The organism is Aquamicrobium sp. YD-1-mutant5 (genome assembly GCF_059509755.1).
The window spans coordinates 113,600-168,327 of record NZ_JCAKKP010000006.1; the positions used below are offsets into that span (position 1 = coordinate 113,600).

Genomic DNA, 54,728 nt, shown 5'->3' on the forward strand with positions numbered 1-54,728 from the left:
ACGAGCGCCTCGCCATTGGCCAGACTGCCGTTGACCTGACCAAATGGTATCTCGTGCTTTGCCTGACCGTCATGGCGATGATCACCATCGCCATGGTTCACGCCGAAGTTCCGAAGGCCGGCAGAAACGCGCTGGCGATCTTCAGCGTCGTGGTCTGCGTGTGCCTCTGGATATTGGCCATGCACACCAACCCCTACAAAGGCATGCCGGTCACGCTGTTCGCAAGCACATCGTCCCGCTGACCAAAGGCAGGCTTCGGATCAGGCGTCCGGCACCCAGGCAAGCGGCACATGTCCCGGATCCTGCTCGACCCGCCGCAGCCACGCCGACACCTGCGGATAGTCGTTCAGGGTAAAGCCGCCCTCGTCCGCCGTGTGGGTGTAGGCATAGAGCGCAATGTCCGCCACGCTCAGCGCAGTGCCTGCAAAGAAATCATGTCCTGTGAGATGCGCCTCCATGACACTGAGCGCCTTGTTGCCGCGCTCCAGCGTCAGCGCCAGACGTTCCGGCGTGGCAGCTGCCGCACGCTCGGGATAGGTCAGCAACGCCCTGCGAACAGCGATATAGGGTTCGTGGCTGTACTGCTCAAAGAACAGCCATTGATAGGCCAGCGCCCGTTCATAGCTGTCATGGGGAAGAAAGCGCGTGCCCTCGGCGAGATGCAGCAGCATGGCATTCGATTCGGCAAGCAGCCGGCCGTCTTCCAGCAAAAGCACCGGAACCATGGCATTCGGATTGCGTGTCAGGAATTCGGGCGTACGAGTGGACCCGTCGCGGGAACTCACTTCGACATGGGTGAAGGGCCGGCCCAGCTTCGCCAGCAGCAGACGCGGCTTGTAGCAGTTGCCGCTGTCGGTCATTCCGTAAAGCACAGTCATCGAAAAATCTCCGTGGCCCCGCATATTGCGCAGCCACGTCACCGCTTCCAATGAGTTAATTTTCTGGGAAGATCAAAAAGCCTGCTCGGACGCTTCGCGGGCCGACGGCAGGAAATGCTGGATTGCCAGCGGCCCGTCATCGAAGAATGCCCCGGCCGAAAGTGGTCTGGCCAGCAACGAACCTTGCAGGAGATCGCAACCAGCTTCCAGAGCAACCTCTAATTGCCGGGGCGTGGCAATGCCCTCGACGAGCACCCTTACCCCGCTGTCCTGCACCACGGAAACGAGCCGGCCGAACAAGCGGCCGGCAGCGGGATAGGAACACAGGAGCGCGAAGAGAGCGCCATCGACACGCACCAGATCCGGACGGATCAGATTCAGCAAGCGCTCCGTGTCGTTGCCGGTTCCAAAACTGGCAAGCGCCACGCCAAGCCCGCCTGCCCGCATTTCCTGCACCAGAACGTCAAGCGTCTCGCTGTCGTCGCTGCACGACACCACGACCTCGCACATCAGCCGGGCGGGATGCAGCCCGAGTTCATCCAGCCTTCCCGCCATCTGGCGCAGCTCTGCCACCATGCGGCCGTCAAGGTCGTTTGCGGCAAAGTCGAAGTTGAAGAACAGCTTCACTCCTTCAACGCCCACATGCCGGTAGTTGCGCAGATGCAGCATCCGGCACAAGGCATCCACATACAGCCTTTCGCAAGGGGCGACCGTATCGAGGAACTCAGCTGCGGAAACGGCACAGCCTCGCCGATGCGCTTCAACGGCGGCCTCGACCGCCACCATGCGCAACAACCTGCCGCGCGGTTCGAAAATGGGCTGGTAGGTGCTGCGCAGACGAAAGTCCTCATGGATTGCATATTCGAGGCCGATTTCGTCTGCGAATATGGCATCGGCAACCTGCTTCCGCCGCCTGGCCCTGGATGTCATTTCACCACCCGCCGTCCAAAGGCCCTGGGAGAATGGGCGGGCCTTGAGCCTGCCGGTTTTTCCGGCGAGCCCTGTTCAGATGCAGGAGCTGGCGCCATACCCATGGTCTTCAATTCCGGGCAGGCTATCTGCGGGCGCGCCAGCACAAAGCCCTGCACCATCGAAGCACGGGATTTCTCGGCCAGATCGATCTGCCAGTCCTCCTCCATCCCCTCGAAAACGGTTCTTATTCCCTGATCCTCGAAGGATTTGACCATGTTAGAAAGCAGGACGAAGCCTGCATCGGTTTCCATCAGCCGGTTGATCCACACCGCATCGAACTTGACGATATCGGGCATCAGTTCCCTGATGCGCTTTATGTCGGACTCATCGGCACCATAGTCATCCACCGCGATACGGAAGCCGTTGGCACGCAAGCCCGACACGAAGCTGTGAAAGGCCTGCTGCGATCCGGTGGGATTTTCCGTGACTTCGCAAACCACGCGTGCAGGTTCGATACCGACGCTGTTCAGAACCAGCCTTATGTCGCGCAGCGTACCGTCGCCTATGTCCTGTGCGGTAAATACCGACGGATCGATATTGATGAAAAGCGTGGCATCGTCGGGCAGACATTTTGCTGCATTGAGAAAGTGCAGCGTCCGGGTCAATCCTTCCACCTGCAATCTGTCTTCGGCATTGCAGGTCGCGAAGAAGGCGGATGGGGTTTCCGGCTCGCCGTCCCGGAACGGCCTGATGAGAGCCTCGAAAGCCTCGATGCGCAACTTCCCCTGGTGGAATCCGAAGATGGGCTGGAACGCGCTTCTGAGCGTGAACATACCCCACTGTCCGACAGCGGTTCCGTTTTCCTCGCGCTCTATGTGGTCCAGCCCGGTTCTGCGCCCCACTTTTGCAGTCTTCCGCTCACTTTTTCGGCATTCCATCAGATTGTCAGCAAACGCTTAAGAGCCACTTAATCACCCTTTGGCCGTTCCGGCGAAACACACCGCCCATCAACTCGGCAAACGAAGGATACTTGCGCTGAGTAACGCAATGCGACATTAGAGACGTGCAGAAATTTCCCCGTTCAAGCCATATATCGGAGACGTTCCAATGGCCTTTCTTGCCGACGCCCTTTCCCGCGTGAAGCCTTCCGCGACCATCGCGGTAACGCAGAAAGCGCGCGAGCTGAAAAACGCGGGCCGGGATGTGATCGGACTGGGCGCCGGCGAGCCGGATTTCGACACGCCCGACAACATCAAGAATGCCGCGATCGAGGCCATTCGCCGTGGTGAGACCAAGTACCCGCCGGTATCCGGCATCGCGCCGCTGCGCGAAGCCATCGCCGCCAAGTTCCGGCGCGAGAATAATCTCGATTACAAGCCTGAGCAGACCATCGTCGGCACGGGCGGAAAGCAGATCCTGTTCAACGCCTTCATGGCGACGCTGAACCCCGGCGACGAAGTCATCATCCCCCGCCCCTACTGGGTCAGCTATCCGGAGATGGTCGCGCTGTGCGGCGGTACGCCCGCTTTCGCAGAAACCTCGATCGACAACGGTTTCAAGCTGACCGCCGAGGCACTTGAGAAGGCGATTACGCCCAGGACCAAATGGCTGGTGATGAACTCGCCGTCCAACCCCTCGGGCGCCGCCTACACGGAAGCCGAGCTCAGGTCGCTGGCAGACGTTCTCCTGAAGCATCCGCAGGTATGGATGCTGACCGATGACATGTATGAGCACCTGACCTACGGCGACTTCGTGTTCAAAACCATCGCCGAGGTGGAGCCCAACCTGTACGAGCGCACGCTGACCATGAATGGCGTGTCCAAGGCCTACGCCATGACCGGCTGGCGCATCGGCTATGCCGCTGGCCCGCTGCAGCTTATCAAGGCCATGGACATGATCCAGGGTCAGCAGACCTCAGGTGCCTGCACCATCGCTCAATGGGCGTCGGTCGAGGCGCTGAACGGGCCGCAGGACTTCATTGGCAGGAATAAGGCGATCTTCCAGGCTCGTCGCGACCTCGTTGTCTCGATGCTCAATCAGGCACGCGGCATTTCCTGCCCTTCGCCGGAAGGCGCGTTCTACGTCTATCCCTCCTGTGCCGACCTGATCGGCAGGAAGACGAAAGACGGAAAGGTGATCGAGAACGACGAAATTTTCGCTTCCGAGTTGCTGGAAGCGGAAGGCGTGGCAGTTGTGTTTGGCACGGCCTTCGGCCTTGGACCGAATTTCCGCATCTCCTACGCCACGTCGGACACGCTTCTTGAAGAAGCCTGCACACGCATTCAGCGCTTCACGGCAAGCCTGAGCTGACCATCGCAAGCGATTCAGAAGACTCAAGAAAAGCCCGGCTTCAGGCCGGGCTTTTCTTTTGCAGTTCCATGACGCTGTCTCATGCCCCCTTGCCCCATCCGCCAAGCCATGTGACCATGCCCTTACGGAAGGCAGCTCTCCACGATAGACGTCGATAGTGCCTCCGCGCGACGGTCTTCAGGCCGGCCGCCGCTCCCGTCAAAAATGCCTGAGCGGAGGTCAGCCATGGATAATCGCGCCGGAGGAAGACGCACGGGACCGAAGTGCATCGCCATCGTCGGTCCCTTTTCAAGCGGCAAGTCGACGCTTCTCGAAGCCATTCTTGCCCGCACGGGCGCAATTGCCCGCCAAAATCCAATCGCCTCAGGAAACAGGGTTTCCGACCACTCCCCCGAAGCTCGTGAACACGCGATGAGCGTGGAAGCGACCTTCGCAACAGTCGAATTCATGGGAGATACCTTCACCTTCGTCGATTGCCCCGGTTCGATCGAATTCGCCTTCGAGGCCGAGCCCATTCTGGCTGCCTGTGATCTGGCAGTGGTAGTTGCCGAGCCTGACGAAAAGAAAATCCCGGCCCTGCAGCTCATCATGCGCAGGCTGGATGAACTCGGCATACCCCGCATCCTGTTCCTCAACAAAGTGGACAAAGCCGCAGCCGGAGTGCGCGAAGCACTCAAAACCCTGCAGCCGGCAAGTTCAGTGCCCTTGCTTCTGCGCCAGATCCCGTTGCGCAAGGATGGGGTCGTCATCGGCTCGATCGATCTGGCGCTGGAGCGCGCTTACATCTACCGTGAATACGCGGCGAGCGAAGTTGCCGATATTCCCGGCGACGATAAAGCACGCGAGATCGAGGCGCGCTTCTCCATGCTGGAAACGCTGGCCGATCATGACGACGCCCTTATGGAGCAGTTGCTGGAAGAGATCGAGCCGCCTCGCGATGCCGTATTCGACGATCTTGTCGCCGATTTGCGCGAAGGGCGGGTGACGCCCGTGCTCATCGGCACCGCAGAAAAGGGCAACGGGGTTCTGCGGTTGCTGAAGGCAATCCGCCACGATGCGCCTGGCATCGAGACAACGCGACGCCGGTTGGGCGTGGCAGATGACGAAAGCGCCACGCTCGTGCAGGTCATGAAAACGATCCATACACCGCACGGCGGAAAGCTTTCCGTCTCGCGAATACTGGCAGGTCAGGTGTCGGACGGCGTCGAGCTTTTTCTACCGAATGGCGAAGCTGCCAAAGTGTCCGGCCTCTACCGGATGTTTGGAAAGGACCAGACGAAAATCGCAGATGCTGCAACCGGCGATACTGTTGCGCTTGGCAAGCTCGAGGGCGTCCGCACCGGGGCGACCCTCACTTCCGCAAAGGGCGGACGGGAATCCCTGATCGAACTGGTTCCGCCAAAACCGGTTTACGCCTTCGCGTTGCGGCCAAAAGAACGCAAGGATGATGTGAAACTGTCCGCAGCCGTGCAGCGGCTGGCAGAAGAGGACCCCTCCCTCAGCCTCGCTCACAATCAGGATTCCGCAGAAACGGTGCTTTCAGGTCACGGCGAGATGCATCTTCGTGTGGTGCGCGAGCGCCTCGAAGGTCGCAACCAGATTGCCGTCGAAGGCCACGCTCCGGCAGTTCCTTATCGGGAGACCATCCGCAAGGGAACGCAACAGCGCGGTCGTCACAAGAAGCAATCAGGTGGCCATGGGCAATTCGGGGATGTCGTCATCGAAATCAGACCGCTCCCGCGTGGAAGCGGCTTCGAATTCACCGACACCATCAGCGGCGGCGTGGTTCCGAAACAATATATTCCCTCCGTGGAGACCGGCGTTCGCGACTATCTGAAATGCGGCACGCTCGGCTTTCCGGTTGTCGACATAGCGGTCAACCTCAGCGACGGCTCGTATCATACCGTCGATTCTTCCGACATGGCATTCCAGGTGGCGGCACGCCTGGCCATGAAGGAGGGAATGGCTGCATGCTCCCCCGTTCTGCTGGAGCCGATCATGGAGGTGGAAATCTTTACACCATCCGAGGCAACTGCACGCATCATCGCCATCATTCCCCAGCGGCGGGGCCAGATCCTGGGTTACGACGCCCGCAGCGGATGGCCGGGATGGGATGTGGTGAGAGCAACCATGCCGCAAGCCGAAATGGGAGATCTCATCATCGAGTTGCGATCGGCAACTTCCGGCGTCGGCAACTATGTTGCGAGTTTCAGCCACATGGCGGAGCTGACAGGTCGCCTGGCAGATGTGGTCATGAACGCAGCCGGCAAGGCGGCATAACAGGCTGAAATAAGCCATGCTTAAACAAACGGCGACAGGGAGAGCCTGTCGCCGTTTGTTGCGGACCGTCTCCGGGGGAGGAAACGGCAGGTCCGCCGCAGGGAGGGTGCCGGCATCTGCCAGCAAGAATAAGACGGACGCGGCCGTCGCCTGAGACCCGGCTTTCCGGAAGATGCCCCCATCCCCTGAAAGCCGGCCGCGCCCTCAGGATATGACTACAGAAGTTCCGCCGGTCCCGTCACGTTACAGGGGTTACATGACCGTTACGCGCCACCAGAACCTGCGTGACGCGCTTCAATGCCTGCGAAAAAGCATCAGCTGACCATCTCCCTGAGGAGCAACATGCCGGGAAAGCAGAGCAAAATGTACAGACAAAGGACGGCAACAACGTACTCATGCGAACATAAGCAGAAGCGCGATCAGGTTGGCTAAAACAAAAAAGCCGGATCATAAGATCCGGCTGAGTTTGTTGGAAGTGCCTATAAGGCTAAACCTCCAGAGGGGAACACTCGTGAGCGCTAATGGGAGGAGAACGCACTCAGGAGATGGCTTATATATGAGCCACGACTGCACAATGAACAAGCAACTATTTTGCAACGCACACATGCAAAAACACGCGACCTGTGGTCCAATGCCCGCAGCAATGCAATAAGACCAAGACAGCGGCAGCTATGAGCATCTGCCTGCCCGCTTCGCAAGCAGGTGTGCCCCAAAAGCGGGGGAGCTTCCGGATCCCGATACGCTTTCAAAGAGGGCATTGCTGTTTATGCAGGCAGAACCCGAAGACAGGCTTGCTGACAGCAACCGCCAGACGCGCCGTGTTGGGGTGGAACAATCAGCTGGACTTCAGAAATCAATCAATAAGACCAGTTACGGGCCTTTGAGAACATGAAGTCACGAAACGCCTTGAGCTTAGCCTGGTTCTTCATCGCTTCGGGATACACGAAGAATGTATCGAAGGATGGGCCCTCAAGCTCTTCGAGGATGGAAACGAGCCCTGAATCCTTGCCGGACATGTAATCCGGCAGCATGGCGATACCGACCCCTCGCTTCACGGCCTTGCGGATCGACATCAGATCATTGATCTGAAGAACACTTGGTCGTTTCTCACCATCGGGCCGCCCGACGGTCTCAAGAGTGTTCAGCCCTGCCAGATAACTCGGCACCGGTTCTCCGAATGTGATGATCCGATGGCGGTCGAGGTCGGCAGCGGATTTCGGCACACCATGGCGGTCGAGATATTCCTGAGATGCAAAGACGTGCAGGTGCACGGTGAACAGGCGCCGCTGAATGAGGTCCGGCTGTTGAGGCTGCCGAAGGCGCACTGCGCAATCGGCCTGTCGCATGGTCAGGTCGAGCTCCTCATTAGTGAAGACGAGCTGCAGGTTGATTTCCGGATAAAGCTCCAGAAATTCTTTGGTCCGGTCGGTAAGCCAGCCGGTACCCAGACCAACGGTTGTCGTCACCCGCAGAACACCGGTCGGGTGGTCTTTTGTTTCAAGCAGACGCGAGCGGATGGATTCCAGCTTCATCAGCACGTCATGCGCCGTGCGGAACAGCATCTCACCCTGCTCGGTCAGCACAAGCCCGCGCGCATGGCGATGAAACAACGGCACGCCGACATCATGCTCCAGCGCACTCACCTGCCGCGAGATGGCGGATTGCGACAAATGCAATGTCTCGGCGGCATGGGTGAACGACCCTGCCTGCGCGGCTGCATGAAATACCCTGAGCTTGTCCCAATCCAACGCCATGATTCCCCTCGTGTATGTCGGCGTCTGAAGGAAGAGTTGGGATTTTTTACGGCTATTCCGCCGCGTCCCTGTGCGCTTCGATGCCTGCCAGATACTTTTCCGCTTCCAGCGCAGCCATGCAGCCCATTCCGGCCGCCGTTACGGCCTGACGGTAGATGTCGTCGGTGACATCACCGGCAGCAAACACACCTGGAATGTTGGTACGGGTCGAATCCGGCTCTGTCCACAAATAGCCGTTTGGCTTCTGCTTCAGCTTGCCGGCGAACAGTTCTACGGCCGGCGCGTGGCCTATGGCCACAAACACGCCATCGACAGGCAACCGGCTTTCTTCGCCAGTCACGACATTGCGCAGCTTCAGTCCATCCACGGAAGGTGGAAGTGGCGCCTGCCCGGGACGACCCGTGATCTCGTCAACAACCGTATCCCAGATCACCTTGATGTTGTCCTTGGCAAGAAGCCGCTCGCGCAGAATGCGTTCGGCGCGGAAATCATTGCGGCGATGAATGACGGTGACAGTGCGGGCAAGGTTGGAAAGATAGAGAGCTTCCTCGACGGCCGAATTGCCGCCACCAACGACCGCGACATCCTTGCCACGATAGAAGAACCCGTCACAGGTGGCACATGCGGATACGCCGAAGCCCATGAAGGTCTGCTCGGAAGGGATTCCCAGCCACTTTGCCTGAGCACCCGTCGCAATAACCAGGGCATCGGCCGTATAAACCGTGCCTGAATCACCTTTCGCCACGAAGGGGCGCGCATCGAGATCCACCTCGATGATGATGTCATTGACGATTTCCGCCCCGACATGCTCGGCCTGCTTCAGCATCTGCTCCATCAGCCATGGACCTTGTACCGGCTCGGCAAAACCGGGGTAATTCTCCACCTCCGTCGTAATGGTGAGCTGGCCGCCCTGCTGCAGGCCGGCGACGAGCATGGGTTTCAGCATGGCGCGCGCCGCATAGATGGCAGCCGTATAGCCAGCCGGACCGGAGCCGATGATGAGAACGGGAGCATGCTTGACGGTCATGGCGTTGCCTTGCAGATGATGGACCGCCAAGACGGCCCGACAGATACGCAAATCGAAATATGCCGCAATGTAAGTGCTTGCAGCCAAGCCAGCAAGGCAAACGACAAAGTGTCCCCGGAAAGCTTCGCCAGAAACTGACGGAATTCGCAGGGTAACGACAAACCGCTGGCGCATCATAAAAAGTTGTTTAATTACCAGATGACGATAGATTCTTGCGCAGAGATGATCGCATGACCCTGAAGGCCGACCTCGACGCCATCGACTGGAAAATCCTGCGCGAATTGCAGCAAGATGGTCGCATGACCAATGTCGAACTTTCGCAACGGGTGGGCATTTCCGCCCCTCCCTGTCTCCGCCGTGTAAGACGCCTGGAAGAAAGCGGCATTATTCGCGGCTACCGCGCCCTGCTCGACGCCCCGTCTCTGGGTATGGAGGTGGTAGCTTTCTGCCTCGTGGGCCTGAAGCATCAGGCCGAAACAGAACTCAAGGCTTTTGCCGAGCGCACCCGCAACTGGCCGATCGTGCGCGAGGCGTGGATGGTATCAGGCGAATCCGACTTCCTGCTCCACTGCGTGACCAGCGACATCGGTACTTTCCAGACCTTCGTGATTGAAGATTTAACCTCGTCACCCAACGTGGACACGGTGCGCACGGCACTTACCATCCGCAAAGTGAAAGACGAGGTGCCGGTGAGGATTGGATAAATACCGCAGCCTTTCTATCGAAAAATAACACTAGAAAACTTGAATATCGTGGCTACTCTAAAATAGATGATTTCGCTATCAGATCGCGAAAATTTTTTCGCATTTTCATTGCGATAATCTTGTCCTCAAGCAACCTTTTCTGCTTGGAGAAGCCATAATACCATTTGCGGCCATATCTACTGCGCTTGCCGCCATCCGATGCTGCAATTTGGCTTTCCGCATCGGTAGTAGTTACCGGCGCCGGCCAGAAGGCATATCCATGCCCGGCACGGGTCAGCCAATAGCGAAAGTAATTGTCGACAGGGGCAAAGATTTTGCCGTGGTTTTCGACAAATTGCCTAGCTCCCTCCCGCGACCAAACGATCGAGCAGGCCATCATAGGAAAATAATGAGCAGCTACCAGACTACATCGGTAGCCATCGATGTCATAGTCCGAGATCCGGCTGGTGATTTTGGACTTATTAGCGCCAATATTGAGCAGTAGCCAATTTTTATCTACGCTCTCCAATGTCGCAATTGCTTTTTCAAGAAGCGCAATAGGGTTGCAACGCAACAATATGTCGTCCTCTAAGATCAATCCATACTGGGCATCCGAGTGCAGAAACTGCGCGGCAGCCGCGAGATGGCTACGGTAGCATCCGATTTCCGCACCAACCAAGCTTCGGCCCATATAGCGTTCCGCGCACCCCGCATCATAATCGGCAATGCCGTCAAGATCGAGCTTGCGGCCGTCGAATGCGGGGACACGCTCAAAATCCATGCTGAAGGAAGCAAGCATTCGGCTAACGGTTTCGAGGCGGGCAGTGCCACTGTCCAGATTGATCACATAGGTTTTGATAAACTGCATGATCAGCCTTTTCTCCTACGTTGCAACGGCTCCGTATCGATCCCTATCAGACGAAGTGTGTGCCAGAATCTCCGCTTGAGAGATTCTCGCCATTTATGCAGATTCTGCCACCTGAACAGACGAAGTATGCCGTTGCCTGATGCTGTCTCCCTATAGCCCCACCCACTCCCGTAGTTGGAGCGCTCGTCCCCTGTATGGCGCGCGCCACCGCCGATCAGCCATGCCATGTCGCGATTGCTGGCCTTGTGGTGTCGGCTGATAGATGCCTCGTCTCCAAGCGCCCTGTATCCGCCATTTATCGCCCGGTAGTCGCTGGTCCGATGCAAGCCGGGATTGAACGTGAAAGTGTGCCAAAGAAAATGCAAAGCCGGAAAGGCAAGCTTATAATTTGCCGTGGCGGTTTTTCTTGTCTTCAGGCTACGGACATAGCGAGGCATGTCGGCATCGTCGCGCACCGTCACCATGATCGCCTGCGGCTCCTGTTCGAGTATCTCAACGGCCCGGGCGATAAAACCTCTGCGCGTGAATAGCCAGTCATCTTCCATGTGGAAGATGTAGTCCGATGTGATGTCAGCATAGGCTTTGTCGATTGACGCGATCTGCCCGATATTCCCATCGTTGAAGATGATACGATGAGAAAGCCCAGCCAATAAGGGCTGCACCTCATAGATGCCGCGATCATTCGAATCTTCGATGATTATCAGTTCCTCAAGCGGATAGTCGTTGTGCTCGAGAAAACTCCGAAGCGTCTTTTCAAGAAGATCGAACCGTCGACAGCTGGTAATGACAGCGGTGACGGTCGGACGTATATTGGCTTCTGTGGTCATGGAAGATTCCGCATCAACGAAATGCCGGATATGCCGTTGCTCTCGCAACATATCGCAAAAATTCAGAGGTCACGTATAACGGATCCATAGACGCCACCGAGTGATCCCACTTCCCGTTCTATGCTGAAACGCGATGCAACATGCGCACGGCTTTCGATTGCCGCAGCGTTTCGTCTGACATCGTCGCCCATCCATTGGGCCGCAGCCGCCATCATCGCATCGGTATCGTCGCGGGGTATGAGCGATCCTGTCACGCCATCCTCGATCAGTTCGGAGAATGCGCCAACGTCGGTGGCGACCACCGGCACGCCGCTGGCCATGGCTTCCAGCGGCGTGAGGCCAAAACCTTCCCAGCGCTGCGGAGCGATGAACAGCGACAGAGCGCGATACCAGCGTTCGATGTCCTTGTGCTCCCCCACAAAAAGGATCCGGTCGGAAAGCCCGGCTTTATCCACGCGCGCGTGCAAATGAGCCTCGAAACCCGCATGTTCAGCAGTCGCACGACCGGCGACGATTGCCGACCATTGGGGATACTTCGGCAGCAAACCGATCATGGCATCGACGAAAAGGTCGGTACCTTTCTGATGCCGCACACGGCCAAAGCAACCAGCATAGAGCTGCTTCGGATCCAGACCGAGTCCACTCGTGGCCTCTCTGCGATCCGCGGATGGGTGAAAGCGTTCCGTGTCGATGCCGTGCATGATCACGGTGTTTGGAACTTCCAGATAAGCAGCGGTCTTGCGACTGGTCGCGATCACCGCATCCATGCGGCGGATGAGGAACTTCGTCCAGCGCTTGTGATGGCGCTGTGATGCTGAGGTGAAGACAAGCTTCATCGGCGCCCTAAATATATCTCTCAGCACCACTCCGGCCAGCATTTCCGGATTGCGGCGCGCATGCCACACGCGAACCGGCGCATTCTTCGGTCGGCGCAGAAGCCCCGGCACCTGCCACCATCGCAACCTGGGGAGATGGTCGGGCAAGCCCGGCCCCAGCGTTGCGATACCGATCTCCCGGGCCTGCAATGGCACGAGCTGGATGATTGTGCTCGTAACACCGGAGAGGCGCTGCTTGAAATTGGGCACGACCACATGGATCTGCGCAAGATCGACCAGCGTTTTGCCCATGATCCGGGATTTCCTATCCGGCAGCAGGCTCACGCCCAGCGCAGTTCGACGATCTCATAACCACGCGCGCCACCCGGTGCATTGACCTCGATCGCATCGCCAACCGCCTTGCCGATCAGCGCACGTGCGATCGGAGAAGAAATGGAAATGCGACCCGCCTTCACATCCGCTTCCTGATCGCCGACGATCTGATAAGTCTTTTCTTCCTCGGTGTCCTCGTCCACCAGAACCACGGTAGCTCCGAACTTGATCTTGTCGCCGCTCAGCTTGCTGATATCGATGACTTCGGCACGTGCGATCAGATCCTCGAGCTCGCCGATGCGACCCTCGTTCAGGCTCTGCGCTTCCTTGGCAGAATGATATTCGGCGTTCTCTGAAAGGTCACCATGTGCGCGTGCCTCAGAAATTGCTTCGATGATGCGAGGCCGTTCATCCTGCTGACGCCAACGCAGCTCCTCCTTGAGAGCCTCAAAACCACCGCCTGTCATCGGCACCTTGTTCATAGCTTCACCTTTCCTGCCGTCCGCACTTTTTCCGCGGGTTTTCGACAAAAAGAAAACGGTCCGTCAGGAAACCGACGGAACCGTCAAATTTTGGATTCTCGTCACAATATAGCAAGTGCTGAAGGTTTTTCACGTGCTAAAAATGGAGGGCGTTTTCCCGGCTAATGCTCAGGCTCTAAAAATCAACGCAGCGCCACAGGCAATCAGCGCAAACCCTGCAAGGTGGTTCCATGTCAAAGCCTCCTTCAGATAAACCACGGAGAACACAGCGAATACGCCAAGCGTGATGACTTCCTGAATCGTCTTCAATTCTGCGGTTGAATAAACCTCCGCACCGATCCGGTTGGCCGGCACCGCCAGCCAATATTCGAAGAAAGCAATTCCCCAGCTCACCAGCACAACCGTATAGATTGCTGCACCTTTGAATTTCAGATGTCCGTACCATGCGAAGGTCATGAAGACATTCGAGGCAAGCAGCATCAGGATGGGCAGAACCTTGGGAGACAGGAGCGAAGCCAACGGGATAATCCAATGAAGCAGAAGAGATTGCGCCATTTCAATTGCACTGCTGGCCCTGTCAATCCCACGTGAACTGGCCAAAGCTGAACGTCATGGAAACATGGACGCCAAACCGCACCGCCGTTGAAAGACGCATGAAGCAAGCAGGAAAGAATTTTGATTTTCGCACGGCAAGAAAACCCCGGGGAGCCGTTCGACATCTGGTCGGCCTGCTGCCTTTCTCGAACTGGCGTTCGATGAGGACAGAGTAGTGCTTTCACTGAGAAATACCCTATTGGCACAGGAGCCAGCCATTGCTGTCGTTGAAGCGCTCTTCATCGGCGAGTTAGCGCCGCTGGGTCCCCGGCAGGTGCCGAGCGGCATAGACAAGAAGCCGGTTTGTGGCCAGATCGCCATAACGGCCACCGGGTTGCAGGGCGACAATCAAGGCGACACGCGTCACCATGGCGGCCCGGAAAAGGCGGTCCATCACTATCCCGCCGACCATTATGCGGCCTGGAGCGAGGACGGAATCGTGGCCAACGCTCCCGCGTTCGGCGAGAACATCACGACGCTTGGCCTGTCGGAAGCGAATGTCTGCATAGGAGATGTTTACCGGTTCGGCTCCGCCCTGCTTCAGGTTAGCCAGGGACGCCAGCCTTGCTGGCGGCTGAATGCGCGTTTCGATCGGTCGGACATGGCGCTGAGAGTTCAGAAAAGCGGACGGACGGGATGGTATTATCGCGTTCTTGAGGAAGGTCATGCGGCCGCGGGCGACAGTCTCGTTCTGCTGGAACGGCCACAGCCTTGCTGGTCCCTGGCGCGCATCATCGAACTTCTTTACACGCGGACAATGGATTTCGATTCTCTGCGCGATCTCGCTTCATTGCCGGAACTCGCATCCTCGTGGTGTGAGCTTGCCGAAAGACGAATAGCCAGCCGTAAGGTTGAAGACTGGAATCGCCGACTGCACGACAGCCAGAGTTGACGTAATCCGACCGAAAAGACTCTTCTTTCAATGAAGTACGCACCTTTTCGGAATCTTCGCGCGAATGCACGACGGCGCGGACTGGCCCGCCGAGACAATCGGTTACCGAAGGTGATCATGCCAGCGGCAACTGCCTCCGCACTTTCATCGTTGTCGCTGGATGATCCATATCCGCTTCACCCTGCTTTCCCTGATGACTGCCATATGCCTGATGGCAGCACCTGCTTTTACCAGACAAAAGCCGCCCCAACTTCCCCGAAATGCACCTGTTCCCGAACAGGCGGAACAACAGCAGACACCGCTCCCCCAAAACCGGCCTGATGATGCGCCAGAAGCAATCTCCCCGCCGGACCGCGCACCCACACCCGAGGCAAAGCCTGCACCGCCTGACCAGTCGCAGAAAACGCCTGATGAGAAGCCCTCACTTCCACCAGATCCGCGTTCGGCTGCAACTGCGGCAAAAGAGATGCCCGCGGATGAACTGGCATGCCGGGCAAGGCTTCGCACAATGGGCGTCGTTTTCAGGGAAAAGCCTGCCGAGCGGGATTCGGAAGCTGGCTGTGCTCTGCCCTACCCCATTGTCGTCACCAGACTGGCCACAAACGTGGAACTGTCGCCCGAAGCCGAACTCAATTGCGATCTCGCCGAGACTGTCGCGCGTTTCACCGCCGACATTGTCGAGCCCGCGGCACGCGACATTGCGGGCGCCGATCTTGCAGGCATTAGTCACGCTTCGGCCTATGTCTGCCGCCCGCGCCACAATGGTTCGAAACTGTCCGAGCACGCATTTGGCAATGCGCTCGATATAGCAGCGTTCACCATGAAAGATGGCAGCAGGATCGAAGTCCAGCCTTCGCCCGCCGCAAAACAGCGCCAGTTTCTCGACCATGTCAGAAAGGCCGCCTGCGGACCCTTCAGGACCGTTCTCGGACCCGGCAGCGACCCCGATCATGAAACGCATCTGCATCTCGATCTGGCCCCACGCCGCAACGGTTCCGTTTTTTGTCAGTAAGCCCGCCCCAATGCCGCCACAGGCATGAACGCCGCCGCTGATCTTTCCTTTACCCTTCACAGCTAAGCTTTGCATTCCAAGGGAACAGAGTTTGGTTCGTCATGGCCGGGAAATCCCCCAGCGCAGCACCCGGCGCCCCCTTCTTGCGGCGCCTTGTCCGGCTCTCCACCGGCATCGCCATCTTTGCCGCAATCACCGGCTTGTCAGCCTGCAACACCGGCAGCGTCCTCAATCTTCAGCCTGCCGTAGACGTTGGAACACAGACGTCTGCTGTGCAGGCAGGGGTCGGCATGCAGGCATTGGTACCGTCAAACCCCTATCTGACGGCAGCCTATCCGCGTTTCGACCAGCCTATGCCGCAGACAACCCAGCTTCCGCAGGACGAGGTGGAATGCCGCAAGGAATTGAAACGGCTGCGCGTGGCCTACACCGATCTCGCGCCCATCAATGACGGTGGCCAATGCGGCATTGATCACCCCGTGAAGGTAACGGCAATCGGCGGCGTGGAAATGAAACCAGCCGCGACGCTGACCTGTGCCATGGTCGCAAGCTTCGCCAGCTGGACCCGAAACGAACTGACACCGGCCGCACGCTGGCGCTATCTTTCCGGCGTCAAATCGATACGGCAAGGCTCCAGCTATTCCTGCCGCAAGATACGCGGCGAAGGGGTTCTGTCCGAGCATGGCAAAGGCAACGCGCTGGACGTGATGGCGATCGAGCTGAACAATGGCAAACTCATAGACGTTCGCAAACCAGGCCTGTTCGCGTTCCGCGAGCGCGGCCTGCTCAACACCGTTCGCGCCGACGGTTGTTCGTATTTCACCACGGTTCTTGGTCCCGGCTACAACTACGATCACCGCGACCATTTTCATTTCGACATAAAAAACCGCAGAAACGGCTACCGGGCCTGCAGATAACGCATCGTTGATGCGCATAACAATCAGCGCGGCTGATTTGCTCTCTTTTCCAGAGGGGCTCCGGGGTGCTAATGAGCATTCATGCTATACACTGAAATCGCCATCGTGGTCGTCCTCATCTGCGTGAACGGCCTGCTGGCCATGTCGGAACTTGCGATCGTTTCGTCTCGTCCGGCGCGCCTCAAGACGATGGTCGACCGAAATGTCCGCGGCGCAGCGCGCGCGCTGGAACTGGGCGCCAACCCGGGCAAGTTCCTGTCGACCGTCCAGATCGGCATTACGCTTGTTGGCGTGCTTTCGGGTGCCTTCTCCGGTGCTACCCTGGGCGACCGCCTCTCCAAGCTTCTTGCTGCTTCAGGCATGTCGGCCGGAGTTGCGCAGCCGCTCGGCGTCGGCATCGTGGTAGCGCTCATCACCTATGCCTCGCTCATCATCGGCGAACTCGTGCCGAAGCAGATCGCGCTTCGCGATCCTGAGCGCATCGCTTCGAAGGTCGCCGGGCCGATGTCCGTTCTGGCGACGGTTTGCGCTCCTCTGGTATGGCTGCTGGACCTTTCAGGACGGTCAGTGCTGTGGCTGCTTGGCCAGCGCGGCGAGAGCGAAGAGAAGGTCACCGACGAAGAAATCAAGATGATCGTTGCCGAGGCGGAGCATCAGGGCACCATCGAATCCGACGAGCGGCGCATGATCGCCGGCGTGATGCGGTTGGGTGACCGGGCGGTGCGCGCGGTCATGACCCCACGCACCGATGTCGACTGGCTTAACGTCCAGTCTGACGAGGCCACGATTCGCCGGGTGCTGATGGAAAGCCCGCACTCGCGCCTGCCCGCCGCCGACGGCAATGTCGACGACATGATAGGCGTGGTGCAGACACGCGATATCCTCGCAACTCTGCTCGCCGGCAAACCGCTCGATGCGCGCAAGCATGTGCAGCAGGCGCCAATCGTCCACGATCAGGCCGACGCGCTCGATGTGCTTGCAAAGCTCAAGGAAGCCGACATGCCGATGGCGCTCGTGCATGACGAATACGGCCACTTTGAAGGCGTGGTGACGCCAGCGGATATTCTGGAAGCAATCACCGGCGTCTTCCGCTCCGATCTGGATGAGGACGATTCCGACGAAACCGCGTTCCAGCGTGAGGATGGTTCATGGCTGCTGGCCGGCTACATGCAGGCTGATGAAATGGCTGACATGATCGGTATCGATCTGCCGGAAAATCGCGACTACGAAACCGTTGCCGGATATGTTCTGTCACATATGCATCATCTGCCTGCCACGGGCGAAACGGTCGATGCACAGGGCTGGCGTTTCGAGGTGGTCGATCTGGATGGCCGCCGCATAGACAAGGTTCTGGCTACCAAACTGCCAGCTGCAAGCTGAAAATGAAGAAAAGGGCCCCGGAAACAACCGAGGCCCTCTTTTCCTGCCGGTGCCGTCAGTCTGCCTTGACCTGCGCTTCGGCCACGCGCGCGGCGCGCAACGCCCTGGCCCACCATACCATATCCTCCAGAAGCGCATCCGCGCCTTCCTTCAGATGGGCCAGGTCCGCAATGTCCTGTCCCTGCAGGATTGCGACGAAATCGTTGCGCAGGATATGGACGGCCGCGCGGACGGGAGCCATCTGCATCTCGACTGCGATCTGCCGCAGGTGCTCCACCGCCCTCGCTCCACCCACGCCGCCATAGCCGACGAAACCGGCAGGCTTGCGAAACACCTGTGCCCCGGCATAGTCGAAGGCGTTCTTGAGCACACCAGTCGGCGCATGGTTGTATTCGGCCGCCGTGAAAACATAGCCATCGAACTCTTCCAGCTTTTCCTGCCAGCGGCGGGCATGCTCGTCCTTCGAAGGCGCCCACAGCGGTGACGCATCCTCCGCGAACAATGCCATCGGATAATCCTTGAGGTCGACGATTTCAGCTTCTGCATCGTCCCTCTGATTGATGAGATCGGCGATCCAGCGAGCAGGCTTTTCGGCAAAGCGCTTTTCCCGGATGGAGCCGATGACGACGGCGAGCCTGACTTTGGAAGACGGCATGCATATTCTCCGTTTAGAGTGGTATAAAAAAGAAACCGACACTATTTATGTAACCTTGGAGCATCAGCGCAAGGAGGCACTTTTTTGAAACCAAGGCACGATCACCGCAGTGAGGATTGCCGCGCCATCAGCGCGCTCCTGCAACGTGTCGGCGACAAATGGACGGTGCTGGTCGTGACGACACTCGGCAAAGGGCCGATGCGATTCAGCGAGCTGAGGCGTGCAATTGGCGGCATTTCGCAGAAGATGCTGACGACCACCCTGCGCAGCCTGGAACGCGACGGCTTCGCAACGCGCACAGTTTTTCCCACCATACCGCCGAGGGTGGATTACGAGCTGACGGATCTGGGCCGCGAGCTTCTGGTTCCCGTAACCGCGCTCAGCGAATGGGCCCGCGCCAATACAGAGCGGATCAACAAGGCCCGGGCGCGTTTCGATGCAACCGTGAAATGACGAGTGGAAGCGAAGTTACTCGCCCGGAACACGGGTCGGCTTGCCTTCGTCGTCCAGCGCCACCATGACGAAATCGGCATGCGTGACCATTTCCATGAGCTCGGACAGATAGCGCTGGGCCCAGGCCTCCACTTTCAACGTCATCGAACTGCGGCCGACGCGCTCGATGCGAGTGTAAATGCACAGTGTATCGCCGATCTTGACCGGCTTTGCGAAGGACATTTCCTTCACAGCCGCCGTCACCACGCGGCCACGCGCGCGTTCGGCTGCTCTGATGCCGCAGGCAAGATCCATCTGTGCCATCACCCAGCCGCCGAAGATATCGCCGGCCGCATTGGCATCGGCGGGCATAGCCAATGTGCGCAGCGTGAGCTCCCCCTGCGGCGCGCCGTTCACATATTGCACCATGCCTGACCTCCGGATTTTTCGCTTTCATGGCGTAGCCATCCAATGGCGACACGTCAACAGTCGGAAGAAAACCCTGCGCAAAATCAAGTGATTGCCGTATTTTCCGGAATCGATTTGCCAGAAGAGCGTATCGATGCCTCAGCCTGCGTATCACAAGCTGCTTCACCCGCCGTCACCGGACTACGGCCGTGACGGCAGCAATTCCTTTCCACATTCAACACGCTCATCATGCAGGTAATGAAAAAGCCGGCCCCTGCGGGGACCGGCTGAAACTCGTTGTCTGAACTGGTTTCTTACGAAGCAGATTCGATCGACGTCACCAACCCTGTCGTATCGTCTACGGTCACCACGACATTGACGCCCACCGACAACTGGTCGACCGCGGCTTCCGGTGGCAACTGATAGATCTTGCCGTCATCCAGCGTGATCGATTTGGTTTCCGGGTCGACCGCCTGGATCGTGCCCTGCACGGTTGCCGCATATGCGGTGCTGAGAAGTGCGAGAAGGGCAGCGGCGGTGGCGAGTGTCTTTTTCATGTCGGATACTCCGTTTTTGGCGGTTTTCCTCAGGCAACCCGGCATGCGAACTGCCCTGCGACACCCGGAAGCTATGTGACCCGATCCCGATTTCAAATCACGAAAGATAACTTTTCTAAACATTATCAGCGACTTAATTCTGACACATTGGCACCTTTGCCGGCCATTCAGCATCTTGCCCATCGTCACTCTGTGACAGGTCTTTGCCTTCAAAAGGAATCGGTTGCACTCCACCAGACATAAAGCATGACAGCCACACTGGTGCCCGATTGCAGAGCCCGAGCCGATCACGGCGCGCAGGCAAAAAAATGCCTGCGAACACATTTTGTTTCATTGGTCCAGCCTCTGAACCAGCTTTCCAGCGGGAGGCAAATCTGCCATATCGGCAGTGGCGCTTATCGGAGCCTCCACCTTGTTTTACTGGATCGAAGCCATAGGCGCGTGTGCCGCGCTCATCACGACGCTCGGCTGGGTTCCGCAGGTCGTCAAGCTTGCCCGCGAGCGCAAGGCTGACGATATTTCGCTGGCAGCCACGAGCGCCATAGCTGCAGGTGTCGCCCTTTGGGCCGTCTACGGCGTGCTCATCGGCTCCTGGCCGGTTATTGTCGCCAACATACTCACGCTTCTTTTCGTGGGCGCCATCGTGCTCATGAAATTGCGCTTTGGTTGAAGGCTGCTGACAACCTGCTGTCAGCAGAGCATCCGGGCAGCAGGCCCGGCCGCAGGCTTGTGTTCCGCTGCCCCTTTCCATTTGCGGCGAGTCCACCCATATTCGGCCTATGTCCAAATCCTCCCCGAAACCGGCGCAGCCCCAGCGGCGCAGTCCTCTTACCGACTTTCATGACGCCAGCGAACCGCTGCGCGACGGCGGTTTTGCCGAAGCACCGCAGAGCGAATTTTCGGGAGCACCTCTGTCTGGTTCAATAGCGGATTGGGCGGAGCAGATTTCGCAGGAAGCCGAACAGCAGCGACTATCTGCAACTCAAGGCAAGGGTACCGATAAAGCCTCTGGCAAAACAGCGAAGAAAGTCGCGCCGCGCTCCGCCTCGCCCACGCGCACGGCGCGTGGCACCTCGATGGGCGGAGCAGCTTCCGCCAAGGACCGCGCTGCAGCAGGTCTGAACCCGGTGGCGGGCCTCGACATCTCGCTGGAAGATGCCGCTTCCCTGCCCAAGTCCGCGGTCACCGCAACGGTACAGGCCTTGTCCGACCTGATCGAAAGCGGCAATCCGCTGCACAAGAACGGCAAGATCTGGACCCCGCACCGCCCTGCCCGGCCGGAAAAATCTGAAGGCGGCATTCCGATAAGCATGGAATCCGACTTCCAGCCCGCCGGCGACCAGCCGACGGCTATCAGGGATCTGGTCGAGGGCATTGCCAACGACGACCGCACGCAGGTCCTGCTTGGCGTGACCGGTTCCGGCAAAACCTTCACCATGGCGAAGGTGATCGAGGAGACGCAGCGCCCTGCCCTGATCCTGGCACCCAACAAGACGCTGGCAGCCCAGCTCTATGCGGAGTTCAGGAAATTCTTCCCGAACAATGCGGTGGAGTATTTCGTCTCGTACTACGACTACTACCAGCCCGAGGCCTATGTGCCGCGCACGGACACCTATATCGAGAAGGAATCCTCCATCAACGAGCAGATTGACCGCATGCGCCACTCGGCCACGCGGTCGCTGCTGGAGCGCGACGACGTCATCATCGTCGCTTCGGTTTCGTGCATCTATGGTATCGGCTCGGTCGAAACCTATACGGCCATGACCTTCCAGATGCAGGTTGGCGACCGGCTCGACCAGCGACAGTTGCTGGCTGATCTTGTCGCCCAGCAATACAAGCGGCAGGACGCGAATTTCGTGCGTGGTTCCTTCCGGGTGCGCGGCGACACGATCGAGATTTTTCCTGCCCACCTTGAGGACCGTGCCTGGCGCGTCTCCCTGTTCGGAGACGAGATCGACGCGATCACCGAGTTCGATCCGCTCACCGGCAACAAGACCGGCGACCTGAAGAGCGTGAAAATCTACGCGAATTCGCACTATGTCACGCCGCGCCCGACCTTGAATCAGGCTATCAAGTCCATCAAGGAAGAATTGCAGCAGCGCCTGCAAGAGCTTGAAAAGGCTGGGCGCCTGCTGGAGGCACAAAGGCTGGAGCAGCGCACGCGCTTCGACCTCGAAATGCTGGAAGCCACTGGTTCCTGCGCCGGCATCGAGAACTATTCGCGCTATCTTACCGGCCGCGCGCCGGGCGACCCGCCGCCGACCCTGTTCGAATATGTGCCGGACAATGCGCTGGTCTTCATCGACGAGAGCCATGTCACCATCCCCCAGATCGGCGGCATGTACCGCGGCGACTTCCGCCGCAAGGCAACACTGGCGGAGTATGGCTTCCGTTTGCCGTCCTGCATGGACAACCGGCCCCTGCGCTTCGAGGAATGGGATGCCATGCGCCCGCTCAGCGTGGCGGTGTCGGCAACGCCGGGCGGTTGGGAAATGGAGCAGGCCGGCGGTGTGTTCGCCGAGCAGGTCATTCGCCCCACCGGGCTGATCGACCCGCCCGTCGAGGTTCGTCCGGCGAAATCGCAGGTCGACGACGTTCTCGGAGAAATCCGCGAGACGACGAAAAAAGGCTATCGCACGCTGGTGACGGTGCTCACCAAGCGCATGGCTGAGGACCTCACGGAATATCTGCATGAGCAGGGCACTCGCGTGCGTTACATGCATTCCGACATCGATACGCTGGAGCGGATCGAGATCTTGCGCGACCTTCGCCTCGGAGCCTTTGACGTTCTGGTCGGCATCAACCTCCTGCGCGAGGGGCTCGACATTCCCGAATGCGGTTTCGTGGCCATCCTCGATGCGGACAAGGAAGGTTTCCTGCGCTCTGAAACCTCATTGATCCAGACCATCGGCCGCGCTGCGCGCAATGTCGACGGCAAGGTCATTCTCTACGCCGACCAGATCACCGGCTCGATGGAGCGCGCCATGGCGGAAACCAACCGCCGCCGCGAGAAGCAGCTCGAGTACAACAGGGCAAACGGCATCACCCCGGAATCGGTCAAGTCGCGCATCGCGGACATTCTTGAATCGGTCTACGAGAAGGATCATGTCCGCGCCGACATCTCTCAGTTCACAGACGATGCCGGCCAGATGATGGGCAACAATCTCAAGGCGCATCTGGAACATCTGCAGAAGAAAATGCGGGATGCCGCTGCCGACCTCAATTTCGAGGAAGCAGCCCGTCTTCGCGATGAGGTGAAGCGGCTCACGGAACTGGAGCTTCAGATTTCCGACGACCCGCTGGCGAAATACGCCGAATCCGAGAGCCCGGTGTCGGGGCGGGAAAAGGGCAAGCATAACAAGGGGCGCGCGCGGCATAAGGCCGTGGAAGATGGACCTGGAAACACTTCCCTGTTCTCCAAGCCCTCGCTGGACGATATGGGGCCTGGAACCGACATGCCGACCCCGGCAGGAGCAGTTTCACGGTCTCTGTTCAAGAAACAGTCGGCGCAGGAAGCTCATGGTTCGGATTTCGGTCTCCCGGATGGTGACAAGTCCCTGTTCCGAAAGAACACGCTCGACGAAATGACCGTAGGGCGCACCGAAAAGCCCGTTGACGGCAGAAAACCGGCAAAGCCGGATGATGTGAAACCCGTCAGGCGGGAGCGTATCGGCATCGGCTCATACGAGGACGCGGCCGATATCGCGAAAAGCAGGCGTCGTCCTTCCAAGACTGGGAAGCCGGGGAAATAACCTCGCGGTGGCGGATACCTCCGCCACCCGTAACTCGTCGTCGTCATACGTCCTGTGGGGGCTCGCAATGTCAAACCCGGGAGAAGCACATGAACGATGCAGACGCGAAAACCCAGACCCCGCCCATGCCGAAGGCGCTCGGCGGCCTCACCCCTTACCTCCAGGTGGACGGTGCACTGAAGGCGGCTGAATTCTACCGGAGAGCCTTTGGCGCAGAGCAGGTGTATGCCGTGCCACCCGACGAGCATGGCCGGACCATGCACGTTCATCTCTACGTCAACGGCTCCAGTCTGATGCTTTGTGACGCCTATCCGGAACACGGGCATCCGCATCAGCCGGTTCAGGGTTGCACGATGCAACTTCATCTGACGGCAGAAAACATCGACTCGTGGTGGAAGCGCGCTGTCGACACCGGCTGCGAAGTTGTGATGCCGCTTGACGTGATGTTCTGGGGTGATCGCTGGGGCAGCCTTCGCGACCCATTCGGGGTCGCCTGGGCAATGAATGCGCCGGTCAGCTCTTAAACAGACCAAAGCTGAAGGAGGAGAGTAATGTCATATGTTGATGGTTTCCTGCTCGCAGTGCCAAAGGCCCAGCTTGAGGAATACAAGGCAATGGCTCGCAAGGCCTGCGACGTATGGATGGAGCATGGTGCCCTTGCCTATGCGGAATGCACTGGCGAGGACGTACCTTATGGCGAACTTACATCGTTCCCTCGCGCCGTTCAGGCCAAAGAAGATGAGATCGTGATCTTTTCGTGGATCGTCTACAAATCACGCAAGGATCGCGATGAAATCCTTGAAAAGGTGATGGCCGATCCACGCCTGAAAGGAGATATGGAAAATATGCCCTTCGATGGAAAGCGCATGATCTTCGGTGGCTTCGATTGCTTCCTGAATGTCCAGAACGGTCAGGCGCTCTAGAAAAAAGGGGCGGACCTTTTTGACCCGCCCCTTTCAAATCGTAAAAGATCAGCGGCAGCTGCCGTTGCCGACGATCCGCCAATCTGCTGCCCTTGCTTCGCAGGCATTCGGGAAGGTGCGCAGCTGTCCGCGGCTGGATGCACACACGGGAGCGTATTCACGTGTGCAGGCTCCTTGCGGGCGGCCGGGCCGTTCTGGCCGCGTCCCGGGCCGATCGGAACCGGGGCGATCATCCCAGCCGGGCCTGTTTCCACCGGACCTGCATGCGCCCTCATGGCTGATCCTGTATCCGTTGGCTCTTGCCTGGCAGCTGTTGCCGAAGGTCCGGCTTTCCGAGCCACGCACGCCGCAAACCGGTGCGTATTCCATGGTACAGGCCTGTGCCGGCGGGCGCGGGCGTGGTGGCGGAGGCCTGTAGCCGGGCCCATCATCTACAGCCACACAAGCCGCCAGCATGCCGGACGCCAGCAACACTGCAGCTCCCGACAGAAAAACACTTCTGAATCTCATCAATTCCCTCTCCTGTGTGCTAGTGGCAGCGCCAACAACGCGTGACAAGGCTTACAGTTCCGGATGCTGCCCGCAAGCCGTTGAATTCCATTGGCCTAAGAGTGCTCTGCTCTGGCTTTGAAAAGGCGCGGTCTTGCCACAGTCACAAATCCGTGCGATAAGTTCAATGTTCGGGTATTTGCATCCCGGAGAATGGAACGTTTTGGACGACTCTTTTCCCGATATCGTGAATCTCTGACAACCCCGTTCTGGCGGGGGGTTACCCGTGCGCGAATGCATGACCGCCGAGCAACCACCGGACCTCTGACTGCCCTGGCAAAAGAGGTTCTGAATGACGATAGGGCGAAGGAGTTCTCCCAATGTCCCAGACCGGAACTGTAAAATTCTTCAACAGCACCAAAGGCTTCGGCTTCATCACGCCCGATGGCGGCGCCAAGGACGTTTTCGTCCATATTTCTGCGATCGAGGCCTCCGGCTTGCGTACTCTGGTTGATGGCCAGAAGGTTACTTTCGATGTTGAGCCTGACCGCATGGGCAAAGGCCCCAAGGCTGTCAATCTTCGCGCTGCGTGATTCCGGCTGCAAATGCAGTTAAGACAGAGGCGCGACAACAAAGGTCGCGCCTTTTCTGTTTCATGGCCGGAAACTATGATGAAGAGGCGAAAGACTCAAAGTTTCTGTTGCCGTTGAAGTGAAAATAAAGGACAAATTCCGTCCTCGGGTATTTTACAATCCCGATATAAAGACTGTGGGACTTATAAGGGAGCATCCCATGCCGCAGACCGGCACCGTAAAATTCTTCAATCACGCCAAAGGCTTCGGTTTCATCACGCCTGACGATGGTGCCAAGGACGTTTTCGTCCACATCTCTGCCGTTCAGGCTTCGGGCCTTCCCGGTCTTGAGGACGGACAGAAAGTTACCTTCGAGACCGAGCCGGACAAGCGCGGCAAGGGCCCCAAGGCGGTCAATCTCACCGTCGGCTGATACACGGCGGAACATCTGGCCGGCGGTTACGTTTAACGGACAATACACCGTTTCGTTCAGCCGCCGTTCAGGCACGGTCCCTTATCTCTCGGGGCAACATCGAACCGGTAACGGCGGTGGGCTTCGAATAGGAGACCGTCATGAACAGATTTTTCAAGGCTTGCGTGCTGTCCACGGCAGTTGTCGCAACCACACTAAGCGCCCTGCCCGCCGCCGAGGCTCGTGACTGGCGGCGCGGCGGTTATGGTGGTCACGGAGGCTATTATGGCCATGACTACAATCGCCACCACAAGCGCTCCAGAGGTGACGCTGTAGCAGCCGGCGTTATCGGGCTCGCCGCTGGCGCGCTGATCGGTGGTGCACTGGCTTCTCAGCCTCGCTACTACGAGCCAGAACCTACCTACGTTATCCGGGAACCGCGACCGGCTCCGTATCGCACATATCGTAACGACACCTATCGTGCATCCTACGAGCCCTGGAGCCCGCAATGGTACAGGTACTGCTCGGATCGCTATCGTAGCTTCGATTCGCGCTCCGGCACGTTCCTTGGATATGATGGCCAAAGGCATTTCTGCCAGGCTAATTGAGGCAAAGGGAACGACTTTTCACAAAGTCTCCGAACGCATCATATCGTTTCAAAAGAAAAAGGAGCGCCCAGAGCGCTCCTTTTTCCTTTTGAGGTCTCTGAAAGCACGTCACACGAGAAAAGGATTTGAGCGCCGCTCCTCTCCGAAGCGCCCTCCCGGACCGTGACCACAGATGAAGCCAATGTCATCTCCGAGAGGAAGAAGCTTTTCCTTGATGGAACGGATCAGCGCAGGATGATCACCACCTGGCAGGTCGGTACGTCCTACGGACCCGCGAAACAGAACGTCGCCAACATGAGCGAATTTCGCCGCGCGATTGTAGTAGACGACATGGCCCGGCGCATGACCGGGACAATGCAGGACCTCAAACTCATGAGATCCGAACGATACCCTGTCGCCCTCCACCAGAAAACGATCCGGCTCACAGTTGCGCACGGCTCCTGTCAGCCCGAAACGGTGCGCCTGATTTTCGAGATTTGCCAACAGTGGCCGGTCATCCTCATGCGAGCCCAGAATTTCGACACCAAGCGCGTCTTTGAGTTCCATCGCGCCGCCGGCATGATCAATATGTCCATGCGTGAGCCAGATGGCTGTGGCAGTGATGCCATTGTCCTTCAGGGCTGCAAGAATTCGATCCACGTCTCCGCCGGGATCGACGACGACACCGACCTTGTCCTCCTCATCGAAAAGGATGGTACAATTCTGCTGGAACGGCGTGACGGGAACGATGCCGGCATTGATCTGACCCATGATGATCCTTTCGTTGTCGGCATTGCCGCGGTCGGTAAATCGCCCCTGATGTAGGATCGGAGCCGGCCGGCGTCCACTGCAATCACGAACTGCGCAAACACAAAGGGCGGCCGAAGCCGCCCTTTGCCCATGCAAACATGGTTTGCCACTATTTCTTCATGGCGTTCATGACCGCACCGACAATGCCGGTGAGGATCGCGCCGCCACCAGCACCGCCGATGATGTTGTTCAGGTTGAGGGCCCCGCCGAGACCTTCTGCCGCTGCCGTTGCTGCTGCCGGATCGATACCGCCGCCCAACAGGCTTCCGAGGATGGCCGCACCGCCGACACCCCCGATCGCACCGCTGAGAATTTTGGGAAGCTGGCCCATTGCGGCCTGTTTGACTGCCGCACCGACGGCCTGACCACCGATAATACCGGTGACGATCTGCACGATGATAGGAAGAAGCGTTTCCATCCGTGATCCCTCTCGAAAATCCCGACTCGCCTGAGCCGGATTTTTTCACTGAGACTCTGATTTCATCGAATGTCAAACTGGCACAGACAAAGGGGAATGGTGATGAACCATTCCCCTTCGAAATCGAAATAAATTAGATTTTTATTCCGCAGCGATCGCCTGCTTCGGCTGCACGGCAGCCGAATAGTCGTTCATAAGATTCTTGGCGATCTCACCAACCTCGAAGCGATACGGACCGATCTCCGACACCGGTGTCACCTCTGCAGCCGTACCTGTCAGGAAGCACTGCTCAAAACTTTCCAGTTCCTCCGGCTGAATCGCGCGCTCGATAACCTCGTAGCCGCGATCGCGGGCAAGGCCGATCACAGTGCGGCGGGTAATGCCGTCGAGGAAGCAATCGGGCGTCGGCGTATGGATCTTGCCATCCTTGACGAAGAAGATGTTGGCGCCGGTCGCCTCAGCAACCTGCCCGCGCCAGTCGAGCATCATGGCGTCGGCGTAGCCTTTCGCTTCAGCCGCATGCTTGGAAATCGTGCAGATCATATAGAGGCCGGCAGCCTTCGATTTCGACGGAGCGGTGCGCGGATCCGGACGACGATACTCGGCAATATCGAGGCGAATGCCCTTGAGCTTCTGTTCCGGATCGAAGTAGCTCGGCCACTGCCAGATAGCGATCGCAACGTTGATGCGGTTGTTCTGGGCCGAAACACCCATCTGCTCGCTGCCGCGCCATGCGATCGGGCGCACATAAGCATCCTTGAAGCCCTGCTTCTTCAGCAGTTCGGCGCAGGCTTCATCAATCTCTGCAACAGAGTAAGGAATCTTGAAGCCCAGAATACGGGCCGATTCGTGCAGGCGCTCCGTATGTTCCGTCAGCTTGAAAATCTCACCACCATAGGCCCGCTCGCCCTCGAATACGGCGCTGGCATAGTGAAGTCCGTGCGTAAGTACATGAATCTTGGCGTCCGCCCATTTGACGAACTCACCATTCATCCAGATATAGCCGTCGAGCTGGTCGAAGGAAACGGATGCCATGACATAACCTCCCGCGAGCAACCTTGCCCGCATAAGTCTGTGTGTTGAATTTTGATCCGGCAGCGACGAAAGCCCGCCAAACGGAAGCCTAGGCCCATATTGTGGCCATGGCAAACTCAGGAAGTTCCGGATTTCCGGCTCAGCCTTGCGTTTTCGGTCGCAATAAGCCCTAAAGCTTGTCAAAAATTATCATTGGGCGCAGAATACGTCAACAGTGCTGACATAATTCTTTCTGGAGAGATATGCTGAAGGAAATTACCGCTGAAGAGGCACCGATCCGGGATGCGGTCGCCAATGAGGACGGCATCGATTTTACGCTGATCGAGCTGTTCTTCTTTGCCTATCGCGACTTCACCTCGGATCCGGACCAGATGCTTGCGGAGTATGGCTTCGGGCGTGCCCACCATCGGGTGCTGCACTTCGTCAACCGCAGGCCGGGCCTCACTGTGGCGGAATTGCTGGATGTTCTGAAGATCACCAAGCAGTCGCTGGCGCGCGTTCTCAAACAGCTGCTCGATACGGGCCATATCATGCAGTTGCAGGGTCCGCGCGATCGCCGCCAGCGCGAACTTTATCCCACGGCCAAGGGCCGCGAACTCGCGCTTGCCCTTTCCCGGCCACAGTCGCGCCGGATACATGACGCATTGACGGAAGTCGAAGGCGAGGCGAGAAAGTCTATCGAGCAATTCCTCAAGGCGATGGTGAATCCGGAGCTGAGGGCACAGATCGACGCCGATCCCTCGCACCGCGGGGCAGACGACGAGGAGTAACGGCATGGAAGGCACCGACAGGCTGGATCAGCAGGCCAACGCGCCGGATGACGATGCGTTTCACCTGCTCGTCGTCGATGACGACACCCGCATCCGCAACCTGCTCAGGCAGTTCCTGAGTGAAAACGGTTTCCGTGTCACCGTGGCCGGCACCGCGGCGGAAGCGCGGCGCAAGCTCGCCGGCCTGGATTTCGACCTTCTGGTGCTCGACGTCATGATGCCGGGCGAAACAGGCGTCGATCTGACCAAGTCCCTGCGCGCCGAGCGCGATGTTCCCATCCTGATGCTGACCGCTCTTTCCGAGACGGACAACCGCATCACCGGTCTGGAGGCGGGTGCCGACGATTACCTGCCCAAGCCCTTCGACCCGCGCGAGCTTATCCTGCGGATCAACAACATATTGCGCCGCGGTGGGCCGGCCACCACGCCCAAGGTCGAGCAGCTGGTGTTCGGGCCCTACACCTTCCAGATATCAAAGCGCGAACTAAAGCGCGGCAGCGAAGTACTGAAGCTGACGGACCGCGAGCAGGAAATCCTTGCGATCTTCGCCGAACGTGCTGGCGAGACCATCCCCCGCCATGAACTCGTCGGAGAGGATTCGGAGGTTGGCGAGCGCACCATCGACGTGCAGATCAACCGCCTGCGCCGCAAGATCGAGCGTGATCCTTCCAATCCCGTGTGGCTGCAGACGGTGCGCGGTATTGGGTATCGGCTCAGCGTGGAATAGAGTGCTGACAACGGCCCCCACAGCGGCCGATCAAAGCCAGGCGCAGGCCGAGACAGAATGACGACAGCAGATTTGCAGGGTTCGCCGCCCGACGGATTTCGCGCCCGGCTCGAACGCGCGGCCGCTTCGGTGAGAAAAGCCTGGCGAAGGTTCTGGCGGCTGGTTTCGCTTTATATGCCGAAGCGGCTCTATGCCCGCTCGCTCATCATCATCATTGCGCCGATGATTCTGCTGCAATCGGTCATCGCCTTCGATTTCATGGAACGGCATTGGCAGACGGTGACACAGCGCCTGTCGCAGGCGGTGACACGTGATATCGCGGCCATCATCGATCTTCTGGAAACCTATCCGAACGAAGCGGACTACGCCAATGTCATACGCATCGCGCAGGACCGCATGCAGCTCAAGGTCGACCTGCTTCCGCCCGAGCCCCTGCCCCCGCCCGGCCCCAAGCCCTTCTTCTCGATCCTCGACCAGATACTGTCGGAAGAGATTACCCGCCAGATCAACCGGCCGTTCTGGCTGGATACGGTCGGCAATTCCAATATCATCGAAGTCCGCATCCAGCTCGAAGGCCGGGTGCTGCGGGTGTTCGTGCGCCGCAGTCAGGCCTATGCCTCCAACACGCACATCTTTCTTCTGTGGATGGTCGGCACCTCGCTGGTGCTTCTGATGATCGCCATTCCCTTCCTTCGCAATCAGATCCGGCCGATCCTGGCGCTTGCGGAGGCTGCCGAAAGTTTCGGAAAAGGTCGCCCCATGCCACGCGATTTCCGCCCGCGAGGGGCGGAAGAAGTGCGGCGCGCAGGCTTTGCCTTCATGCAGATGCGCGAACGGATCGAGCGCCAGATCGAGCAGCGCACCGCCATGCTCACCGGCGTCAGCCATGACCTGCGCACCATCCTGACCCGGTTCAAACTGCAACTGGCGCTGACCCGCAGCAAGGCCGACATAGAGGCGCTCGGCAAGGACATAGACGATATGCAATCCATGCTCGAAGGCTACCTTGCCTTCGCGCGTGGCGAAGCCGCCGAGGATACCGGGCCGTTCGATCTGGCTGCTTGTTTCCAGAGGCTCGAGGATGAAGCAAGGCTGCGTAAATGCAGGCTGGAAACCTCGATCACCGGCTCACCCAATGTCCATGTCAGGCCAAACGCCTTTTCGCGGCTTATCGCCAATGTGGTCGGGAACGCATTCCGCTATGCCCAGTCAGTGGAAATCCATGCCTCGCACGGCGACGGCTGGCTCAGCCTCACCATAGACGACGACGGGCCGGGCATTCCTGAGGAAAAGCGCGAGGAGGTTTTCAAGCCTTTCGTGCGGCTTGACGAAGCGCGCAATCTCGATGCCAGCGGCACGGGATTGGGATTGCCGATTGCGCGCGATATTGCGCGCAGCCACGGAGGCGACCTCACTTTTGCAGACAGCCCGCTGGGTGGCCTGCGTGCAACGATCAGGATACCGGCTTAATCGTCATCAGGCCGAACGCCGGTCGAGACGTTGCACCAGCCGGTCGCCGCCCCACTGCAACGCGCAAACCATGACGATCAGAATGGCGACAACCGCAACCATCACTGTGGTTTCAAAGCGCTGATAACCATAGCGTATGGCAAGATCGCCAAGCCCGCCCGCCCCGATGGCACCGGCCATGGCGGATGCGCCGACGAGCGTGACGAGCGTAACGGTAAAACCGGCAACGATACCGGGCATTGCCTCCGGCACCAGCACCTCCCGAACGATCGTCCAGCGTGACCCTCCCATGGCCCGGACGGCCTCGATGAGGCCGGGGTCGACCTCACGCAGCGAAACCTCAGCAATACGAGCGTAATAGGGAGTGGCTGCGATGGACAGCGGCACGATCGCCGCCCAGGTGCCAATCGACGTTCCCGCGATCAATCGCGTGACCGGGATGAGCGCCACCAGCAGGATGATGAACGGCACCGAACGGAATCCGTTCACAACTGCTCCCAATATGCGGTTCACCCAGAGATTTTCCGAGATGCCCCCGCGATCCGTCGCCACCAGCGCCAGCCCCAGCGGAAGCCCGAAGACGAAAGAGACCACGCCGGAAGCCCCGGTCATCAGCACCGTCTCCCAAAGCGAGCGGAGAAAAAGATCAATCATTGCCGAAGACATGGCCCAGCACCTCAACCCGGGCCCCGCGACCCGTCAGAAATTGAACAGTTTGAGAAAGATCAGGCTCGCCGGAGGCAACACCGAGGAACAAGGTTCCCACCGGACGGCCCTGAACGCGGGAAATTCCGCCGTGAATGAAGCGGAACGGACCCGCCGTCGCGGCAAGATCCGCCAGGAGCGGCCCAAGGGCTGCCTCCCCGGCGACATCGACGCGCAACACGGCCTCCGATCCGAGCGTCGGCGAAAGCTTTGCTGCCATCTCTTCCGGCAACTGGGGGCGGATGCCCTGCAGGAGGCTTCTGGCGACTTCCGACTGCGGATCGGCGAAAACCTGCCACACGGCGCCTTCTTCGACGATGCGGCCGGCGTCGATGACCGCCACGCGGTCGGCGATGGAACGGACAACCTCCATCTCATGGGTGATAAGTATGATGGTCAGCCCGAGCTGACGATTGATGTCCTTGAGCAAGGTCAGAATCGAACGCGTGGTTTCGGGATCAAGCGCGGAAGTCGCCTCATCGGACAACAGAAGCGCTGGGCGGGCCGCGAGCGCACGGGCGATGCCGACGCGCTGCTTCTGCCCGCCGGAGAGCGCGGCAGGATAAGCCTTGGCCTTGTCGGAAAGCCCCACCAGATCCAGCAATTCCGCTGCTCGCCGCAGGCGTTCGGCCCTTCCCACACCCTCGATCTTGAGCGGGAGAGCGACATTCTCCTCCACGGTCTTGGCCGATAGAAGGTTGAAATGCTGGAAGATCATGCCGATACGTCGGCGCAGCGGCTGCAGCTGCTTTTCGCCCAGCCGGCTTATCTCGCGTCCTTCGATATGAACTTCGCCGGAATCCGGCCGCTCCAGCCCGTTCAGGCAGCGGATCAGCGTCGACTTACCCGCACCGCTGCGACCGATAATTCCAAGGATTTCGCCTTTATCGACGCTCAGGGAAACGCCATCGAGAGCCGCCGTGCTTCCGAAGCGACGCCGAACCTCGACAAGCCTGACCACGGATTCGGTGGCAGCAGCCTGCCGCTGTTCCGGGGCGAGCGCTCCTGCATGCTGGTTCATCGTGCCGTCTTTCATATGCCGGGATACCATTTTCACCCCGCTGCATCGATCTGCTTCACGCGCAAACGCGGCCCACCACCGATGCAGCGGGCCGCCTTTCCTTGCGCCAAATCCAAAGGTCGGGCAATGGCCGTTCGATCATTCGGATCAAACGGCCCCGGGGCGAAACGCGCCTCTTGCCCGGATCAGTAAGCGGAAACGCCCGATCCCTTGTAGATGCTGTCGAAAACAGCCTTGACCTCGTCATTCTGGTAGGAGGCGACAAGCTTCTTTACCCACGGCGCATCCTTATCCTCGGCACGAACCGCGATGAAGTTGCGATAGGGATTGTTTTCGATCGTTTCCTTCGCGATCTGAATATCGGCGGTCAGTCCGCTTTTCAGCGCCCAGTCGGTGTTGACCACAGCCCCGTCGAGATCATCCACCGAACGCCCGACGATACCGGCGTCCAGTTCCTTGATGTCGAGCTTCTTCGGGTTCTCGGCGATATCGGTGACGGTGGCGAGAATGCCCGCGCCCTCGCGCAGCTTGATCAGCCCCGCATCTTCAAGAACGCGCAGCGCACGGCCTTCATTCGAAGGGTCGTTCGGCACGCCAATCACCGCGCCATCGGGCAGCTCGGCGAGCGACTTGTGCTTCTTGGAGTAGAGGCCAACCGGCCACAGCGCCGTATAGCCGGCAACAACGATCTTGTAGCCCTGCGTGGCGATCTGGTTCTCCAGATAAGGCTCGTGCTGGAAAGCATTGGCGTCGATCTCGCCACGCGCCAGCGCCTCATTGGGCTGGGTGTAGTCGTTAAAGATAACCGTCTCGACGGTCAGTCCCTGCTTGGCAGCCTGCTCTTTCACGGCAACCCAGGTGTCTTCCTCTTCGCCGGCCATGATGCCGACTTTCAGAGAGGTCTTGTCCTGCGCATGGGCTGAAGGAACCAGTGTCAGCGCCCCAACAGTGAATACGGAAGCCGTAAGGGCGAGCAGCGCGGCTCGACGGCTGGTAACAGCAACAGCACGCGAAGTGGTCTCGAAGATGGTCATGACAGGTCTCACAAGCCTTGGAAGGATAAGGGGCAGCGTCGCGTCTTGCGAAGCTTGCCTTATCCTCGACAATCGCCACCCCTTTCTCAAAGGATGGAATTTCTGTAATTTCAATTTAATGGGATTTTGTATTCAAAAATACGAATTATGAAGAAATTATTTTCAAGCCCAACGGCTGCGAGACCAGATCTCGTAAAATACGAGTCTGCCTGAACTGACCGCCACAAAAGAGAAAATGCGCGCAGCGAGCCTCAAAACCAAGCTACGCGTCAGTCGTCAGTGCAGACGGCTGCCATTGGGAACCCTGCGCTCGACGGCGCCGAGTACGATATCGCCGTTTTCATCGGAGAAGCCCAGAGTGAGCACTTCGGACATGAACGGCCCGATCTGGCGCGGCGGAAAATTCACCACGGCAAAGATCTGGCGCCCGACCAGCGCCTCCGGCGAATAGTGACGCGTGATCTGGGCGGACGATTTCTTGACGCCGATCTCAGGCCCGAAATCGATTTTCAGCTTGACGGCGGGCTTGCGCGCCTCGGGAAATGGCTCGGCCTCGACCACGGTGCCCGTCCGGATATCGACCTTGTCGAAATCGGCGAAAGTAATATCCGGCTTGCGCGCCGCCTCAGAACTCATATCCGATCCACCTCAAACCTCAGGCGTTGCCATGTGTCTCGAACAGGACGCTGGCCAGCGCATCCTTGGCCGAAGTCCCCGACCAGACGACGAACTGGAACGCCTGGAAATAGCACTCGCACGCTTCGAGAGCCGAGGACAGCAGCACCTCGACCTGCTGGCTGGAGGGCTCCACCCCGCCGGCAAGCAGGAGGGACTGCCTGAACATGATCGCGCCTTCCTGCTCCCACAGGTCGAAATGCCCGAACAGCATCTGCTCGTTGATGAGCGACAAAAGACGCATCACTTCCAGTGCCCTGTTCTCGGGCACCTTGATGTCGAAGGCGCAGGCAAGATGCAGCGCCTCGAAATCCTCCATCCACGAAAAGGAGACATGATATTCCGTCCAGCTACCGGCGACGGAAATGGAGATTTCATCATCACCGGCCCGTTCGAAGGACCAGTCATTGTTGTGGGCGACCTGCTCGATCACATCCACGGGATGTATTTCGCGCGAGACTTCGAGTTCGAGGAGTTCCATCTACTGCTTCCCGTCGTTCGCACGGATGCAGCCACTCACTCCATGGCAGGCACCACACCGAACATTATAATTTTTAGAACTCGGACGGTCTGGACTGCTCGACGCAACAACAACCCATGACCGGACCCCACCGCCCGGCGCATGATCGCCTTCACGAATCATGCAACAAATTCAGTGTATTGATCCGGAGACTCGTGACCAGCCCAATTTTGGGAAAACGGCCATTCGCATGTGGACAGCCATCAGGCACAGGATTCAGTGCCGACAGGTAAGCGATTCATGACAAAGAGCTTTTCCAGAATCGCCCTTTGTGGAAAACTTTTAAAAATTATTTCTTAGCGCGGGAGCCGGAGGCGGCGGCAGACTTGTCAGCAGATGCCGTAAGGTCGGCAATTCTTGCCTCAAGCGCGTCAATACGTGCAGAAAGCTTCGCATTTTCCTCGCGAGCCTTGAGCGCCATGTCGCGGGCAGCCTCGAATTCCTCGCGCTGCACGATGTCCATGGAATTGAGGATGCGCTCCGCCTGCCCCCGGAAGGCCGTTTCCACTTCGCGCCTGACTCCCTGCGCAGCGCCTGCCGCGTCGGTCATCAGCTTGGCGAATTCGTCCAGAATGCGATTGGATCCGTTTGACATGGCTGCACCTCGCTCGATGGTTTTGACGTAGTGGCCCTCGGTTACGAATGCAAGTGGGACTGCGAATGCAAGTGCATCCGCACAACACCTCCATGCATTAACTGCACTTCGCCTGCGCCAGCCTTTTGCTCTGCCTTGACCGTGCCGAAACACTGCCGCATGGTCCGCGCCAACCCAAATCGGCCAACCCAAATCGTATGAGGATGCCTCTTTGAGCTTTCCTTCCCTGCTGCCGGTGGCTGCACTTCCGTTTCCCGAGATCGATCCGGTGCTCGTACAGATCGGCCCGCTCGCCATTCACTGGTACGGCCTGGCCTACGTGGCAGGCATCGTCTTCGCCTGGTGGTACGCCCGGCGGCTGGTTTCCAACCCGCGCCTGTGGCCGGACGGCGCTTTGCCCATGAAGCCGCAGGACATCGACGATTTCGTCATGTGGGCGGCCGTCGGCGTGGTTCTGGGCGGACGCATCGGCTACGTGCTGTTCTACGACTTCGCCCGCTATATCGCCAACCCGGCCGACATTTTCGCCGTTTGGCAGGGAGGCATGTCCTTCCACGGCGGCATTCTCGGCACCACGATCGCGATGTACCTGTTTGCCCGCTCGCGGGGCATACGGCCCTGGTCGCTGTTCGATGTGGTCGCCGCCAGCGTTCCGGTCGGGCTTGGCCTGGGGCGGCTGGCCAACTTTATCAATTCGGAACTCTGGGGTCGCACCTCGGACGTATCGTGGGCTGTGCTGTTTCCGAATGGCGGTCCGCTGCCGCGCCATCCGAGCCAGCTCTATGAAGGCCTGCTGGAAGGTGTGGTGCTTTTCCTCGTTCTGCGCCTGCTTACCCATTCCTGCCTGAAACTGAAGGCCCCACGCTACATCTCGGGCGCGTTCATCTGCGGCTACGGCTTATCCCGGATCTTCGTCGAATTCTTCCGGGAACCGGATGCGCATATCGGCTACCTCGCCGGCAACTGGCTAACCATGGGTATGCTGCTCTCCCTGCCGATGGTTCTGCTGGGCATATGGGCGATGGCGACTGCGAAGGCCCTGCCCCGCTCCGCGCAAGCATGACAAGGCTGGGAGAACGCATCGCCGAACTGATAGCCGCGGACAGCCCCATTCCGGTCAGCGAATATATGGCGCTTTGCCTCTTCGACCCGCAGCACGGCTATTACACGACCCGCGAACCCTTCGGCGCCGGTGGCGACTTCATCACCGCTCCGGAAATCAGCCAGATGTTCGGCGAACTGGTTGCTGCCTGGCTCTACCAGGCATGGCTGGCGAATGGCCGCCCCTTGCCCGCCACCATAGCCGAGATCGGCCCCGGACGCGGCACGCTGATGAAGGACATGCTGCGCACATGGTCGCGGCTCGACCCCGCCTTTTTCAACGCCGCGAGTTTCGCGCTGGTTGAAACCAGCCCGCGACTTGCCGGAATCCAGCGCGACACGCTGGGCCCGGCGGCAGAACGCATCACATGGCATGAGAGCGTCGCAACCCTTGGCGATGCGCCGCTTTTTATCGTTGGCAACGAATTATTCGATGCCCTTCCCATTCGACAGTTCGTGCAAACCGCGGCGGGCTGGCGCGAGCGCATGGTGGGTCTCGACGAGAACGGTGTTCTGGCATTCTTTGCCGGCATGGCGTCGCTCGACCCTGCGCTTCTGCCGCCGGGCGCCGCTTCTGCTCCGCAGGGCGCCATCCTCGAACTTGCCCCGGCGCGAAACGCCCTGATGGTCGAAATAGCCGCGCGCATTTCAGCCCGGGGCGGCGCCGGTTTATTCATCGATTATGGTTATCTGCAGCCGGGCGTCGGTGATACCTTGCAGGCGCTGAAGAACCATGCCTTCGATGACGTTCTGGCCAATCCCGGCGAGGCCGACCTGACCAGCCATGTTGATTTCTGTGCGCTTTCGGATGTCGCGCAGGCACATGGTCTGAGGGCGATGACTGCCACGCAAGGCTCTTTCCTGCTCGCCATGGGTCTTCTGGAACGCGCCGGCAATCTGGGCGCCAATGCAGACGAGGCCGGTCGCGATGCGATCTCCGCTCAGGTGGAACGGCTGGCCGGCCCCGACCAGATGGGCGATCTGTTCAAGGTTCTCGCCGTGCTGCCTGAAGACGTGAAGGACGTGGCTTTTCCGGCTGGAGATTGACACTCGCCTGTCTCCCGCCGCACTCTGGTTCACTGTGACGCGAACGGAAGCCTGCACAGCTCCCGCTTGACGAAACGGTCCGGGGAGACAACAAAGCCGCAATGGTGAATCAGAAAAAACCGGAACCGATCCGCTCTCCGCTACTGGATAAGGCCGGGACAGACGGCATCCGCCACGGCTATTTCACCCGCACAGGCGGCGTATCCGAAGGTATCTATCGCGGCCTCAACATCGGCACCGGATCGCAGGACGATCAGGCGCTGGTGGCTGAAAACCGCAGGCGCGTGGCCGATTGGATGGGCGTCGGCCCCGATCATCTGCTGACCGCCTGGCAGGTTCATTCGCCGGACGTCGTTGTGGCACGCGAGCCGTTCATTGGTGATCGCCCGAAGGCCGATGCCATCGTGACCGACCGGCCGGGCCTTGCTGTCGGCGCCTCCACGGCGGATTGCGGTCCCGTACTGTTTGCCGATCCGCAGGCAGGGGTCGTGGGCACCGCACATGCCGGCTGGAAAGGCGCGCTCACAGGCGTTCTGGAAAATACGATCGCTGCCATGGAAAGCCTTGGGGCGCGGCGCGACGGCATCGTCGCAGTGCTCGGCCCTTCAATTAGCGGCAGGAATTATGAGGTCGGCCCGGAATTCCGCGATCGGTTCCTGTCCGCCGCCCCCGCCAATGAGGGCTGGTTCATTCCTTCCGGCCGTGCGGGCCATTTCCTGTTCGACCTCAACGGCTACACTGTGGAGCGTCTGCGCAACGCGGGCGTGACCGCCGAAGCACTGGGACGCTGCACCTATGATGAGGAAGAGCTGTTCTATTCCTATCGCCGCGCAACCCACCGAAACGAGCCGGACTATGGCCGGCAGGTTTCGGTGATCGTTCTGGAGAGGTAAGCAATCATGGCGCTGCATTTCGAACGTTCCGAATTCGATGCCCGCCGCGACCGGCTGATGATCGAGCTGGCTGAACGCAAGCTGGACGCGATCCTGCTGTTCGCGCAGGAAAGCATGTACTGGCTGACCGGATACGACACCTTCGGCTTCTGCTTCTTCCAGTGCCTGGTCGTGAAGGCCGATGGTTCCATGACGCTGCTGACGCGCTCCGCCGATCTGCGCCAAGCGCGCAACACGTCCATCATCGAAAACGTCGTTCTGTGGACCGACCGCGAGGGTGCCAATCCGGCCATAGACCTGCGCAACCTGCTCAACGAGCTTGACCTGCTCGGCGCGCGTATCGGCGTCGAATACGATACGCACGGCCTTACCGCCTATAATGGCCGCCGGCTGGACGAGCAGCTGCAGACCTTCGGCCAGATTGCCGATGCCTCCGGCATTGTCGCACGCCTGAGGCTTTTCAAGAGCCCGGCCGAGATCCTCAAAGTTGAAAAAGCAGCCGCTTTGTCCGATGACGCCCTGGACGCGGCCCTTCCGCTTATTAAGCAGGGCGGCGACGAGGCGGCCATCCTCGCCGCGATGCAGGGAACCGTTCTTGCCGGCGGCGGCGACTACCCCGCCAATGAATTCATCGTCGGTTCCGGACCGGACGCCCTCTTGTGCCGCTACAAGGCCGGCCGCCGGAAACTGAACAAGAACGACCAGCTTACGCTGGAATGGGCCGGCGTCTTTCATCATTATCATGCGCCGATGATGTGCACGGTGCTTACCGGCAAGGCGTCCAAACGCCATCAGGAGCTTTTCGAGGCCGCGCAGGCTGCCCTGCTTGCCATCGAGAAAACGCTTACGCCCGACAACACATTCGGTGACGTTTTCGACGCCCATGCCCGGACCATGGAAGCGCACGGGCTGACGAGGCACCGGCTCAACGCCTGCGGCTATTCGGTCGGCGCACGCTTTGCCCCGTCCTGGATGGACATGCCCATGTTCTATCAGGGCAATCAGGAGCCCATCGCTCCCAACATGACGCTGTTCGCCCATGTGATCATCATGGATTCGGAAACCGAGACGGCAATGACGCTCGGACGAACCTATCTCACCACCGAATCTCAGGCCCGATCTCTTTCGCGTCATGATCTCGACTTGATCGTGAAGTGATACGTTCCATCCCGGGATATGTATGATCCCGCGGCGTATGGAGTATTGAGGGCCATGAGCCGAAGATCCCTGTCGAGCTTATTTTTGGTGGCACTGACCGTTTCGGCCTGCAACAGTTCAAGCGTGCTCGATCCGTCCTCTGCTTCCCCCGGCCCCGCGGCATCGGCTGCCGCAGGCACCGAATCTGCGCCCACCTCACCTCAGCCGCAACCCGGGAACAGCAGGGTAAGGCTTCAGATTGCGCCGATCGTCGGTGCATCGGTGGAGGCAGCGGGGCCGCTGATGGAAGCACTTCAGCAGCAGGCGCGCCAGCGCGGCATAACACTGACCGGCAGTTCCGGTCAGAGTGCGACCCACGTCCTGAAAGGCTATTTTTCCGTTCTGACCGAGGAGGGCCAGATCACAGTCATCTACGTCTGGGATGTCTACGATCCAGCCGGAAGCCGCCTTCACCGCATCTCTGGTCAGCAGAAGGCGCCTACGGTGAATTCTGCCGAAGGCTGGCCCGGCGTAGCACCGGCCACGCTCGGCTCCATTGCCGACACGACCATCGACCAGCTTTCGGGCTGGCTGGGCAGTCAGTCTGTGCAGGAGTGATGCGATCATATCGCCTGCGACATTTTCCCTGCGCCTTAATGGCCATATACGCCCGGAATCTTGGGATTTGCGCGGAGAATCCGGTTTACGACGCTTGCAATACTGACCAAGGCGGCTAAAAACCCCCTAAATTTTTCTCCGGGAACAAGACATGAAACTCTTTGCGGGCAATTCCAACAGGGTGCTGGCCGAGGCGGTCGCCCGTTATCTGAACATTCCCCTCGGCAAGGCCAGTGTGCGCCGCTTCGCCGATCAGGAAATTTTCGTCGAGATTCAGGAGAATGTACGTGGTGAGGACGTCTTCGTCCTTCAGTCCACCTCCTACCCGACCAACGATCACCTGATGGAACTGCTCATCATGATCGACGCGTTCATGCGCTCCTCGGCGCGTCGCATCACCGCCGTCATTCCCTATTTCGGCTACGCTCGTCAGGACCGCCGCGCATCGGGCCGCACCCCGATCTCGGCCAAGCTGGTCGCCAACATGATCACCCGCGCCGGCGCCAGCCGTGTGCTGACGCTCGATCTCCACGCCGGCCAGATCCAGGGCTTCTTCGACATCCCTACCGACAACCTGTTTTCGGTTCCGGTGATGGCTCGTGATGTGAAGGCCAAGTACAAACAGCTCAACAACGTCATGGTCGTGTCTCCTGATACGGGTGGCGTGGTGCGCGCCCGCGCGCTGGCCAAGCGGCTGGACGCACAGCTTGCCATCGTCGACAAGCGCCGCGAACGGCCGGGCGAGTCCGAAGTCATGAACGTCATCGGTGACGTCCATGGCAAGGACTGCCTGCTGATCGATGACATCGTCGATTCCGGCGGCACGCTCTGCAATGCAGCAGACGCCCTTCTGGAAAAAGGCGCGACCAGCGTCACCGCCTATATCACCCATGGTGTGCTTTCCGGAGGTGCGGCAGCCCGAATTGCCGGCTCGCGCCTGCAGGAGCTCGTCATCACCGATTCCATCGAGCCAACGCAGGCCGCACTGGACGCACCGAACATCCGCACCATCACCATCGCCGATCTTCTTGGCGAGGCGATCTCGCGCACGGCCTCCGAACAGTCGGTTTCAAGCCTCTTCGACTGATACCGGTCCTTTTCCATCACGACGAATGCCGCCGTTTTTCGCGAACGACGGCATGTGATGGTCTGCCTTCATTCAGATTAGCAGTTCCTGCCGCAGCGGCCGCTCCGCCTCGAAGGATCGGCGCAGATAGTTGCGCGGCGACGCACCCAACATGCGCTTGAACATGGTGGTGAAGGCCGGCACGCTGTCATAGCCGAGGTCCAGCGCGACACTGGTGATCGGCTCTCCATCGGCCAGTCGCGGCAAGGCCGCAAACAGCAACGCCTGCTGGCGCCATGTCGAGAGCGAGAGCCCCGTTTCCCGGTGAAAGGTGCGGGTGAATGACCGCCGGCTCATCCCCAGCAATTCCGCCCAGTCGTCGATGGTCGTATGCGGCGAAGGCTCCGCAAGAAAGCGCCGGCACAGCGCAGCGATACGCGGATCTGACGGAAAAGTAAGTCCGAGAGGCCGCTCAGGAAGACGCGGAATTTCAAGCAGCAGAAGGTTCAGCAGCAGAATCCTCCGCTCCGATGGCGCGGACTGAGCAGGTTTCTGAACTGCCTCGATGATAAGGCTGCGCATCAGATCGCTGACCGCGACGACCCGCAGCCGCGAGGGAAGCCCTTCGATCGCATCGGGCAGCACATAGACGGAGCGCATGCTGACGTCGCCCAGCATTTCCACCGAATGCACGATGCCAGCCGGAACCCACATGGCATGGTCCGGCGGCACGATCCATCGCCCGAATTTCGTCTTGATCAGCACCACGCCATGCAGCGCATGCAGAAGCTGTGCCCGGTCGTGGTCATGTTCAGGCACCCGATAGCCGTCCGGATATTCGCAAGGCAGCGCGACGATGTGATCGCTTTTCTGCTCCAGCCATCGAAGCCGGCGCATATGCATTTCAAACATCGAAACGTCGCCGTTACCGGCAGGGGTTTCTTCCTTCAGCATCACAATTGGCCCACTTGCGAAAGTAATGGACCAAACCACGAAAGAACCCCCGACACAACAGGATTATAAGCCCCGCAAGACCTTGCGTATTGCCTGAGTGCACGGAGCCTTGCCTTGACCGACACAGCCCTTCCCGCCCAACGCGTCTCCGGAACCGGCACGGCACTCACCGTGATTCTGGCGGTGAGCCTCTGCCACGGCATCAATGACATCATGCAATCGCTGCTTTCGGCGATCTATCCGCTGCTGAAGGACAATTATGGCCTCGATTTCTGGCAGATCGGCCTTCTGACATTCACCTTCCAGCTCACAGCTTCGCTGCTGCAGCCCGTGGTAGGCCTGATCACCGACAAGAAACCCATGCCCTTTTCTCTTTCATTCGGCATGATGTCGTCTCTGATCGGGCTGATCATCCTTGCCTATGCGGGGCACTATTGGGTTCTGCTGGCCGGCGCTTCTCTGATCGGCATCGGCTCCTCCATATTCCACCCGGAAGCCTCGCGCATCGCCCGCCTCGCCTCCGGCGGCCGGCACGGTCTGGCGCAGTCCCTGTTCCAGGTGGGCGGTAACGCCGGTCAGGCCATCGGCCCTCTTCTGGCGGCTTTCGTGGTTGTGCCATACGGCCAGAGCAGCATTGCGTGGTTCGCGCTCGCCTCTCTGCTCGGCATCGTCATTCTTTACCGGGTCGGCAACTGGTACAAGCAGTTGCAGGCGAGAACGGCTTCCGCCACAAAATCAGATGCTCCCATCATGACGCTGCCGCGCAAGCGTGTTGCATGGGCACTCACCATCCTGACCATTCTGGTCCTGTCCAAGAATGCCTACATGGCAGGGCTTTCCAGCTACTACACCTTCTATGTGATCGAAAAATTCGGCGTGTCCGTGCAGATGTCGCAGATCCTCCTCTTCGCTTTCCTTGGCGCCTGTGCGCTCGGCATCCTGTTCGGTGGTCCGTTCGGCGACCGTTTCGGACAGAAGGCCATGATCTGGTTCTCCATCATCGGCGTGATTCCCTTCACGCTGGCCCTGCCCTACGCGAACTTCGAATGGACGATCATCCTCACCATCGTCATTGGCCTGATCATGTCTTCTGCTTTCTCCAACATCGTGGTGTTTGCGCAGGAACTGGTTCCGGGACGCGTTGGCATGATTGCCGGCATCTTCTTCGGCTTTGCATTCGGCATGGGCGGCATTGCTGCGGCCCTGCTGGGCATCGTCGCAGACGCCAAGGGTATCGAATACGTCTACCATGCCTGCTCATATCTGCCGCTGATCGGTCTTCTGACCGTCTTCCTTCCCAGCACGAAGACAAAGCGGGCCGCCTGAGCAAAACAGCGCAGGATCGCTGGCTTTTCGCCAGCGGCCTTGCGTGAGAAGGCCCCTTCCGTTATAGAGCCGCCAGCCGCGTAGACACCCTTGGAGGCAACGCGGTCGAAGCCCGCCTTCCCGCACTGCCATTGCCTGCCCGCAGGCGAAGACAAAACTCGGGACGCCGCGTCTTCCCGTCTGTTTCGGGCACGCCCGCTGCAGACGCTCCGCATATTAAGAAAGGAAATGCCATGAGCACCAGCTACGAGCTCAAGGCCGAGACGCGCGAAAGGGTCGGTAAGGGGTCCGCCCGTGCCATTCGCCGTGACGGCAAGATTCCCGCAGTTATATATGGCGACAAGCAGCCTCCCCTGGCGATCACCTTGTCGTACAAGGACATCTTCTACAAGATCCATGGCGGCGGCTTCATGACCACCGTTGCCACGATCGACGTGGACGGACAGAAGATCCGCGTCCTGCCCAAGGACTACCAGCTTGACGCCATTCGCGACTTCCCGCTGCATGTCGACTTCCTGCGCGTGAGCGCGAAGTCGGAAGTCACCGTGAACATCCCGGTCCACTTCATCAACGAAGAGAAGTCGCCCGGCCTGAAGCGTGGTGGCGTGCTCAACGTCGTGCGCCACGAAGTCGAGTTCGTCTGCCCGGCCAACGCCATCCCGGATTCGATCACCATCGATCTGGAAGGCACCGAGATCGGCGACGTCATCCACATCTCTTCGGTCAAGCTGCCGAAAGGCATCACGCCCCTCATCGCCGACCGCGACTTCACCGTGGCCACGGTTGCCGGCTCCGCCGCTGCCAAGTCCGAAGCCGACGGCGAAGAAGCTGCGGACAGCGAAGAGAAGTAATTCTCAGTGCCCGGAGACTGACGATGCTGCTCTTTGTGGGCCTCGGCAATCCGGGCGCGAAATATGCAAACAACCGGCACAATGTCGGTTTCATGGCGGCGGACGCGATTGCCCGCCGCCATTCCTTTTCGCCCTGGTCGCGCAAGTTTCAAGCCGAGATTGCCGAAGGCAGGCTTGAAGGCGAGAAGGTGCTTCTCATCAAGCCGCAGACCTTCATGAACCTGTCCGGCCAGTCGGTGGGCGAAGCCCTTCGCTTCTACAAACTCGATGCGTCCGCGGTCACCGTCTTTTACGACGAGATCGATCTTGAACCCGGCAAGGTTCGGGTCAAGAAGGGCGGCGGCGCCGGCGGCCACAACGGCATCCGCTCCCTCGACCAGCATATCGGCAAGGACTACCGCCGGGTTCGCATCGGCGTCGGCCATCCGGGCGTCCGGGAAATGGTGCACGGCCACGTCCTCGGCGATTTCTCCAAGAGTGACCGCGAATGGCTGGACGTTCTGATCGATGCGATTGGCGACAATGCAGGCCTCATAGCAAAGGGTGACGACAATTCCTTCATGAACCGAGTTACGCTGACACTGCGCGACAAGCTTCAGCCGACCGGTGAGAACGACACTCCGCCGCCAAAGAAAGCAGCGCCCAAGGCGCAGAGCCATATCCGGCAGGCCCGCCAGAATGCGCCACCCGTCAAGGTGCCGGAAAACGGCCCCATGGCTGCGATGCTCAGGAAGCTTCTGGGCAAGGAATAAGCTGCCCGGCCTTGACGAGCGGGCGCCCCATCGACCATAGCCGGGACTACTTTCCCAGCAGGACAGGATCAGGAAATCATGGGTTTCAAATGCGGCATCGTCGGCCTGCCCAATGTCGGCAAGTCGACGCTCTTCAACGCACTGACCAGAACAGCCGCCGCACAGGCAGCCAACTATCCGTTCTGCACCATCGAGCCGAATACCGGCGAGGTGGCCGTTCCTGATCCGCGCCTGAAAAAGATCGCGGCAGCGGCAGGCTCGAAGGAAATCATCCCGACCCGCATCTCCTTTGTCGACATCGCCGGCCTCGTCCGTGGCGCGTCCAGGGGCGAAGGGCTTGGCAACCAGTTCCTTGCCAATATCCGCGAGGTCGATGCCATCGTGCACGTGCTGCGCTGCTTCGAGGACGACGACATCACCCATGTCGAAGGCCGCATCGATCCGGTGGCCGACGCAGAGACGGTCGAGACCGAGTTGATGCTCGCCGATCTGGAAAGTCTCGAACGGCGCATCGTGCAGACACGCAAGCGCGCGAGTGGCAAGGACAAGGAATCGCTCGCGGTCCTTCCGATGATGGAACAGGCGCTGGAACTGCTCCAGAACGGCAAGCCGACACGCGTCCTGCTCGATGGCATGGCGGCGGAGGACCTGCGCATCCTGCAGGGCCTCAACCTGCTCACGTCACACCCGGTCCTCTATGTCTGCAACGTTGCTGAAAGCGATGCAGCCGATGGCAACGATCACACCAGAGCCGTCGAGAAGATGGCCGAAGCGCAGGGCGCGCGCGTGGTGATCATTTCCGCTGCGATCGAAGCCGAAGTCGCCCAGCTTCCCGACGAGGAAGCGCAGGAGTTCCTGTCATCCATGGGTCTTGAGGAGCCGGGACTGGATCGCCTGATCCGGGCCGGCTACGAGCTTTTGCACCTCATCACCTATTTCACCGCCGGCCCGAAGGAAACGCGCGCCTGGACCATCGAGCGCGGCACCAAGGCCCCGCAGGCGGCTGGCGTGATCCACACCGATTTCGAGCGCGGCTTCATCCGCGCCCAGACCATCGCCTACAATGATTTTGTGACGCTGGGTGGGGAAGTCGCGGCCAAGGAAGCCGGAAAGGCCCGTGACGAAGGCAAGGAATATGTCGTTCAGGATGGCGACGTGCTGATGTTCAAGTTCAACACCTGATCCTGCCGGAGCGGCAGTGTCTGTCAGGCTTTGCCGCTCTTCCTGCCCCGCGTCTGTGGTCTTGCCAGCCAGATGCCCCATAGAATAGCAAGGCCTCCAAGCCCCTGAAGCGGAGTTATGGCTTCACCGAAGACGAGCCATGCCAGCGCCGAAGCCACCACGGCTTCCATGAATATCACCAGCGACGAGAACATCGAAGGCAGCGTTCCCAGAGCGTAGGACAGCAGCCCCTGTCCCCCGACATGGCTGATGACGGCAAGGCAGACCAGCACCAGCCATCCGGTGGCGTTCGAGGGGAACATCGGCTGGCCATAGAGCAGCCATGCGCCTGCTGCGGCCAGCGCCAGCAGAGCCGCTGTGATCAGGCTCATATGGAACGTGATCCAGGCCGCGCCCTCGGTTTCCCGCGCCTTCTCCACCGTGAGGAAGTAGATACCGAAGAACAGGCCGGTAAGCGCCCCGAAGAGATCTCCGAGCAGATGATCCGGTGACAATTCAAAAGAATGCCAGACCAGCGCGGCACCGCCGACAAGACAGAAGACGAGGCCAATAGCGGTGGCCGCGGTGACACGCCGCCCAAAGACGACCCACCCCAGCAGGCCGACCCAGAGCGGCGCAGTGGTCGCGAAGAAAGTGGAGTTGGCAATGGTGGTGTTGAGAATAGCCAGATGCCAGAAGAACAGGTCTCCGGCGAACGCAAGACCCGTGGCGATTACCGCCGGTGAGAACCGTCTTGCCGGTGCAGGCGCCTTGCTGCGCTTCTGTTCAATCCGCATCCACGCGAACAGAAACGGCAGCGCCAGGAACACGCGATAGAAAGCGCTTGCGAAGGGACCGACATCGGACAGCCGCACCAGAATCGGCGATACCGCCATTGCCAGCGCCCCGGTCACGAGAGCAAGGAGCGCGGGCCAGTTCGAACCGGCTGCCGAAGGGGCACTGTTCACCGAAACTGACATCCGTCTACCTTCCTGCTGCAAAAGCAGATTTTCCGCTGCACCCCTGACTGACCTGAGGATCAATCAAACAAAACCACAAACCTTCACATATCAGGAATATTGAAGCTTGTTCTGCTTTACCCACCAGATAATCTTGTGCCAGATAAAAAGCCACAACGCTGAAAACCTGCCTTCAGGACAGCGCGCTTTCTTGACATGATTGCCGTGGAAAAGGCGGTGCAAAGCAGCTTGCGCAACGGAGAATCCGCGTCCATGATAATCGTACAAACTTGAACGGGATTGTGCGCATGGCCGAAAAAAGATGGGCTTACGAGGATTTCGAGGTCGGCAGTTCGCTTGAGCTGGGATCGAAACTGGTGACAGCCGAGGAGATTGTCGAGTTCGCTTCGGAGTTCGACCCTCAGCCCATGCATCTGGAACAGGCAGCCGGTGAAGCGAGCATTCTGGGCGGCCTGTCGGCCTCGGGCTGGCACATTTGCGGCATGTTCATGCGTCTGTTGTGTGATTCTCTGCTGCTCGACTCCACGTCGCAGGGTTCACCCGGCATCGACGAAGTCAAATGGAAGAAGCCCGTTCTGGCGGGGGATCGCCTCACCGCCCGCTCGACTGTGCTCGCCAAGCGCATATCGTCCTCACGGCCGGGTCTCGGACTGGTGTCCATGCGTGCCGAAATGATCAACCAGCGCGGCGAAAGCGTGTTCGAACTGCAGAACACCGGCATGTTCCTGAGCCGGGAGGCTGCCCAATGAGCCTGAATGAGTTTTTCGATTTCGGCGTCAGCCGCACGCTCGGCGCGCACAGTTTTCAGGCCGATGAAATCAAGGCCTTCGCAGCGAAATTCGACCCGCAGCCCTTCCACATGGATGAAGATGCCGCCCGCAACAGCGTATTTGGCGGGCTCTGCGCTTCCGGCTGGCATACGGCATCCATGTGGATGCGCTTCAACGCGCAGGATCGCGATGCGGCGATAGCCGGCTGGACGGGCAAAGGGCCGGCGCCAGAATTCGGTCCCTCCCCCGGCTTCCGCAACCTGAAATGGCTGAGACCGGTCTATGCCGGCCAGACCATAACCTTCACCCGCACCGATCTGGGGCATCGCCCGCTCGCCTCCCGGCCGGGCTGGATACTGCTCAATGCCCGAGGCGAGGCCTTTGAGGACAAAGGCACAAAGGTGCTCGAATTCGACAACGCGGTGCTGGTAAAGGTTGGAGAAGAGCCCGTCTGAGCCCGGCAGCGACGAAAGCATGTCGCCCGAAAGGGAGAACAGGTTTCAGGACGACATGCGCAAAAACAGGAATTTGAAGCGTAAGGAGCGAATCTGAAAGATCGCGACACGCTTTAATAGCGCGTCGGCGGCCTATGCGGGCCGCAGATGCAGCGCCGGAACAGCATGCGCGTGGCGAATACTGCCGGCTTCTCCGGCCAAATGTCGTTTCATTCCATGAGTGAGGCCATATGGCCTGGCTGAAAGACGATACGGACCTTTCCCGCGTCAATCGCCCTCGAATTCGATCAGTGTCCGCACCGGAACGCCGAGCGCTTCCAGCTTCTTGCGGCCGCCGAGGTCGGGCAAATCGATGACGAAGCAGGCCGCCACTATATCGGCCCCGATCTGGCCGAGCAGCTTGACCGCCGCCTCGGCCGTGCCTCCCGTGGCGATCAGGTCGTCTATGAGAATGACCTTTTCGCCGGGCTTCACCCCGTCACGGTGCATCTCCATTTCATCCAGACCATATTCCAGGCTGTAGGCCACACGTACCGTATCATGCGGCAGCTTACCCTTCTTGCGGATCGGCACGAAGCCGGCTGATAGCCGGTGCGCGACAGCGCCGCCGAGGATGAAGCCACGCGCTTCGATACCCGCGATCTTGTTGACGCCCTTGCCCACGAAAGGCTGCGCCAGCCCTTCCACGGCCATGGCGAATGCATTGGCGTCCCCAAGCAGCGTGGTGATATCGCGAAACTGGACGCCCGGCTTCGGATAGTCGGCAATGGTGCGGATTGCGGAGAGCAGTTTTTCCGTTGTCGAAGAGGTCATGGACAGTTTCCGGTTTCGCGCCGATGTTGCGTGGGTTCGGGCCAAAAGAAAAGGGCGCCAAGCAGCGCCCTTTCATTTTTAATCTCCAGACAAGCCGCTCAGTGGGGAACGTTCGCCCATACCCTGCGCTTTGTGGCGTACATCAGACCCGCGAACAGGATCAGGAACACCATGACCCGGAAGCCGGTCTTCTTGCGGCTTTCGAGGTGCGGCTCGGCAGCCCACATCAGGAAAGCGGACACGTCGCGCGAATACTGATCGACCGTCTGCGGCGCACCATCGTCATACGTCACCTGATCATCGGACAAGGGAGCGGCCATGGCCAGCGACTTGCCGCCGATGAAATACGGATTGTAGTGCGTGCCCTCGGCGATCTCCATGCCTGCCGGCGGCTCCTCGTCGTAGCCTGTCAGCAGGGAGTAGATGTAGTCGGGACCGTTTTCGGCATATTGCGTGAAGATGTCGAAAACGAAGGTCGGGAATCCGCGTTCCACACCGCGCGCCTTGGCGATCAGCGAAAAGTCAGGCGGCGCAGCGCCACCATTGGACGCCGCAGCTGCCTGATGGTTCGGGAACGGCGGCGTGAAGTAATCGGACGGCAGACCCGGGCGCTCGAACATGTCGCCATCGTCGTTCGGGCCGTCTTCGATGGTGTACTCGGCGGCAAAGGCCTTCACCTGTGCTTCCGAATAGCCAAGATCCTCAAGCGTACGAAACGCGACAAGATCCATGGAGTGACATGCGGAGCAGACTTCCTTGTAGACCTTGAGGCCACGCTGAAGCTGCGCCTTGTCATAGGTGCCGAACGGGCCCGCAAAGCTCCACTCCACATTCTTGGGCTTGTGGATGGGGAAATGCGTCGGCTCGGCCGCGCTGTGCTCTTCCTGAGCGATGGCGGTGCCTGCGGCTATCGCCATGCCCACCGCGGCCAGTGAAGCGAGAATCTTCTTCATACCCAAATTCCTCTCGAAAGACTCGTCGCTCAGCCGCGGGTTTCAGGCGACGCAGCAGCGCCTTCGGGGTGGACGGTGCCGCCGGCCTTGTTCTTCTCCAGCACCGCCTCGGTGATCGAGTTGGGCAGGCGCCGTGGTGTCTCGATCAGACCCAGAACCGGCATGATCACGATGAAGAACCCGAAATAGTAGAGCGTCGCGATCTGCGCCATGATGACATAGGATCCTTCCGCCGGACGCGACCCCAGCCAGCCGAGGAACACGCAGTCGATCAGGAAGATCCAGAAGAACAGGCGGTACCACGGACGGTAGACCGCGGAACGAACCTTCGACGTGTCGAGCCACGGCACCACGAACAGCACGGCGATGGCGCCGAACATGGCCAGGACGCCGCCCAGCTTGGAGTCGATCGGGCCGATGTTGAAGGTGATGGCGCGCAGGATCGCGTAGAATGGCAGGAAGTACCATTCCGGAACGATGTGGGCTGGCGTCTTCAGCGGATCAGCCTGAATGTAGTTGTCCGGATGGCCGAGATAGTTCGGCATGTAGAAGATGAAGTAGGCGAAGAAGATCAGGAACACGATCATGCCCAGCGCGTCCTTGATGGTCGCGTAAGGCGTGAAGGCGACCGTGTCGGTCTTCGACTTCACCTCGATGCCGGTCGGGTTGTTCTGACCCGTCACATGCAGGGCCCATACGTGCAGTACGACCACGCCGGCGATCATGAACGGCAGCAGGTAGTGCAGCGCGAAGAAGCGGTTCAGCGTCGGATTGTCGACGGCAAAGCCACCGAGCAGCAGTTCCTGTATCCACGTTCCCACCACCGGAATGGCAGTGAAGAAGCCGGTGATGACCGTAGCGCCCCAGAAGGACATCTGACCCCAGGGCAGAACGTAGCCCATGAAGCCGGTCGCCATCATCAGAAGGTAAATGATGCAGCCCAGGATCCACAGCAGCTCACGCGGCGCCTTGTAGGAGCCGTAGTAGAGGCCGCGCATGATGTGGAGATAGACGGCAATAAAGAAGAACGACGCGCCGTTGGCGTGCATGTAGCGCAGCAACCAGCCGGAGTTCACGTCACGCATGATCTTCTCGACCGATCCGAACGCGATGCCGGTGTCGGACGCGTAATGCATCGCCAGCACGATGCCGGTGATGATCTGCGAGACCAGCATGATCGACAGGATGCCGCCGAAGGTCCACATGTAGTTAAGGTTACGCGGAACCGGATAGGCAATGAAGCTGTCATAGACCAGCCGCGGCAGCGGCAGACGTGCATCGAACCAGCGGCCAAGGCCGGTGGTCGGCTCATAGGTGGAGTGTCCCTCGCTCATCGAATTGTCCCCTGCCTCAGCCTATGCGGATCTTGGTATCGGAAATGAACTCGAAGACCGGCACGGTCATGTTCTCGGGCGCCGGGCCTTTGCGGATGCGGCCGGCCGTATCGTAGTGCGAGCCGTGGCACGGGCAGAACCAGCCGCCGAAATCGCCCTGCTGGCCGAGCGGAATGCAGCCGAGATGGGTGCAGACGCCGACCATGACCAGCCAGTTTTCCTTGCCTTCACCAGCCGAACGATCAATGTCGTTAGCAGGTGCATCGGAAGCGATGTTGGCGTTACGGGCCACCGGGTCCTTCAGTTCATCGAGCTTCACCGCTTTGGCGGCCTCGATTTCCTGCTCGGTGCGGTTGCGCACGAAAACCGGCTTGCCGCGCCACTTCACGGTCAGCGACATGCCCGGCTCCAGAGCCGCGACATCAACCTCAACCGAGGAAAGCGCACGCGTCGACGCGTCAGGACGCATCTGGTCGATGAACGGCCAGGCCACAGCGCCTGCACCGACAACGCCGGCCATGCCGGTGGCGATGTATAGAAAATCTCGCCGGGCTGGATTTTCGATATCTGTTTCGCTCACGGGTGACTGATCCTTTCGCCTCATCCGTGCCGAAAGATCGAGCCTTTTCCTCGCTCAAACGCCAGCCTTTTACGCATGGCAACAGGCTAGCGAACTCCTCCGGCATTTTGACTTCGGTTTATGCGCGAAGGCAGCACTTGTCCAGACCGCAACATGAAGATGGGCAGATTGTCGCGGGCAATGAAAAATGCCGGTTTTTTCCGGCTTTAGCCCGTCGCGCGCAAGTATGGGAAAAGGTCTGCGCGTCGGGCTCAGGCTGGCCGGGTTTCTTCCAGCGGGCTTTCCTCATTGAACAGGAAACCACCGGATTGCCGCTTCCACAGCCGCGCATAGAGACCGTCCAGCGCCACCAGTTCCTCATGCGTGCCCTGCTCCACGATACGGCCCTGATCAAGCACGACCAGACGGTCAAGCGCCGCGATGGTCGACAGGCGGTGCGCGATGGCGATGACGGTCTTTCCTTCCATCAGCCTGTGGAGATTTTCCTGGATGGCGGCCTCGACATCCGAATCGAGCGCCGATGTGGCCTCGTCGAGGATGAGAATCGGTGCGTCCTTCAGGAAAACACGGGCAATCGCGACGCGCTGGCGCTGGCCGCCGGAGAGCTTGACGCCGCGCTCGCCGACAAAAGCATCGTAGCCACTGCGACTACGATTGTCGCGCAGGGTGGCGATAAACTCATTCGCTTCGGCCTTGCGGGCCGCAGCGATCACCTCTTCTTCCGTGGCATCCGGTGCGCCCAGCCTGATGTTGTCACGCAGGGAGCGGTGAAACAGCGCCGTCTCCTGACTGACGACACCGATATTGGATCGCAGCGAATTCTGGGTGACGGTCCTTATATCCTGCCCGTCGATGCTTATCGAACCGCCCTCGGCGTCGTAGAGGCGCAGGATAAGATTGACCAGAGTGGTCTTGCCCGCGCCCGACGGACCGATCAGGCCGATCTTCTCGCCCGGCCTTATGGTCAGGTCGATGCCGTCCAGAACGCCCCGTCCCTTGCCATAATGGAAGGCAAGATTCCTGACTTCGATGCATCCGCCGGTGACGACAAGCTCGTTCGCATCGGGCGCATCGACCAGCCCGAGCGGCTGCGAGATCAGTTCCTTGGAGTTTTCCAGCACGCCCAGATTCCGCAGGATGCCATTGAGCTGCATCATCAGGCGGCCGAGCAGCATGTTGAGACGCAGCACCAGCGACAGCGTGAAGGCCACCGCGCCGACGGTGATGGCGCCCTCGACCCACAGATAGATGGAGAAGCAGGCGATCAGCGTGATCATGACGCCCGAAAGCGCCGTCAGCGCCATGCGCACGCCGGTCAGGCGGCGCGTAAAGGGACGCAAAGCGCCCAGGAAAATGTCGAAGCCATTGCGCAGGTAGCGGTCGTCGCCATCGGCAGCGAACAGCTT

At 59.5% G+C, this 54,728-nt stretch carries 61 protein-coding genes (2 of these 61 running past the window's edge); 31 read left to right on the forward strand and 30 right to left on the reverse strand.

The genetic code is table 11. The features are described 5' to 3' along the window. A protein-coding gene (locus AC5XE7_RS11490; RefSeq protein WP_495366136.1) for a bestrophin-like domain crosses the window boundary here: on the forward strand, positions 1-242 show its 3' portion. The gene continues 511 nt to the left of window position 1, outside the view; the window shows 242 of its 753 coding nt (coding positions 512-753); its start codon lies beyond the left edge, outside the window; its stop codon occupies positions 240-242. 18 nt (positions 243-260) lie between these two features. Here the strand turns inward: AC5XE7_RS11490 and AC5XE7_RS11495 are convergent, their stop codons facing one another. From AC5XE7_RS11495 to AC5XE7_RS11505, 3 genes are all read right to left on the reverse strand, one after another. Continuing rightward, positions 261-878, reverse strand: a complete 618-nt coding sequence (locus AC5XE7_RS11495; protein ID WP_495366137.1) for a glutathione S-transferase family protein — start codon at positions 876-878, stop codon at positions 261-263. A gap of 72 nt (positions 879-950) precedes the next feature. Further along, on the reverse strand, positions 951-1,808 hold the full coding sequence (locus AC5XE7_RS11500) for an EAL domain-containing protein (protein ID WP_495366138.1): 858 nt from the start codon (positions 1,806-1,808) through the stop codon (positions 951-953). Next, entirely contained in the window at positions 1,805-2,692 is an 888-nt protein-coding gene (locus AC5XE7_RS11505; RefSeq protein ID WP_495366139.1) for an EAL domain-containing protein, read from the reverse strand. Before AC5XE7_RS11505 ends, AC5XE7_RS11500 begins: the two co-directional genes overlap by 4 nt. 205 nt (positions 2,693-2,897) lie before the next feature. Here AC5XE7_RS11505 and AC5XE7_RS11510 point away from each other — a divergent pair, with 205 nt between their 5' ends. Next, positions 2,898-4,100: a pyridoxal phosphate-dependent aminotransferase gene (locus AC5XE7_RS11510; RefSeq protein WP_495366140.1), complete on the forward strand. Its 1,203-nt coding sequence runs from the start codon at positions 2,898-2,900 to the stop codon at positions 4,098-4,100. 225 nt (positions 4,101-4,325) lie between these two features. Next, positions 4,326-6,380, forward strand: a complete 2,055-nt coding sequence (locus tag AC5XE7_RS11515; RefSeq protein ID WP_495366141.1) for an elongation factor G — start codon at positions 4,326-4,328, stop codon at positions 6,378-6,380. A gap of 857 nt (positions 6,381-7,237) precedes the next feature. Here the strand turns inward: AC5XE7_RS11515 and AC5XE7_RS11520 are convergent. Both AC5XE7_RS11520 and trxB read right to left on the reverse strand, forming a co-directional pair. Next, positions 7,238-8,134, reverse strand: coding sequence for a LysR family transcriptional regulator (locus tag AC5XE7_RS11520; RefSeq protein WP_183832564.1), 897 nt, complete (start codon positions 8,132-8,134; stop codon positions 7,238-7,240). A 52-nt stretch (positions 8,135-8,186) separates the two neighbouring features. Continuing rightward, a complete protein-coding gene (gene trxB / locus AC5XE7_RS11525; protein ID WP_239799262.1) occupies positions 8,187-9,161 on the reverse strand; it encodes a thioredoxin-disulfide reductase in 975 nt (324 codons plus the stop codon). Positions 9,162-9,391: 230 nt separating this feature from the next. Here trxB and AC5XE7_RS11530 point away from each other — a divergent pair, with 230 nt between their 5' ends. Further along, on the forward strand, positions 9,392-9,865 hold the full coding sequence (locus AC5XE7_RS11530; protein WP_183832566.1) for an Lrp/AsnC family transcriptional regulator: 474 nt from the start codon (positions 9,392-9,394) through the stop codon (positions 9,863-9,865). A gap of 52 nt (positions 9,866-9,917) precedes the next feature. Here AC5XE7_RS11530 and AC5XE7_RS11535 read toward each other — a convergent pair whose 3' ends face one another. The 5 genes from AC5XE7_RS11535 to AC5XE7_RS11555 all read right to left on the reverse strand — a co-directional run bounded on the left by AC5XE7_RS11535 (position 9,918) and on the right by AC5XE7_RS11555 (position 13,688). After that, entirely contained in the window at positions 9,918-10,712 is a 795-nt protein-coding gene (locus tag AC5XE7_RS11535) for a glycosyltransferase family 25 protein (protein WP_495366142.1), read from the reverse strand. A gap of 2 nt (positions 10,713-10,714) precedes the next feature. After that, positions 10,715-11,539, reverse strand: coding sequence for a glycosyltransferase (locus tag AC5XE7_RS11540; RefSeq protein WP_495366143.1), 825 nt, complete (start codon positions 11,537-11,539; stop codon positions 10,715-10,717). Positions 11,540-11,601: 62 nt separating this feature from the next. Then, positions 11,602-12,654 (reverse strand): glycosyltransferase family 4 protein, encoded by a 1,053-nt coding sequence (locus AC5XE7_RS11545; RefSeq protein ID WP_495366191.1) that lies wholly within the window; start codon positions 12,652-12,654, stop codon positions 11,602-11,604. A gap of 41 nt (positions 12,655-12,695) precedes the next feature. After that, positions 12,696-13,169 carry a transcription elongation factor GreA gene (gene greA / locus AC5XE7_RS11550; protein ID WP_183832569.1) on the reverse strand — a complete coding sequence of 158 codons (474 nt, stop codon included), beginning with the start codon at positions 13,167-13,169 and terminating at the stop codon, positions 12,696-12,698. Between the two features lie 168 nt (positions 13,170-13,337). Then, a complete protein-coding gene (locus AC5XE7_RS11555; RefSeq protein ID WP_239801046.1) occupies positions 13,338-13,688 on the reverse strand; it encodes a DMT family protein in 351 nt (116 codons plus the stop codon). Between the two features lie 274 nt (positions 13,689-13,962). Between AC5XE7_RS11555 and AC5XE7_RS11560 the strand changes: the two genes are divergently transcribed. From AC5XE7_RS11560 to AC5XE7_RS11575, 4 genes are all read left to right on the forward strand, one after another. Beyond that, on the forward strand, positions 13,963-14,655 hold the full coding sequence (locus AC5XE7_RS11560) for an MOSC domain-containing protein (RefSeq protein ID WP_495366144.1): 693 nt from the start codon (positions 13,963-13,965) through the stop codon (positions 14,653-14,655). 466 nt (positions 14,656-15,121) lie between these two features. Beyond that, positions 15,122-15,667 (forward strand): extensin-like domain-containing protein, encoded by a 546-nt coding sequence (locus AC5XE7_RS11565; protein WP_495917770.1) that lies wholly within the window; start codon positions 15,122-15,124, stop codon positions 15,665-15,667. A gap of 143 nt (positions 15,668-15,810) precedes the next feature. Further along, complete coding sequence (locus AC5XE7_RS11570) at positions 15,811-16,584, forward strand: extensin-like domain-containing protein (protein ID WP_495366146.1); 774 nt, start codon at positions 15,811-15,813, stop codon at positions 16,582-16,584. 81 nt (positions 16,585-16,665) lie between these two features. Next, positions 16,666-17,964 carry a hemolysin family protein gene (locus tag AC5XE7_RS11575; RefSeq protein WP_495366147.1) on the forward strand — a complete coding sequence of 433 codons (1,299 nt, stop codon included), beginning with the start codon at positions 16,666-16,668 and terminating at the stop codon, positions 17,962-17,964. A 55-nt stretch (positions 17,965-18,019) separates the two neighbouring features. Here AC5XE7_RS11575 and AC5XE7_RS11580 read toward each other — a convergent pair whose 3' ends face one another. After that, the gene (locus AC5XE7_RS11580) at positions 18,020-18,619 is read right to left on the reverse strand and encodes an NADPH-dependent FMN reductase (RefSeq protein WP_495366148.1); all 600 of its coding nucleotides are present in this window, start codon (positions 18,617-18,619) and stop codon (positions 18,020-18,022) included. Between the two features lie 84 nt (positions 18,620-18,703). Between AC5XE7_RS11580 and AC5XE7_RS11585 the strand changes: the two genes are divergently transcribed. After that, positions 18,704-19,072, forward strand: coding sequence for a winged helix-turn-helix transcriptional regulator (locus AC5XE7_RS11585; protein WP_495366149.1), 369 nt, complete (start codon positions 18,704-18,706; stop codon positions 19,070-19,072). A gap of 15 nt (positions 19,073-19,087) precedes the next feature. Here AC5XE7_RS11585 and AC5XE7_RS11590 read toward each other — a convergent pair whose 3' ends face one another. Together AC5XE7_RS11590 and AC5XE7_RS11595 are read right to left on the reverse strand one after the other, a co-directional pair. Next, on the reverse strand, positions 19,088-19,480 hold the full coding sequence (locus AC5XE7_RS11590; protein WP_183832575.1) for an acyl-CoA thioesterase: 393 nt from the start codon (positions 19,478-19,480) through the stop codon (positions 19,088-19,090). A 293-nt stretch (positions 19,481-19,773) separates the two neighbouring features. After that, complete coding sequence (locus AC5XE7_RS11595; RefSeq protein WP_495366150.1) at positions 19,774-20,016, reverse strand: DUF1344 domain-containing protein; 243 nt, start codon at positions 20,014-20,016, stop codon at positions 19,774-19,776. A gap of 412 nt (positions 20,017-20,428) precedes the next feature. Here AC5XE7_RS11595 and AC5XE7_RS11600 point away from each other — a divergent pair, with 412 nt between their 5' ends. The 4 genes from AC5XE7_RS11600 (at position 20,429) to AC5XE7_RS11615 (ending at position 24,691) form a co-directional block, all read left to right on the forward strand. Beyond that, a complete protein-coding gene (locus AC5XE7_RS11600) occupies positions 20,429-20,686 on the forward strand; it encodes a SemiSWEET family sugar transporter (protein WP_210307442.1) in 258 nt (85 codons plus the stop codon). Positions 20,687-20,795: 109 nt separating this feature from the next. Continuing rightward, entirely contained in the window at positions 20,796-23,768 is a 2,973-nt protein-coding gene (gene uvrB / locus AC5XE7_RS11605) for an excinuclease ABC subunit UvrB (protein WP_495366151.1), read from the forward strand. Between the two features lie 89 nt (positions 23,769-23,857). Next, positions 23,858-24,292 carry a VOC family protein gene (locus tag AC5XE7_RS11610; RefSeq protein WP_183832578.1) on the forward strand — a complete coding sequence of 145 codons (435 nt, stop codon included), beginning with the start codon at positions 23,858-23,860 and terminating at the stop codon, positions 24,290-24,292. A gap of 27 nt (positions 24,293-24,319) precedes the next feature. Beyond that, positions 24,320-24,691 carry a DUF1428 domain-containing protein gene (locus AC5XE7_RS11615; RefSeq protein WP_495366152.1) on the forward strand — a complete coding sequence of 124 codons (372 nt, stop codon included), beginning with the start codon at positions 24,320-24,322 and terminating at the stop codon, positions 24,689-24,691. Between the two features lie 48 nt (positions 24,692-24,739). Here the strand turns inward: AC5XE7_RS11615 and AC5XE7_RS11620 are convergent, their stop codons facing one another. Further along, positions 24,740-25,201 carry a Kazal-type serine protease inhibitor family protein gene (locus tag AC5XE7_RS11620; RefSeq protein ID WP_495366153.1) on the reverse strand — a complete coding sequence of 154 codons (462 nt, stop codon included), beginning with the start codon at positions 25,199-25,201 and terminating at the stop codon, positions 24,740-24,742. Positions 25,202-25,560: 359 nt separating this feature from the next. Between AC5XE7_RS11620 and AC5XE7_RS11625 the strand changes: the two genes are divergently transcribed. From AC5XE7_RS11625 to AC5XE7_RS11635, 3 genes are all read left to right on the forward strand, one after another. Next, the gene (locus AC5XE7_RS11625) at positions 25,561-25,773 is read left to right on the forward strand and encodes a cold-shock protein (RefSeq protein ID WP_183832580.1); all 213 of its coding nucleotides are present in this window, start codon (positions 25,561-25,563) and stop codon (positions 25,771-25,773) included. 199 nt (positions 25,774-25,972) lie between these two features. Then, positions 25,973-26,185, forward strand: coding sequence for a cold-shock protein (locus AC5XE7_RS11630; protein ID WP_056105658.1), 213 nt, complete (start codon positions 25,973-25,975; stop codon positions 26,183-26,185). Positions 26,186-26,325: 140 nt separating this feature from the next. Then, entirely contained in the window at positions 26,326-26,772 is a 447-nt protein-coding gene (locus tag AC5XE7_RS11635) for a BA14K family protein (RefSeq protein WP_495366154.1), read from the forward strand. Between the two features lie 108 nt (positions 26,773-26,880). Here the strand turns inward: AC5XE7_RS11635 and AC5XE7_RS11640 are convergent, their stop codons facing one another. The 3 genes from AC5XE7_RS11640 to AC5XE7_RS11650 form a co-directional block, all read right to left on the reverse strand. After that, a complete protein-coding gene (locus AC5XE7_RS11640) occupies positions 26,881-27,522 on the reverse strand; it encodes an MBL fold metallo-hydrolase (protein WP_495366155.1) in 642 nt (213 codons plus the stop codon). Positions 27,523-27,670: 148 nt separating this feature from the next. Further along, entirely contained in the window at positions 27,671-27,979 is a 309-nt protein-coding gene (locus AC5XE7_RS11645; RefSeq protein WP_183832583.1) for a hypothetical protein, read from the reverse strand. Positions 27,980-28,120: 141 nt separating this feature from the next. Next, on the reverse strand, positions 28,121-29,014 hold the full coding sequence (locus tag AC5XE7_RS11650) for a branched-chain amino acid aminotransferase (protein WP_495366156.1): 894 nt from the start codon (positions 29,012-29,014) through the stop codon (positions 28,121-28,123). A 242-nt stretch (positions 29,015-29,256) separates the two neighbouring features. On the opposite strand from AC5XE7_RS11650, the gene AC5XE7_RS11655 reads away from it, so the two are divergent. From AC5XE7_RS11655 to AC5XE7_RS11665, 3 genes are read left to right on the forward strand one after another with little or no spacing between them, the layout of a single operon-like run. Then, on the forward strand, positions 29,257-29,784 hold the full coding sequence (locus AC5XE7_RS11655) for a MarR family winged helix-turn-helix transcriptional regulator (RefSeq protein WP_183832585.1): 528 nt from the start codon (positions 29,257-29,259) through the stop codon (positions 29,782-29,784). A 4-nt stretch (positions 29,785-29,788) separates the two neighbouring features. Further along, entirely contained in the window at positions 29,789-30,511 is a 723-nt protein-coding gene (locus AC5XE7_RS11660) for a response regulator (RefSeq protein WP_495366157.1), read from the forward strand. 57 nt (positions 30,512-30,568) lie between these two features. Beyond that, a complete protein-coding gene (locus AC5XE7_RS11665; RefSeq protein WP_183832587.1) occupies positions 30,569-31,981 on the forward strand; it encodes an ATP-binding protein in 1,413 nt (470 codons plus the stop codon). A gap of 6 nt (positions 31,982-31,987) precedes the next feature. On the opposite strand, the gene AC5XE7_RS11670 is transcribed toward AC5XE7_RS11665, so the two are convergent. The 6 genes from AC5XE7_RS11670 to AC5XE7_RS11695 all read right to left on the reverse strand — a co-directional run bounded on the left by AC5XE7_RS11670 (position 31,988) and on the right by AC5XE7_RS11695 (position 36,531). Continuing rightward, a complete protein-coding gene (locus tag AC5XE7_RS11670) occupies positions 31,988-32,635 on the reverse strand; it encodes a methionine ABC transporter permease (protein ID WP_495366192.1) in 648 nt (215 codons plus the stop codon). After that, on the reverse strand, positions 32,628-33,707 hold the full coding sequence (locus AC5XE7_RS11675; RefSeq protein ID WP_495366158.1) for a methionine ABC transporter ATP-binding protein: 1,080 nt from the start codon (positions 33,705-33,707) through the stop codon (positions 32,628-32,630). Before AC5XE7_RS11675 ends, AC5XE7_RS11670 begins: the two co-directional genes overlap by 8 nt. 185 nt (positions 33,708-33,892) lie before the next feature. Continuing rightward, complete coding sequence (locus tag AC5XE7_RS11680; RefSeq protein ID WP_495366159.1) at positions 33,893-34,741, reverse strand: MetQ/NlpA family ABC transporter substrate-binding protein; 849 nt, start codon at positions 34,739-34,741, stop codon at positions 33,893-33,895. 276 nt (positions 34,742-35,017) lie between these two features. After that, positions 35,018-35,377, reverse strand: a complete 360-nt coding sequence (locus AC5XE7_RS11685; protein ID WP_495366160.1) for a tRNA-binding protein — start codon at positions 35,375-35,377, stop codon at positions 35,018-35,020. A 19-nt stretch (positions 35,378-35,396) separates the two neighbouring features. Then, on the reverse strand, positions 35,397-35,897 hold the full coding sequence (locus AC5XE7_RS11690) for a type III secretion system chaperone family protein (protein WP_183832592.1): 501 nt from the start codon (positions 35,895-35,897) through the stop codon (positions 35,397-35,399). A gap of 328 nt (positions 35,898-36,225) precedes the next feature. Continuing rightward, entirely contained in the window at positions 36,226-36,531 is a 306-nt protein-coding gene (locus tag AC5XE7_RS11695; RefSeq protein ID WP_495366161.1) for an accessory factor UbiK family protein, read from the reverse strand. A gap of 211 nt (positions 36,532-36,742) precedes the next feature. Here AC5XE7_RS11695 and lgt point away from each other — a divergent pair, with 211 nt between their 5' ends. From lgt to AC5XE7_RS11725, 6 genes are all read left to right on the forward strand, one after another. After that, positions 36,743-37,594 carry a prolipoprotein diacylglyceryl transferase gene (gene lgt, locus AC5XE7_RS11700; RefSeq protein WP_495366162.1) on the forward strand — a complete coding sequence of 284 codons (852 nt, stop codon included), beginning with the start codon at positions 36,743-36,745 and terminating at the stop codon, positions 37,592-37,594. Beyond that, entirely contained in the window at positions 37,591-38,679 is a 1,089-nt protein-coding gene (locus AC5XE7_RS11705) for a class I SAM-dependent methyltransferase (protein WP_495366163.1), read from the forward strand. Before lgt ends, AC5XE7_RS11705 begins: the two co-directional genes overlap by 4 nt. A 101-nt stretch (positions 38,680-38,780) precedes the next feature. Next, positions 38,781-39,572 carry a peptidoglycan editing factor PgeF gene (gene pgeF, locus AC5XE7_RS11710; protein ID WP_495366164.1) on the forward strand — a complete coding sequence of 264 codons (792 nt, stop codon included), beginning with the start codon at positions 38,781-38,783 and terminating at the stop codon, positions 39,570-39,572. Positions 39,573-39,578: 6 nt separating this feature from the next. Further along, on the forward strand, positions 39,579-40,730 hold the full coding sequence (locus tag AC5XE7_RS11715; protein ID WP_280197957.1) for a M24 family metallopeptidase: 1,152 nt from the start codon (positions 39,579-39,581) through the stop codon (positions 40,728-40,730). Between the two features lie 282 nt (positions 40,731-41,012). Next, positions 41,013-41,327 carry a hypothetical protein gene (locus AC5XE7_RS11720; RefSeq protein WP_495366165.1) on the forward strand — a complete coding sequence of 105 codons (315 nt, stop codon included), beginning with the start codon at positions 41,013-41,015 and terminating at the stop codon, positions 41,325-41,327. Positions 41,328-41,478: 151 nt separating this feature from the next. Next, positions 41,479-42,414 (forward strand): ribose-phosphate pyrophosphokinase, encoded by a 936-nt coding sequence (locus AC5XE7_RS11725; protein WP_183832599.1) that lies wholly within the window; start codon positions 41,479-41,481, stop codon positions 42,412-42,414. A 72-nt stretch (positions 42,415-42,486) separates the two neighbouring features. Here AC5XE7_RS11725 and AC5XE7_RS11730 read toward each other — a convergent pair whose 3' ends face one another. Next, positions 42,487-43,347, reverse strand: coding sequence for an AraC family transcriptional regulator (locus tag AC5XE7_RS11730; protein WP_239799294.1), 861 nt, complete (start codon positions 43,345-43,347; stop codon positions 42,487-42,489). A 114-nt stretch (positions 43,348-43,461) separates the two neighbouring features. Between AC5XE7_RS11730 and AC5XE7_RS11735 the strand changes: the two genes are divergently transcribed. The 4 genes from AC5XE7_RS11735 to ychF all read left to right on the forward strand — a co-directional run bounded on the left by AC5XE7_RS11735 (position 43,462) and on the right by ychF (position 47,458). Then, positions 43,462-44,673 (forward strand): MFS transporter, encoded by a 1,212-nt coding sequence (locus AC5XE7_RS11735; protein WP_246374855.1) that lies wholly within the window; start codon positions 43,462-43,464, stop codon positions 44,671-44,673. 233 nt (positions 44,674-44,906) lie between these two features. Then, a complete protein-coding gene (locus tag AC5XE7_RS11740) occupies positions 44,907-45,524 on the forward strand; it encodes a 50S ribosomal protein L25/general stress protein Ctc (protein ID WP_239799296.1) in 618 nt (205 codons plus the stop codon). A 23-nt stretch (positions 45,525-45,547) separates the two neighbouring features. Then, complete coding sequence (gene pth / locus AC5XE7_RS11745) at positions 45,548-46,276, forward strand: aminoacyl-tRNA hydrolase (RefSeq protein ID WP_495366166.1); 729 nt, start codon at positions 45,548-45,550, stop codon at positions 46,274-46,276. Positions 46,277-46,354: 78 nt separating this feature from the next. Beyond that, complete coding sequence (gene ychF / locus AC5XE7_RS11750; RefSeq protein ID WP_495366167.1) at positions 46,355-47,458, forward strand: redox-regulated ATPase YchF; 1,104 nt, start codon at positions 46,355-46,357, stop codon at positions 47,456-47,458. A 23-nt stretch (positions 47,459-47,481) separates the two neighbouring features. Here ychF and AC5XE7_RS11755 read toward each other — a convergent pair whose 3' ends face one another. Further along, on the reverse strand, positions 47,482-48,417 hold the full coding sequence (locus AC5XE7_RS11755; protein WP_495366168.1) for a DMT family transporter: 936 nt from the start codon (positions 48,415-48,417) through the stop codon (positions 47,482-47,484). 287 nt (positions 48,418-48,704) lie between these two features. Here AC5XE7_RS11755 and AC5XE7_RS11760 point away from each other — a divergent pair, with 287 nt between their 5' ends. Together AC5XE7_RS11760 and AC5XE7_RS11765 are read left to right on the forward strand one after the other, a co-directional pair. Then, positions 48,705-49,166, forward strand: coding sequence for a MaoC family dehydratase (locus tag AC5XE7_RS11760; protein ID WP_495366169.1), 462 nt, complete (start codon positions 48,705-48,707; stop codon positions 49,164-49,166). After that, the gene (locus AC5XE7_RS11765; protein WP_495366170.1) at positions 49,163-49,642 is read left to right on the forward strand and encodes a MaoC family dehydratase; all 480 of its coding nucleotides are present in this window, start codon (positions 49,163-49,165) and stop codon (positions 49,640-49,642) included. Before AC5XE7_RS11760 ends, AC5XE7_RS11765 begins: the two co-directional genes overlap by 4 nt. 267 nt (positions 49,643-49,909) lie before the next feature. On the opposite strand, the gene AC5XE7_RS11770 is transcribed toward AC5XE7_RS11765, so the two are convergent. From AC5XE7_RS11770 to AC5XE7_RS11790, 5 genes are all read right to left on the reverse strand, one after another. Then, positions 49,910-50,455, reverse strand: coding sequence for an adenine phosphoribosyltransferase (locus tag AC5XE7_RS11770; protein WP_280197964.1), 546 nt, complete (start codon positions 50,453-50,455; stop codon positions 49,910-49,912). 98 nt (positions 50,456-50,553) lie between these two features. Beyond that, entirely contained in the window at positions 50,554-51,408 is an 855-nt protein-coding gene (locus tag AC5XE7_RS11775; RefSeq protein ID WP_280197965.1) for a cytochrome c1, read from the reverse strand. 29 nt (positions 51,409-51,437) lie between these two features. After that, entirely contained in the window at positions 51,438-52,742 is a 1,305-nt protein-coding gene (locus AC5XE7_RS11780; RefSeq protein WP_495366171.1) for a cytochrome b, read from the reverse strand. 16 nt (positions 52,743-52,758) lie between these two features. Beyond that, entirely contained in the window at positions 52,759-53,346 is a 588-nt protein-coding gene (gene petA / locus AC5XE7_RS11785; protein ID WP_183832610.1) for a ubiquinol-cytochrome c reductase iron-sulfur subunit, read from the reverse strand. Positions 53,347-53,573: 227 nt separating this feature from the next. Then, a protein-coding gene (locus AC5XE7_RS11790) for an ABC transporter ATP-binding protein (protein ID WP_495366172.1) crosses the window boundary here: on the reverse strand, positions 53,574-54,728 show its 3' portion. The gene runs 726 nt beyond the window's last position; the window shows 1,155 of its 1,881 coding nt (coding positions 727-1,881); the start codon falls outside the window, past its right edge — the gene reads right to left on this strand; it ends in the stop codon at positions 53,574-53,576.

What these genes read in the sequence shown, in the direction of transcription:
- AC5XE7_RS11495 (WP_495366137.1), bottom strand. Translation starts at nt 878, where the DNA reads ATGACTGTGCTTTACGGAATGACCGACAGCGGCAACTGCTACAAGCCG.
- AC5XE7_RS11500 (WP_495366138.1), bottom strand. Translation starts at nt 1,808, where the DNA reads ATGACATCCAGGGCCAGGCGGCGGAAGCAGGTTGCCGATGCCATATTC.
- AC5XE7_RS11510 (WP_495366140.1), top strand. Translation starts at nt 2,898, where the DNA reads ATGGCCTTTCTTGCCGACGCCCTTTCCCGCGTGAAGCCTTCCGCGACC.
- AC5XE7_RS11515 (WP_495366141.1), top strand. Translation starts at nt 4,326, where the DNA reads ATGGATAATCGCGCCGGAGGAAGACGCACGGGACCGAAGTGCATCGCC.
- AC5XE7_RS11520 (WP_183832564.1), bottom strand. Translation starts at nt 8,134, where the DNA reads ATGGCGTTGGATTGGGACAAGCTCAGGGTATTTCATGCAGCCGCGCAG.
- trxB (WP_239799262.1), bottom strand. Translation starts at nt 9,161, where the DNA reads ATGACCGTCAAGCATGCTCCCGTTCTCATCATCGGCTCCGGTCCGGCT.
- AC5XE7_RS11530 (WP_183832566.1), top strand. Translation starts at nt 9,392, where the DNA reads ATGACCCTGAAGGCCGACCTCGACGCCATCGACTGGAAAATCCTGCGC.
- AC5XE7_RS11535 (WP_495366142.1), bottom strand. Translation starts at nt 10,712, where the DNA reads ATGCAGTTTATCAAAACCTATGTGATCAATCTGGACAGTGGCACTGCC.
- AC5XE7_RS11540 (WP_495366143.1), bottom strand. Translation starts at nt 11,539, where the DNA reads ATGACCACAGAAGCCAATATACGTCCGACCGTCACCGCTGTCATTACC.
- greA (WP_183832569.1), bottom strand. Translation starts at nt 13,169, where the DNA reads ATGAACAAGGTGCCGATGACAGGCGGTGGTTTTGAGGCTCTCAAGGAG.
- AC5XE7_RS11565 (WP_495917770.1), top strand. Translation starts at nt 15,122, where the DNA reads ATGCCCGCGGATGAACTGGCATGCCGGGCAAGGCTTCGCACAATGGGC.
- AC5XE7_RS11575 (WP_495366147.1), top strand. Translation starts at nt 16,666, where the DNA reads ATGCTATACACTGAAATCGCCATCGTGGTCGTCCTCATCTGCGTGAAC.
- AC5XE7_RS11580 (WP_495366148.1), bottom strand. Translation starts at nt 18,619, where the DNA reads ATGCCGTCTTCCAAAGTCAGGCTCGCCGTCGTCATCGGCTCCATCCGG.
- AC5XE7_RS11590 (WP_183832575.1), bottom strand. Translation starts at nt 19,480, where the DNA reads ATGGTGCAATATGTGAACGGCGCGCCGCAGGGGGAGCTCACGCTGCGC.
- AC5XE7_RS11595 (WP_495366150.1), bottom strand. Translation starts at nt 20,016, where the DNA reads ATGAAAAAGACACTCGCCACCGCCGCTGCCCTTCTCGCACTTCTCAGC.
- uvrB (WP_495366151.1), top strand. Translation starts at nt 20,796, where the DNA reads ATGTCCAAATCCTCCCCGAAACCGGCGCAGCCCCAGCGGCGCAGTCCT.
- AC5XE7_RS11610 (WP_183832578.1), top strand. Translation starts at nt 23,858, where the DNA reads ATGAACGATGCAGACGCGAAAACCCAGACCCCGCCCATGCCGAAGGCG.
- AC5XE7_RS11615 (WP_495366152.1), top strand. Translation starts at nt 24,320, where the DNA reads ATGTCATATGTTGATGGTTTCCTGCTCGCAGTGCCAAAGGCCCAGCTT.
- AC5XE7_RS11620 (WP_495366153.1), bottom strand. Translation starts at nt 25,201, where the DNA reads ATGAGATTCAGAAGTGTTTTTCTGTCGGGAGCTGCAGTGTTGCTGGCG.
- AC5XE7_RS11625 (WP_183832580.1), top strand. Translation starts at nt 25,561, where the DNA reads ATGTCCCAGACCGGAACTGTAAAATTCTTCAACAGCACCAAAGGCTTC.
- AC5XE7_RS11630 (WP_056105658.1), top strand. Translation starts at nt 25,973, where the DNA reads ATGCCGCAGACCGGCACCGTAAAATTCTTCAATCACGCCAAAGGCTTC.
- AC5XE7_RS11635 (WP_495366154.1), top strand. Translation starts at nt 26,326, where the DNA reads ATGAACAGATTTTTCAAGGCTTGCGTGCTGTCCACGGCAGTTGTCGCA.
- AC5XE7_RS11640 (WP_495366155.1), bottom strand. Translation starts at nt 27,522, where the DNA reads ATGGGTCAGATCAATGCCGGCATCGTTCCCGTCACGCCGTTCCAGCAG.
- AC5XE7_RS11645 (WP_183832583.1), bottom strand. Translation starts at nt 27,979, where the DNA reads ATGGAAACGCTTCTTCCTATCATCGTGCAGATCGTCACCGGTATTATC.
- AC5XE7_RS11650 (WP_495366156.1), bottom strand. Translation starts at nt 29,014, where the DNA reads ATGGCATCCGTTTCCTTCGACCAGCTCGACGGCTATATCTGGATGAAT.
- AC5XE7_RS11655 (WP_183832585.1), top strand. Translation starts at nt 29,257, where the DNA reads ATGCTGAAGGAAATTACCGCTGAAGAGGCACCGATCCGGGATGCGGTC.
- AC5XE7_RS11660 (WP_495366157.1), top strand. Translation starts at nt 29,789, where the DNA reads ATGGAAGGCACCGACAGGCTGGATCAGCAGGCCAACGCGCCGGATGAC.
- AC5XE7_RS11665 (WP_183832587.1), top strand. Translation starts at nt 30,569, where the DNA reads ATGACGACAGCAGATTTGCAGGGTTCGCCGCCCGACGGATTTCGCGCC.
- AC5XE7_RS11670 (WP_495366192.1), bottom strand. Translation starts at nt 32,635, where the DNA reads ATGATTGATCTTTTTCTCCGCTCGCTTTGGGAGACGGTGCTGATGACC.
- AC5XE7_RS11675 (WP_495366158.1), bottom strand. Translation starts at nt 33,707, where the DNA reads ATGAACCAGCATGCAGGAGCGCTCGCCCCGGAACAGCGGCAGGCTGCT.
- AC5XE7_RS11680 (WP_495366159.1), bottom strand. Translation starts at nt 34,741, where the DNA reads ATGACCATCTTCGAGACCACTTCGCGTGCTGTTGCTGTTACCAGCCGT.
- AC5XE7_RS11685 (WP_495366160.1), bottom strand. Translation starts at nt 35,377, where the DNA reads ATGAGTTCTGAGGCGGCGCGCAAGCCGGATATTACTTTCGCCGATTTC.
- AC5XE7_RS11690 (WP_183832592.1), bottom strand. Translation starts at nt 35,897, where the DNA reads ATGGAACTCCTCGAACTCGAAGTCTCGCGCGAAATACATCCCGTGGAT.
- AC5XE7_RS11695 (WP_495366161.1), bottom strand. Translation starts at nt 36,531, where the DNA reads ATGTCAAACGGATCCAATCGCATTCTGGACGAATTCGCCAAGCTGATG.
- AC5XE7_RS11705 (WP_495366163.1), top strand. Translation starts at nt 37,591, where the DNA reads ATGACAAGGCTGGGAGAACGCATCGCCGAACTGATAGCCGCGGACAGC.
- pgeF (WP_495366164.1), top strand. Translation starts at nt 38,781, where the DNA reads ATGGTGAATCAGAAAAAACCGGAACCGATCCGCTCTCCGCTACTGGAT.
- AC5XE7_RS11715 (WP_280197957.1), top strand. Translation starts at nt 39,579, where the DNA reads ATGGCGCTGCATTTCGAACGTTCCGAATTCGATGCCCGCCGCGACCGG.
- AC5XE7_RS11720 (WP_495366165.1), top strand. Translation starts at nt 41,013, where the DNA reads ATGGAAGCACTTCAGCAGCAGGCGCGCCAGCGCGGCATAACACTGACC.
- AC5XE7_RS11725 (WP_183832599.1), top strand. Translation starts at nt 41,479, where the DNA reads ATGAAACTCTTTGCGGGCAATTCCAACAGGGTGCTGGCCGAGGCGGTC.
- AC5XE7_RS11730 (WP_239799294.1), bottom strand. Translation starts at nt 43,347, where the DNA reads ATGCTGAAGGAAGAAACCCCTGCCGGTAACGGCGACGTTTCGATGTTT.
- AC5XE7_RS11740 (WP_239799296.1), top strand. Translation starts at nt 44,907, where the DNA reads ATGAGCACCAGCTACGAGCTCAAGGCCGAGACGCGCGAAAGGGTCGGT.
- pth (WP_495366166.1), top strand. Translation starts at nt 45,548, where the DNA reads ATGCTGCTCTTTGTGGGCCTCGGCAATCCGGGCGCGAAATATGCAAAC.
- ychF (WP_495366167.1), top strand. Translation starts at nt 46,355, where the DNA reads ATGGGTTTCAAATGCGGCATCGTCGGCCTGCCCAATGTCGGCAAGTCG.
- AC5XE7_RS11755 (WP_495366168.1), bottom strand. Translation starts at nt 48,417, where the DNA reads ATGTCAGTTTCGGTGAACAGTGCCCCTTCGGCAGCCGGTTCGAACTGG.
- AC5XE7_RS11760 (WP_495366169.1), top strand. Translation starts at nt 48,705, where the DNA reads ATGGCCGAAAAAAGATGGGCTTACGAGGATTTCGAGGTCGGCAGTTCG.
- AC5XE7_RS11765 (WP_495366170.1), top strand. Translation starts at nt 49,163, where the DNA reads ATGAGCCTGAATGAGTTTTTCGATTTCGGCGTCAGCCGCACGCTCGGC.
- AC5XE7_RS11770 (WP_280197964.1), bottom strand. Translation starts at nt 50,455, where the DNA reads ATGACCTCTTCGACAACGGAAAAACTGCTCTCCGCAATCCGCACCATT.
- AC5XE7_RS11775 (WP_280197965.1), bottom strand. Translation starts at nt 51,408, where the DNA reads ATGAAGAAGATTCTCGCTTCACTGGCCGCGGTGGGCATGGCGATAGCC.
- AC5XE7_RS11780 (WP_495366171.1), bottom strand. Translation starts at nt 52,742, where the DNA reads ATGAGCGAGGGACACTCCACCTATGAGCCGACCACCGGCCTTGGCCGC.
- petA (WP_183832610.1), bottom strand. Translation starts at nt 53,346, where the DNA reads ATGAGGCGAAAGGATCAGTCACCCGTGAGCGAAACAGATATCGAAAAT.